Genomic DNA, 57,671 nt, shown 5'->3' with positions numbered 1-57,671 from the left:
GCGAAGATACCGGGCGCATATCGAACTTCGCCAAAGCGGCCGGGCTGATCGACGGCAAATTCGAAGGCATTTATTTCAATGACTCCGATGTGTACAAAGTGCTCGAAGGCGCTGCTTATTCGCTGATGTTGGACAGGGATCCGATATTGGAAGCGGAAACAGATCGTATCATCGAGCTTATAGCCGCGGCCCAGGAAACGGATGGGTATTTGTGTACCTACTATACGTTGGAAGCGCCCGATAGCAAATGGACGGATATGGAGAAACACGAAATGTACAACGGCGGCCACTTAATCGAGGCGGCGGTCGCTTATTACGAAGCGACGGGCAAACGCAAGCTTCTCGAGGTTGCGTGCCGGATGGCTGACCACTATGACAGCTTATTCGGACCCGGAAAGCGTCATTGGGTGGAAGGTCATGAGGAAATCGAACTTGCGCTCGTGAAGCTGTATCGTGCTACTCATGAGGAGCGTTATTGGAAGCTGGCTCTTTGGTTGCTGAAGGAACGCGGGCACGGTCATGGAATAGGGGCGATATGGGACAAGGAAGAGTGGGGACCGGCATACTGCCAGGACGATGTGCCGGTTCGGGACATCGAGAAGGTAACCGGTCACGCCGTCCGTGCCATGTATTTGTATACGGCAATGGCGGATGTCGTTCACGCTTCCGGCGAAACAGCCTACGTCGATGCCTTGCATCGAGTTTGGGCGCACACGGTGGAGCGCAACATGTACGTAACGGGCGGGATCGGTCCTTCCTTGCATAATGAAGGCTTCACTCATGATTACGATCTGCCGAACGAAACCGCCTATTGCGAGACATGCGCGGCAATCGCTATGGCGTTCTGGAATCATCGGATGAACCTGTTGTTCGGGGATGGCAAATATGCGGACTTAGTGGAGCGTGAAATGTACAATGGCGCTTTGGCTGGGATTTCGTTGTCTGGCGACAAATTTTTCTATGTCAATCCGCTGGCATCGAAGGGCGATCACCATCGCGTGGAATGGTTCGGCACGTCCTGTTGCCCGACGAATTTGGCGCGGTTTCTGCCATCCATCGGCCAGTACGCTTATGCGAGGACGGACGATGGGTTTGCCGTAAATCAATTCATGAATAGCGAAGTGGAATTCGAAGTTGGCAGAGGGCTTAACGTCAAGCTGAAACAAACGACGAATTATCCGTGGGACGGCAAGATCAAGCTCGCGGTTACACCTGAACGAACGGGAAAATTCATCATTCGATTGCGCGTGCCCGGCTGGTGCAGAGGTTACAAGCTAAATATCGGCGGAGAGAAATTCCTTGGCGTCGAAGCGCTCACGGAGCAGGGGTACGTTGTTCTAGATCGAAATTGGTCGGAAGGCGACGTCATTATGCTTGAACTGGATATGCCTGTAGAGGTTGTGAGAGCTAAGGCGGAGGTCAAAGCCAATCGCGGCCGTCTTGCCATTCAGCGAGGTCCAATAATCTATTGCTTGGAGAAGACGGATAATCCGGAATTAACCTATGATGCTTGTACCTTCTCAGCACGGGAGGGGATGCAGGTCGAACACCATCCGGATTTGCTGGGAGGAGTGACCGTTCTGACCGGAAAGAGAGGAGAAGGGAAAGACCCTGGAAAGCCTTGTGTATTCATTCCCTACTACGCTTGGGATAACAGGGAGCCCGGCTTTATGCAGGTTTGGATTCGCGAGGCGGATGACCGAGGATTATATTTAATGTAATTAATCAAAACCGCAATCGGGCGAACATGATTTTAATTAACCACATTAATTGATACACAATAAATATTATGTAAACTAAATCGAAGAGGAAGCGGCGTGTCGTGAGTTTCAAACGACACGCCGGTTTTCAAAAGTGAATTTCCTCTTTGCCAATAGGCAGGGTGAAATGGAAGTTAACTCCTCCAGGCCGATTGGCGACGCCGAATCGGCTGTCATGTAGCAGCAAGATGCTGCTCACGATGGCAAGACCGATGCCTGTCCCGTTAGCATCCCGGCTGCGAGATTTCTCGACTTTATAGAAAGCGTCCCAAATTTGCGCCAATTCATCTTCCGGAATAGAGTCGCCTTCGTTGAACACGTCGATTCGAGCTTCGGATTGACCCGGAGAACGGGAGAGACCTATCCGTATGATTCCGCCCGGAGGGGAGTGCTTGATCGCATTGCTGAGCAGATTGGCCAACACCTGCCCGATGCGCAGACGGTCGCCAAAGACATGGATTTCTTCCCCGAGCAACATTAGTTCGCAGCGAATTCCTTTCTTCTCGATGTCGATTGACATTTTGTTTAGAATCGAGTGAATCGCCTTGCCCATTGGGAATACGGCTACGTTCAATTTATATTTCATCGATTCCAATTGGGACAAATCGAGCAAGTCAGTGATGATATCGGACATTCGCCCGGCTTCCTCCATAATGACGTCCAAATATTCCCCTCTTCGTTCTTCCCCCACGATATTCTCCTTTAATCCTTCGGCGTAACCGCTGATCAGGCTTATCGGTGTTTTCAGTTCATGGGATACGCCGGCGACGAATTCCTTGCGCATCTGCTCGAGCTGACGCTCTTTTTCAATATCCGCCGTCAACTTCCGGTTGGCCGAATGAAGTTGCCGCAGCGTCTCATCCAAATTTTGCGACAAGAAGTTGAGCGTGTTGCCTAGGCTGCCGATTTCGTCCTGCGATTTGACATCGGATCGGACGCTGAAATCCAAGTTGGCCATTTGCGAAGCCACGGCATTCAATCGTACGAGCGGCCTGGAAATCATCCGGGAATACAGGAAGGTCAGCAGTAAAATAACCACGACGGCCAGAGCCAGAAAATAGGGATATAAATTTCGGATAACGCCGGCGGCTTCTCCAACAGGCTGTAAGGAAGTGACGGAGACGAGAACGTCTTGAACCCCCATATCACCTGAGCAATTCATAGTCTTAGAGCAAGGTTTGCCGGAAAGCAAGCTGAATAGCACGATGCTGTTGTTGCTGTCGTTGATCTGCGCAGCCTTCGTCTCGTAGACAATCGTCTCATTCATTATCACTTTGGTGAATCGGACCTTGTCGGATGCCCACTCCTGCACAGCCGGATCTATTAACATCATCATTTTTTTTTGGAATTCCGGCGCCTGTGCTTCAAACATGAAATACTTGACTTTGCCTTTGATGCCGTTGTTGCCGTCTATGCGAATAATCGTTGAATAAATAGATTCGTTGGTCATATCAGACAGCGCCTTGATGAGCCGATTTTGCGTATTGATGTCTTCCATCAAATCAAAGGAATTAAATGGATCTTTATTTGGGACATATAAGCTTTTAAGTTTCTCAATTTTGTTTTTGAGCGTCGATATTTTTTGCGCTTTGTAATACGATTCGAAAGTTTGCAGCTGCAAAAACATCATAAGCGTGATCAAGCCGATCAAAAAGACGGAAGTAATGACGAACAGTTTAGTGGAAATGCTTCTTTTTCTCATAGCTTCACCTGGAATTTGTACCCGTATCCGATAACGGTGGCGATATGTCCGGCTTGATCCCGCAGTTTCTGTCGGAGCCGCTTAATATGCGTGTCCACGGTTCGCACATCCCCCTCGTAATCGAATCCCCAAATTTGATCTAATATTTTCTCCCTCGTAAGCGCGATGTTGCGGTGTTTGTATAAATACAGGAGAAGCTCGAACTCCTTGGGGGCCAGTTCGGTTCGGCTGCCGTCGATTCGCACCTCGTGGGACAGCTCGTTCATTTCCAATCCTCCAGCGCTTATCCAGCCTTCCGAAGAGGGGTCCGTCTCCGTATATATTTCCTGTCGCTTGAACAGAGCTCTGATTTTGGCAGACAGCACTTTGAGGCTGAATGGCTTCGTAATATAATCGTCCGCCCCAAGCTCATAACCGATTAATTTGTCGTTTTCTTCCGATTTCGCCGTCAGCAGCACGATCATAGCGTTCGACCGGGAGCGCACCGACTGGCAAACGGTCAAGCCGTCAACATACGGCATCATAATATCAAGAATGATCAAATCGACGTCGTTTTGGGCAAAAAGATCGAGCGCTTCCTGTCCGTTCGACGCTTTCAGAAGACGATATCCGCCTTCATGCGTGAAAAAATCGATGAGCAGCTTGCGCATTTTCGTTTCGTCATCGACAATCAGAATCGTTTTCGTTTGATCCACGGTTGTCTCACCTTTCTAGCAACGGATAACCGGAGATGACACAGGAATGTCACACAGCCGGATTATGATTACAAGCGAACAAGATTTGCATTGAATTTATCCTAAAAAGGAAGTGCCTGTCCAGTGAAAAAATATATGTTTTCCCTAACCGTTGTTGTTTTGATTGTGATGCTGCTTTCCGCTTGCTCCGGAGGCGGTAACAATACAGGGCTTGGGCAGTCGACAGGAGGAGGAGACGTGGTAAGCTCGGTTTCCGGCAATACGCTGACTATCGCCGTCACGAAAACCGAGCCATTCTTCGAAACGCTCAAACAGAAATTCGAAGCGTCTCACCCGGGCGTCACCGTGAATATCAAGGAGTACATTACTTCCACCATTGATAAGAGCGCTTCGGGAGCGATGCAGCAAATGCAGCGTGAAATGGAGAAGTACGTCACAACCGTGACGACGGAGATGGCGAGCGGACGCGGACCGGACCTGCTGGTGACCAACTATTTGCCGTACAAGAAATATGCCGACAAGCATATGCTGGCGGATATATCCAAGTTGATGGCGGATGATTCCTCATTCGATTCCAGCAAATATTTCATCAATGTGTTCGATACGATGAAATACAAGGGAGGATTGTTTGCAAACGAGTAAAAGGGAATGACACAGGATTGTCACAACACCGGATTATGATTACAAGTGTACAAGATTTGCATTGCATTCATTCTAATAAGGAAGTGTCATTACTATGAAAAAAAATATGTTATCTCTAACTGTTGTGTTGATTGTGATGCTGCTTTCCGCTTGCTCCGGAGGCGGTACGAATACGGAGCCGAATACGGGGCCGAATACGGGGCCGAATACGGGGCCGATTACTCTGACCTTAGCAGTCACGAGGACCGAGGGGTTCTTCGAAGAGCTCAAGCAGAAATTCGAAGCATCGCACCCGGGCGTAACCGTTAATATCAAGGAATACGTTACTTCCACCGTTGATAAGAGCGCTTCGGGATTTCTGCAGCAATATCAGCGCGACATGGAGAAGTTCGTCTCCACCGTCACGACGGAGATGGCAAGCGGACACGGACCGGACTTGCTGGTGACCAATAATTTGCCGTACAAGAAATATGCCGACAAACATATGCTGGCCGACATCAATAAACTGATGTCGGACGATACCTCGTTTGATTCAAGTAAATACTTCACCAATGTGTTCGATACGATGAAATACAAAGGAGGGTTGTATGCGATTCCGACGTCCGTACAATTCACCAACTTGTGGTTGGGGGACAGCACCTTGCTCGGTGGCGCCAAAATTGACGACAACACGTGGTCCTGGCAGGATTTCGCCGATTTGGCGAAACCGCTAGTTCCTCAGGGCGGCACTGCCCTTGGCGGCTTGCCCACGGATCAACTGCTGCTGACGATGCTTAATCCCGGCATTGAACAATTCGTCGATATGGAAAACAAGAAGGCGAGCTTTGATTCCCCGGAGTTCAAAAATTTGCTGACGCTGGCTAAAACGATGATCGACGAAGGGATCGTTTCCGGGTCGTTCGAAGACATGATCGCGGCAGGCAAAGGCCGTGGAACGGGGTTGTTCGAAGCAGGCGGATTCCGTTACGTTGATGAGTTCGTGATAGGGCCAATAGAAAGGTTCAACGGCAATGCAACTGTTTACCGGGCTCCAAGCACGACACCGAATCAGGGATACTCGTTTCGCTCGAATTTGACTTTGTCGATTAACGACAAGTCGAAAAATAAGGAGATGGCCTGGGAGTTCCTGAAGTTCGCGCTTTCCGAAGAAATCCAAGTCGAACGTGAAGGCAAAAGCGGCATGAGAGGCATGCCGGTCAATAAGGACGCGTTTCATCAGCTTCTGGATAAATTGAAAGCTCCCGATGCATTTGGGGAGAGCCGTACAATTCAAATTGATGAAGGTAAAGAACTGACTGTGCCGCCTGTAACCCAGGTGCAGCTGGACAACATCGAATCCTACATGACAGGTATCCGTTCCGTAGATGAAACGGACGATAAAATTTTCAATCTCATCCAGACCGAATCAGAACCGTTCTTCAGCGGTCAAAAATCGGTGGAGGATGTCGCCAAATCGATTCAGAACAAAGTAGAAACATATTTGAACGAGTGAGCGGGGAAAGGCGGGAATGAATCCGGATGCTGAAACGCCGAAAGTTCAACGAGGGGATCACCGCCGGATTGTTTTTGGCACCTAGCGCGGTCGGGTTCGCTTTGTTCTTTTTCATCCCGTTCCTGATCGGCTGCTATTATTCCTTGATGGATTCACCTGTGGACGGTTCGTTCGTGGGGCTGCGCAACTACAACGACTTGTTGCATAACGAGGTGTTCCGAAGAGCCGCGTGGAACACTTTCCGGTTTACCGCGATCAGCGTTCCTCTGAACATGCTGCTATCGCTCGGACTTGCGATGATGCTGAATCGAAGCGTGTACTTGCGGAGTTTGTTCCGTATCTCCTTCCTGTTCCCGCTCGTCATTCCGGTCGCTTCGGTAGTGCTGATCTGGCAAATCGTATTCGAATTGAACGGATCGCTTAATGGCTTGATGCAATCTTGGGGAATGAGCCCCCGAGATTGGATGGAAAGCCATAATTCGCTGGCCGTCGTCATTATCGTTTATTTATGGAAAAACATCGGGTACAACATGGTGCTCTTTCTCGCGGGTTTGCAAAACATTCCGGTGGATTATTACGAAGCTGCATCCATCGACGGCGCCGGCAAATTCAGGCAGTGGCGTTCGATCACTCTCGTGTATTTAACTCCGACGACCTTTTTCGTATTCATCATCTCGATCATCAATTCGTTCAAAGTGTTTCGGGAAACGTACATGATCGCAGGGGAGTACCCGCATGAGGATATCTACATGATGCAGCATTACATGAACAACATGTTCAAATCGCTAGACTATCAGAAGCTGACGAGCGCTGCATTCCTGATGGCGCTGGCGATCACATTGCTGGTATTTGTCCTGTTTCTGGTCGAACGGCGCATCACCAATTCTATCAGCGGATAACAAACGGAAGGGAGAGCTGCGGGGAATGGCATCCGAAGGCGCAAAATCGTTTATTCGTTTCAGAGTGCGCCCGCTCATCGCGGGAATGTCGGCGAGAATGCGAAAAACGCTGCTCGTTGCCGTTTTGGCTGGACTAGCCGTTCTGTTTGTTTTTCCGATCGCCTTGACCCTGACCCAATCTTTGATGAGCGAAAATGAAATTACTATGAACCTCGCGCCAGTCTCCGCCGAAGGATCTTCCAGATCCTTAGATCCGCGGGCGGACAGCGATTATGTGCGCTTGAAATGGATTCCGGACCGGGTGACGTTATCCCAATTTTACTACGTGCTCGTGAAGCAACCGCAGTTTCTGTTCATGTTCTGGAACTCCGTCATTCTTACGGTGCCGATCATCGCCGGACAGATTGTCGTCTCGGCACTGGCTGGATATGCATTCTCGCAGCTGCGTTTCCGAATGCGGGAGCCGCTGTTCTTCATCTACATCGTTACGATGCTGATGCCGTTCCAGGTAACGCTTGTGCCCAATTTTATTATCGCGGATCGATTGGGACTGCTCAATTCCTACCTTGCGATTATATTTCCGGGTATATTCGGAGCATTCGGCGTCTTCTTGCTCCGCCAATTCATGACTTACATTCCATATGCCTATGTCGAAGCGGCCCGGATCGACGGATGCAACCAACTGCAAATTTTCCTGCGTATCGTTATGCCGTTGTGCAAACCCGGCATCGCCGCTCTGGCCATGCTGCTGTTCATCGATAATTGGAACATGGTGGAGCAGCCGCTTATCTTTTTGCAGGATGCGACCAAACAGCCATTGTCTGTGTATTTGTCGGTTATCGGAGAAGGGGAGCGCGGCATCGCCTTTGCGGCATGCTCCATCTACATGATGCCGATGATCCTTATGATGCTATACGCGGAAAACCATCTGGTCGAAGGAATACAACTTTCCGGAATCAAGGGGTAAATGCCATGACTAAACGAACGGTCCGCAATGTGATGATCAGCTTCATTGTCATGATGATCGCACTGACGTTGTTTTCTACCACTTTGCTGCAATTCACACTTCCTCAAGTCACCTTGGAAGCGCCCGGTCCCGGTGCGCTGTCCCATTATGTCAGCGGCTCGGGCACGATTACAGCTGCAGAAGTGTCCGACTTATACGCGGATTCCGAAACGCAATGGCCCGTTGATCAGGTGAAGGTGGAGGTTGGTGACCGGGTCAAAGCCGGGGATACGCTTGTTACTTTTAGCACGGGCGACGGTAAAAACGCGCTCGCTGACGAAGAGGCGCGCTATCGTCAACAGCAGCTCGGACTAGACAAGCTTCACGACGATTATATTACTGCGCAGCACAGCGGGGACGAGACGCAAACCCGTACTTTGAGCCGAGATATCGAAAGCGCGAGGTTGGACATGCAAATCCAGCAACGGAAAATCAATAAGCTGCGGCAGCAGTTGGAGAACGGCACTTCACTTAAAGCCGCCGTCTCCGGGATCGTTACCTCAGTTAACGTAAAGGAAGGTTTGCCGTTGCAAGGCGCGGTTCCGGCTGTAAGCGTCACCGACTCGTCCAAGCCTTTGCAGCTTATCGCAACATTGCCAGAAGAGCAGGCGAAATATTTGATTGTAGGAGACGAAACCGCCGTTACGGTCAGTTCCATCGATCAAGCACCGACCACAGGAAAGATTTCTGAAATTCGCAGTCCGTTAGCCGACGGACAAGACGGCCAATCCGGGCAGCAGACCCAGACAGATTCCAAAGAGATATTGATCGATCTAGAGGACAACCGGTTGAAAGGCGGGGAATATGCCGAATTCTTTATCAACAAACAGACGAAACCCGTTCAGACGCTCATTTCTAACGGCGCAGTCCGAGAGAACTCGGACGGGAATTATGTGCTGTTGCTCAAGAAAAGGCAGGGCGTGCTCGGAGACGAATATTACGCGCAGCAGGTTAAAGTCATTACAGGTGATGCTGACGAAACGAACACGGAAATTAAGAGCGGGATAGAGAACAGGATGGATAAGGTCATCGTTTCCAGCAGTTCGCCGGTCGCAGATGGAGACCGGGTCAGGCTTGCCGACTGAAGCTTCGGGAAGGGAAAGGATGCAAATATCATGAGTAGAACGCGTTTTTCATCTTATATGGTGTTTACGGGAATGCTGCTCTTGTTCGCAAGCACTGTTCTTTCCCAGTCGTTCGTCTCGGAGTGGAAGAAGCTGAACGGACCGTTTTCCCTCGGAAAACTGTCTGCCACCGTTAACTTGGCGGCTGACCCAACCGGTTCGTCGGGGCTGTCTTTGGACGAAGCCGAGCGCTTGTCCGATGTATGGGGAGTTCCGATCGCCTATTCGGCAAGAGTGCCGGGCAACATCACGACGGAAAGTCGGTCCGTTTCAGGGGATTTTATCGGTATCGGCGGCAGTTACGACCAGTTTACGCACTTGTGGCTGCGAAAAGGCGTCACCGTTTCTGCGGGCGCGATCCGGGATCATGCCAGGGTGGCGGTGCTCAGCTCCGACATGGCGGATCAACTGTTTCATTCGCAGGATGTCGTCGGGCTTCACTTCCGGATGATGAACACCGATTTTCACATCGTCGGCGTGTTCACAGAGCGGGATTCTTTGGTCGGTTGGATGACGGACGATGGAGTTCCGGATCTCCTCATTCCCGTCACCACCATGATTGAATTGCAGCCGACAGTAAAAATCCAGACCGTGAATTTCCAGGCGAAAAGCTCTGCGGCGGTTTCCGGCGAAATGGAGGCGGGCAGTGCATTAACGGCGGTCGGCAAGCAGGCATCGGCGTTCGTTATCACGAACTATGTCCAATCTTATAAATGGGTGGCGCAAAAACCGGCTTTATTGCTGTTTATGTGCGGCCTCATCGTTATTTGGTTGTTTATTCGGATCATGGCGTCGAAATTAAAAGCCGCTTACCGGTTGCTTCGGCAAGACCGGGAGTTGATGGAGGTGGCCGACATCTGGACAACAATAAGCCGGACGTTGATGATGCATCTTGCGGGAGCTGTATTGGCGGCAGCGGGGATCTTGTTAATGTGGCTGTTGATCCGCTATCCCTTTTATATTCCGGCCGACTCGATTCCGGGCGAACTGATCGATTGGACGTTTTATCGGGATAAAATGTTGGAATTCTGGCAAAATCGGCTAGGGCAAATGGGATATGTCGCTTCGTCGGATGAGATATTGCAAAACCGCGTGAATACGTTTGTCACCTGGCTATTGGGCGCAGGGTTTGCTATTGGACTCCCGTTGTTCATAATTGGTGCAAGAGAATGGGCGATTATGAACGTGACCGTAAGCGGTCGTCTGATACGGATTTGTCTCTACATGCTGCCAGCCACCGCTTTGACTTTAGCATCCGCTTGGTGGGCGGGAATTCCGACTTTTGCAGGGTGGAAAGAAACAACGGTACTGTTCGGGATGTTTGCGGTGTACGCGGTGGCGTACCGGAGTGGGAACGTGTCTTATTAATTCGCAAATTTTATGATCCTTTAATTCTTGCAACGCTGCATATATGTTATTGTTGAAGTAGTTGCTTATTAGAGGTGATAGTTGCAATGTTAAGCGAGTGGATTGAAGCGTTGCTTGCCCGCTCCTCCCTGACGGGATTCTATGTGCTCATCATTACCTTTCCGCTCGCAATCGTTCAAGGAATCCTCGGCATTTTTCCTTTTACTATTCTTATTGTGCTCAATATTTCCGCTATGGGAATCGTGAACGGACTGCTTACTAGCTGGATTTCCGGCATTATTGTAGCTAATATCGTCTTTTATTGCGGTCGATCTTTTTTCTCCGATTGGTTTAACCGCAAGATTAAAAGAAAAGAAAGCCGCTATGAGAAATGGCAGAAGTACTTCGAGCTTTACGGAATATGGACGCTTATCTTGTTGCGTACTTTGCCTATCCCGAATAACGTCGTTTCTCTAATGGCCTCAGTATCCAGTATTAAACCGTTTGCTTATTTTATTTCATCCGTCGTAGGCAACCTGTCCCAAATTTGGTTGTACGGGATTATAAGCTCATCAATAATAATGCCTAAGCAGGATAGTAAGCTATTAATTGAAATGTATATTGCCTTTTGCTTATCGTTAATCATTGTATTCGTCCGTGGTCAGTTTCTGCAAAGAAACAAGGGGGACAGAACGAAGGAAAGCTTATGAAAAAGTGGATGCTTCTAGCCATTTACCTTATAGTCGCCGGATTAATACTCCTAAATCGGCAGTCCTTATTAGATTGGCTTCAAGTTGAATCTTCATGGAAAGCTGATTTATTATTATTCATGTTTGCATTTATTGTCGCACTCGTTCCTGCAATCCCTTACGGTTTAATTGCTGCTTTGCTCGGTGCCAAATATGGAGCGATCACCGGCAGCCTGATTAATCTAAGTCTATCTTGCGTAGCTGCGATTGCGTTGTTCCTATTGGTTCGGTACGCTTTCAGCCCTAAACAAAGGAAAAGAGCCGCTGATATGAAAGGCCTTTCCCGAATAACGGCTATAACAGAACGCAGCCCTTTCATTGCCGTCTTATTTGCTCGGATGTTGCCCGTCATTCCTTCGCAAGCCATTAACATTTTTGCAGCCCTTACCCGCATGAACGTCATTCCTTATGTTGTGGCAACGATTATTGGGAAAATACCATTCATAGCAGCGGCTACTTTGCTTGGAGATCAAATATTTGGATCATTTCAATGGAGAGAGACATTAATAATTATAGGTATTTACGGGTCTTTTATATTCCTCGTTGGTTTATTATATAAGCGTTATTCAACAAGAAATGCAACGAGTAAATAATGAGCAGCTCCTACTCATGGGGCTGCTCGTTTTATATTGCAAGCGGCTTTAATCAACGGTTATCTTGCTGTAGATGCATCTGTAAATCCACACGCTTTATGAGTGCTGTCACAGAAAGGCTGAGTCTTGGACTGACCGCAGCGGCAAATAGCGATCGTATCTCCGGTTTGAAATACGGCGCCTTTCCCGTCAATCAGTTCAAAATCTCCTTGGATAACATAAGGGCCTTGATCATATTTCGTAATAATTACTTTAGACATTTCTCAAATCACCTCCTTCCGAGACATTCCCTATTCGGGATATTTTGTTGCTAAATCAACTGTTGATCGCACAACTAAAATATCACCATTAAGTTGCGCAGTCAACAATTATTTTGTTGATTACGCAACAAAAGTCATTTATATTGAAAGTACGGAAGGAGGATGGGACCATGGGAAGAGTAACGGAATTGGAACTATCCGCTTGGCGATTATTTATTAAAACTCATGCCACAATTATTGAAAGTATCGAGCAGGATTTAGCGGATCAGAAACGGGTCCCGCTAACCACGTATGACGTTTTAATCGCGTTATTCGAGGCGCCGGATCGCAAGCTGCGCTTTGGAGAATTGAATCAGAAGGTGGTCCTGAGCAAAAGCGGGTTAACACGATTGGTTGACCGGCTAGAACGCGAAGGATTAATTCAAAGAGAAAAAAGCCAAGAAGACCGACGGGGTGCATATGCTGTTCTTACGCATGAAGGAGAGTTGCAATTGCGTAAAGCATGGCCTGTTTATGCGAGAGGGATCAAGCAATATTTTGCTGAACCCTTGTCCGATGATGAAATGCGATCTTTAAAAAGCGCTTTTACAGTCATAAGTAAAGCTTTGCAATCGTCGCACGATAAGGAGGAGAAACCATCATGAGCGAGTGTCGCGCCACTGTTCAATGCGTCATGTTGGCCGATGACCCTGCCACCTTCGTTACTCGCATGGTGGCTGACATTCGTGTCGAGATTGGCGGTATTCCGGGCGACCGACATTTTGGTTTGCTCCGCCCTGCGGATTCCCGGCAAAAAATTTATCCTCGCGGCGCGTTGATTGCGAACAGGCGTCAAATCAGCATCGTCTCGCAGGAAGAATGTGAACTTATCGCTATTCATCTGGGTATTCCCGAGATTAAACCGGAATGGTTAGGAGCCAATATCATGATCAGTGGGTTGGAAAAGTTAACCGAACTTCCGCAAGGAACTCGATTGATTTTCCCGGATGGAACAGGATTAATTTGCGAAGGCGAGAACTTGCCTTGCATAGGACCTGGGAGGGTGATCGAAACGATCTGTAATCAATCCGGACTTAGTCATAAATTTGTGCCTGCAGCCAAAAAAATGAGAGGTATCGTTTGTTCCATAGAACGGGAAGGTTGTATTTCAAGGGGCGATATCATAAGGATCATCGGTGTATAAAGAATTTGAATATGCGGAGAATTTCTTTTATACTATTCACATCTTAGGAGAGGGAGGTGATAGGGATGGCAATCAGAGATTGTCGGACTGGCATGACTCATGCAAAGCCTGGTATAGAGGCGATACTTTGCGTGAGGCGCGATCATGATTAACCCTATCGCCCCCATTGGATATCGTTTCTAATACTTGGCTTTGCGCCTTATTTTCAAGACTACAAATAAGGGGCTGAACCACAATGGTTATACCATTTATTAGAAACCATCACTATAACTTTATTAAGAGACAGGCAGATATACTGCTGCAAGCTCTCAGAACCGTTGCCGACCGGAAAGTAGTGGAATCGGTAAGATCCGGCACGGAAGCGAAAATAATAGAAATGTTCCCGGACATTACGGACGATCAGAAACAGCTGTTGGGAGCTATTTCAGCGCTGGAGTCAACAACTGATTTTCACAAATATCTCGGTTCGCTTGAGCCGTACTTGGCCAAATTTCCGCGAGTAACCAAGGATCAGATTCAGAAACTATTCCCCAAGAATAAGAAGCTGAAGATTCCTGATTTATTATCTATCGACTATCGTTATGCTACCTATCTGAACTGGATCGATATCGCATCGAATAAATTGTTCATCGTGTATCATTTAAACGGGCAGTTTGTCGGCATCGAAGGCAGATATACTCCTACCAATAAGAAAAGCTATTGCTTTTTATGCAACAGATACGAAGAGCTCGCTCTTTTCTCGGCGGTATCCAAAAAAAGGTCGGCCAATTCTTCGCCTGATTACTATAAAGCGTTTGGCAACTATTTGTGTTTGAATGGTCACGAATGCAATAAGAACATGACGGATGTTGAAGCATTAGAGAAATTCATCCACACAGTCTTAGGATAGAGTACACAACAGGAGAGCAATCCGATGTCGGTAATTAAAAAAAAGTCTGAACGAAGTCCGCGTAAACCGCGGGCTTTTTATTTGCGCCCAGCGTGTGCGCTATCTCTAGGGTTGAGGAAGAAACGACTATGTTATGATATAAGGAACCAAGCGCGAAGAAAGGAGAAATCAAGATGGCAACCCTGAATCATGTACCGATAGCAAAGGCAGAAATGCTTATTAGAAAGCCGGTTAAAGAGGTGTTTGAGGCATTTATCGACCCTGCGATTACTTCAAGATTTTGGTTCACCAAAAGCAGCGGAAGATTAGAAGCGGGAAAACGTGTCCAGTGGGAATGGGAAATGTACGGTGCTTCCGCAGACGTTGATGTAAAAGAAATCGAGGAAAACAGGCGAATCCTTATCGAATTTGGTACCACGGTCGAGTGGATTTTTACTTCTCGGACCGAGAACGAAACTTTCGTCACGATTACGAACACCGGGTTCGAGGGAGATGGGGATCACATCGTAAAGCAAGCCATAGATTCAACGGAAGGATTTACGATTGTTCTCTGCGGGCTAAAGGCGCTTCTTGAGCACGGAATCATCTTGAATCTCGTATCGGATAAGGCTCCTTACGCCCACGTTAAACGTTAATCGCCTTAACGGGTGCGTAGCCATAGGACGGAGAATCCGTTTTACTTACGGATATCCGCCAATAGTATAGGGCCGGAGGCAAAGTCTCCGGTTTTTCTTATATATTGTCCTCCGCATCTTGCATCGTTGGTTTTCCTACGTTACAGCAGCTGCAAAATAAGGCTGTTTCGCTTGTCCAATACCCCATACCGGATTGCGTTCCTTGGAATAAATTAAAGAAAACCAAGGAAAGGTATGGTGGACAAGTATGGTATGCAGCTGCCGCAAGCGATGCAGATGTAAAAAAAGGAGAAGAGTCGGATTATTATGTTCATGCAGCGATTCGAACATTCGAAGAATCACGCAAACCTTAGCAGGGGTGAGCGCCGTATATCGGGCGGATGCCGATCTAAGGTGCAGCGGGTTATGCAGAGGATTTGACAGCGATATTATTTATGATTGGACGGCCGTACCGCTTTCCGGCAATCTTCAAGTAGTAGGGGATACCCGAAAAATCGGGAATAACACACTGGTCGTCAGCGGAACAGGAACATTGGATTTGACCGTGACCGTAACTTTCCGCTGCAGAGTATTCGGCGGCGGCTTCGAAGATTGCAGAAGAACCGCATCCATGCGGTTCACTCAAAGGCCTACGGGTGCCTTCAGAGCACGCCAAAGGATTGCTCAGAAGACCGCTCCTTTGATCACGAAAAAGACTGTGCAGAAGCTCTCTCGGAAGAAATAAGGAAAAAGAAATCTTGCTAACATTGACTCATTTTTTGATAACGCAGCCTAAAGCGGGCTGCTTTTTTATGTGCGCCACAATGTTATTTTCGGTTATACATATGCAATTGGTTCACGTGGTGTTGCTGTTACTGATGTTTGTGGTAGACTTCACCTTAAGCTGCTCCAATCATGGAGGGAGATGGATTTCGTTCGTACTGCCGAGTATATAAAAGAAAAAGCTAAAAGATTAGAATTGCAGACAAGCCGCTCTTAATCGGCATTCTCGAAATTCAGGTCCTGAGAACGATGACAAGAGCCCGCTCAATTTGAGCGGGCTTTGTCCGTCATGCCGAACCGTCCGTCCCCGCCCCGTTGACTAAGTTGGAACGCATCGGTGCGAAGGGTGAAGATAAAAGAGAAGAAGTGGTTAATAAATAGAAGAGTGGCGAATAAGCAGGATATTGTATAATGTCAACATATCGGTAAAGGAGGGGTATTGGGGATATGAAGGATGCGCAATTTAATACGCAAGCGTTGTTCGAACACATATTCAATTGTACGCCTATCGGTATCGCTCTTTATTCATTAGAGCGCAAGCTGATAAGCGTAAATCCGGCTGTTTGCCGTATTTTGGGCTATGAACAAGAAGAAATGACGAAGCTCATCGAAAAAGAGATCACGCATCCCGATGATTATAAGAGCAACGATGAAGAGTACGATCGTTTGTTGAATGGTTCATCATCCCATTTTGTCATGGAAAAACGGTATATACATAAGGAAGGCAGCATCATCTGGACTTCATCCCATCGTTCGCTCGTTAGGGATGACAAGAACGGAAATCCCTTGTATTTTATCATACAGATTATCGATATAACGGAAAACAAGATGGCGGAACAGAGGCTTCAGGAAACGGTGGAACGTTATACTTCTCTCAAAAAATACAACCATGACGCTATCATTTCTTTCGATCTCTCAGGATTTATCATGAACGCGAATGCCATGGCTGAGCGACTGTTGGGGCGAAGGGTCGCGGATATGATCGGCACGAGCATCGCCAACGTTATCGGAGAGCACAACATGGAGCGAATACTGGCGGATAACGAGCAGTACTTGGAAATCGAGAGCACGATCGACCATATTTTCCACAACGACGGCAATAGCGTGGAAGTTCTCGTAACAATTGCTCCCATTATCGTCAACAAAAGGAACATCGGTTTCTATCTCTTGGCCAAAGACATTACCGAGCAGAAAAAGCTGCTCATCGATAAAGAAGCGGCGGAGAAAGCCAACGAAGTGAAGAGCGAATTCCTGGCCATGATGAGTCACGAAATTCGCACCCCGATGAACGGCGTAATCGGCATGACGGACTTGCTTAGGGATACGAGCTTGGATGCGGAACAGCAGGAATTCGTGTCCATTATCAAGAAAAGCGGAGATACATTGCTCGCCATTATTAACGATATCCTGGACTTCTCCAAGGTGGAATCGGGGAATACCGATCTCTTGGATGAACCGTTTGAAATCGGCCACGCGATCGCCGATACATTGGACACGCTTATGCCGAAAGCCTTGAAGAAAAACTTGGATATTAACGTTTCCATGACTCCGGGAGTCCCGCAATCATTGATAGGGGATTCGGTTAAATTAAAACAAATTCTCATCAATTTAATAAGCAATGCCATCAAATTCACCCAAGCCGGAAGCATTTCCATCTCCGTTGACCGTGCGGGAGTAGAGGGGGACAAAATCCGTATCCAATTCACGATCAAGGATACGGGAATCGGCGTTCCGAAAGACAAAGTCGTACATTTGTTTGAACCTTTCTATCAGGTCGATCATTTCATGGTTCGCCAGGCGGAAGGGACGGGGTTGGGTCTCGCGATCACCAAGAAGCTTGTTACGCTCATGGATGGAGAAATTCGGTTTGTACCCACCATAGGCACGGGCTCTACTTTCGAATTCAACGTACTTCTACGGGTGCAAAATCCGAACGAACTCCTGTCGTTGGACTCGACGTATCCATTGGTGGAACCCTGTTCGGGAGCTTTGAGCATTCTCGTCGCGGAAGACAACGAAGTCAATCAGAAGGTACTGATCCGCATGATCGAGAAGTTGGGTTACCGGCCAACCGCGGTCAGGAATGGAGAAGAAGCACTTGAGGCGATCATTCGAAGTCGTTACGATATCGTCTTCATGGATATTCAGATGCCGATCATGAACGGCTTGGAAGCTACGAAGCGGATTATCCAGTTGACCGCTCCGGATGAACGTCCCTATATCGTAGCCGTAACGGCCAATGCGTTGATCGGCGACAAGGAGAGGTACATGGAAGCAGGCATGAATGAATATATCAGCAAACCTCTGAAGAGTGCGGTCGTGTACGAGATTATTATGAAATGCTTAGCGGTTGCAAATGCGGAAAGAGCCGGTATTCCGTCGACTTAATAAGGGTTACTGTATTAGGTGTGCTGTAACGCTTGCACGATGTGCGGCTTTTCCGACTATGGAAAAGTCGTTTTTTATGCACAAACCTTACATGAAGCGCTATCTTTTCAGTCTGTATGCATATTGTTACTGTAAAATATAGTTCAGATGTACTCACAGCGCATAACCGAACGGAGAACACAGGGGGAATTCAAGATGAAAAAGTTTCTAGTAATCAGTCAAGTTATTTATTTGCTTTGCGTGATTCCATGGGTATTCATTTGGGGAATCTCGTTTATGGGCTTCGATCAAGGATTCAGTTGGTATGCCGTAGCACTTGTTGTCGGAATAGGTGTGTATCCGATTGCGGTCATCCTCTGTTCCATCTTTGCTTGGAAACTTCGCAAGCATCGCAAGCGCGCTGCCATTATCGTCAATTTGATTCCTATGGTATGGGTGCTCGGAATTGGACTTCCGGTTTCATTTCTGAATTTCTCCTAGTAAAATCAAGGGTAAGGAAAAGAACCTTTCCGATACATATGGAAAGGTTCTTTTCGTGGGGGTGAGCTATTTTATCGACTAATCGGTTCTAACCTTTTAATCCACCAAATAAAGGCATTATTGTCTTAACCATTCCCATGCCCATACGGACCGCCGGCCATGCTTTTGTTACAAAGCCCATAATTCCGCCTAAACCGCCTAAACCGCCTAGTCCTCCCAGAATACCTGCGCCGCCGCCATTCGGAACTGGGGCTCCAGCGGGAGAGAAAAGGGAGGGGCCCATCCCCCCGACATTGTTGCCCGGCAAGCCGAGAGCCGGAAATAATCCGGATATTTTTGCTTTTTTCGCTCGGAGTATGGAAGAGCTCCTTAATCTTCCGTGCCCCTTTTTCCCGGAGAGAATCAATTGTCCCTTCTCGATGCCCGTTATACATCCGACATAGAAGCTCCCGTTTTTTAACACCACGCAAACAGGATAACCTATCATCTGCCTTGCCTGATCACTTATCCCTTTATGATATCTGTTCATGGAGGTCTCCTTTCCTATAATTGTTCTACAACTTATTCTGGAGATTACGTGCTGCTTGTACGTTTAACCATCAAATCCCCATCATATAGAGAAGTAAATACACCAATTAACGGGCAAAGCCATACCTTATTTCGATAAGCGGGCTATCGTCTATTTTCCATTGGGGGAGGAAATGAAATTCTTATGGCCAACGTACCGGATAATATTGTCGAAAGATACGATTTACAAATTAAGTTTTTGGACAGTTGTGGGAAGTTAGGGGTTTCACTCTTTCAGTCCTACAAAGAAAGCAAAGTATTAGCTGTCGGAGCAGGTTCTTTTTTGGTCTCGTTAGTTGCGGCATTGTTCGAATCCGGATTGTCGAAAGTCCATGTGATTATTACAGACTCAGAACCGACCGATAGGCGTTTGTTATTAAGTCTGGCCGAAAATGCAAAGAATGCTGACCCAAAAGCTGAATTACAACATTCGGTTATGTCCGAAAGGACTGTAAGTGCTTGGAAAGAGGGGATCCAGCCGTTTGATTGGATTTTGTATATGAGTAAGCAGACGAAGTTAGAAGAAATCCAAGCTATTCATACGGCCTGTATAGCAGAAAAGAAATCACTCCTCATCGCCATGTGCCATGGGCAAACAGGCTTTGCAGGACCGTTGGTGAGTCCGGATTCTGAGGGGTGTTGGGAATCTGCGTGGAGGCGTGTGCATCATTCCGCTATTCGTAATGATCCAATGATTCCTATATTTCGTTCAGCAGCAGCACCAATGCTTGCCAATATCATCGTATTTGACATGTTTAGAACGATTACGCGAGCAGCGAAGCCGGAATTGGAAAATAAATTTTTTATGCTGGATTTACACACGCTCGAGGGAAGCTATCATTCGTTCTTGCCCCATCCGCTCATAACCAAAGGAATCACAACGGAACAGGTTCAAAATTTAGATCAACTGCTCGTAAGCGGCAGGGGCAGCAATAGTGATCCAAACAAATTCCTGTCGTTTATTAATCGGTTAACATCGCCGCAATCAGGGATTTTACATCTTTGGGATGAGGGGGACCTGAAACAGCTTCCGCTTGCACAATGCCGAGTCCAGGCGGTTGACCCGCTATCGGAAGGGCCTGCTGAATTGCTTCCGGTTATTATACGTGCGGGCCTGACGCATATTGAGGCTCGTAAGGAAGCCGGGTTAGCCGGAATAGAAGCCTACTTAACAAGAATAAGTCATTTATTAGGTACCCAATTCCACGAAATTGGAGCGGGGGAAACGGTCGAGGAAGCCGTATATCGCGGGTTGCAGAAGTGTTTAACGCAACAATTAAGAAAGCAAACTGCTTACCGGAAGCCTACGGTCCAAGGTGTACAGATTAGTCATGTCGAGGATACGCGCTGCCGCTATTATTTACAAGCATTGACCACCATGCAAGGCACACCGACGATCGGATTGGGGGATGATGTACTCGGCTTTCCCGTCGTATGGATCGGTAATGGCGATTGTTGGTACGGCTGTGTGGGCTTGAATAGGACATTAGCGCTTAGAATAACGCTTGAACAGGCACTTCTGAAGGCACAAAATCGAACAGCAATCGTCACGTTGCAAGGCGTAGAGATTCCAAGCCTAGATCCGGAAGAAGCCATTTTGACAAACCTAGAAATTAAAGCAGTCGAAGATACGGCACATGCGGAGTGGATACAATATGCCTTGCCGGTTTTGAAACGTAACCAAACGCGACTAATTGTCTTAGAAATGATGGCAGAGCCCTTATTGAATGAACATCTCGGAGGGTTGTTTTGCGTCATGCTTGGAAAGGAGGAAGCATCCAGGTGAATGATGTCGTTGCGATTGTCGGCAAAGGACTGTTAGCGCACCATGTCAGTAATCTGTTATCCGAACAGTACAAAGTCCATCGACAGATTGATTTCATGCATAGTGTCCCAGACTCGGCGAAATTGATCTTGGTGCTAAACGATGAATGGCGGCCATCCGATTATGAAATGGCTGAAAAAGTGCTGCAGCAAGCTGGTATTCCTTGGTTGAGAGGCTTTATATTACATGACGAGGGCGTGGTCGGACCGTTCGTTCAACCGGGGAAGCCGGGCTGTTCCCAATGTGCGGATGTAAGGATTTTTACGGCGGGAAATGACCGCGAGAATAGTCTTGAATTGCAAATGAATCTAGTGTTGCACGGTGCAATTCCGCGTGATGATTCAACCTCGTGGTTCGGGGTTGTACAGACTAGCTGCTTAATCGCTGCGGAAGCGCAGAAAATGATTCAAGGCAAACCCGCTCAGACGGAAGGGAGGGTGTATTTCGTCGATTTAAAAACGTTGAAGAGTTCGCTTCACGCGTTTTTGCCAGACCCTTTGTGCCCAATTTGCGGAGACGCGCCCATCGATATCCCGGAAAATGCGACAATTTCGTTGCAGCCAAGCCCTAAAATCAATAAAGAAACTTATCGTTGCAAGCCGTTGGATGACATTGGGAAATTATTGGTCAAAGACTATTTGGACGAACGAACGGGTTTATTTAACAAAAAACGATCGGATTTGTTATCGCCATTTTCCAATGTAAGTGTGAATTTGCCATCGGTGTTGGGGAGTGAATCTTCGGCAGGCCGCTCTCATTCGTATGCACAAAGTGAACAAACTGCCATTCTGGAAGGCTTGGAGCGTTATTGCGGAATCTCTCCGCGCGGCAAAAGAACCGTCGTTCATGATTCTTTCCGTAACTTGTCTGACCGAGCACTCAACCCTGTGGAGGCGGGAGTGTATTCGGCAGATCAGTATGCGCTAGCTGACTTCCCGTTCAAACCCTTTGATCCTAACCTTTCGATGAACTGGGTATGGGGATATTCATTTATGCAAGAGAGTCCTATTCTGGTGCCTGAGCAGCTCGCTTATTATAGCACAGGATTCGGTGACGGCTTTGTCATGGAAGGCTCGAACGGATGCGCATTGGGGGGGAGTTTGGAGGAAGCGATTTTCTACGGCATCATGGAAGTGGTCGAGCGCGATTCGTTCCTATTGACCTGGTATGCTCAGCTTTCCGTCCCCCAACTTGATCCTTATTCCTCCAACGACAAACAATTGCAGCTCATGATAGACCGTTTGCAGGCTATAGCAGGGTATGATTTATATCTGTTTAACACGACGATGGAGAATGGTATTCCAAGCATTTTGGCGATAGCCAAAAACAAGGGGACAACAGGAGCGAATCTCATTTGTGCTGGAGGAGCTCACCTGGATCCGGTAGCGGCCGCGAAGAGCGCGATTCTAGAAGTGGCGGGCAATATGATATTCCTTGGCGAAATGTTGAAGGAGAACAGGGATGAATACCGCCGAATGTTGGATGATCCTTATCTGATAAGACGGATGGAGGATCACTCCTTGTTGTACAGCTTGCCTGAAGCGGAGAACCGACTACATTTTCTATTGGATCAGAATCGTCCGCTCAGAACATTCGAGGAGGAGTTTAGACCAAGGGTTCTTCACGATGATCTGACGGATGAGTTGCAAGATATCCTTCAACAATTTCGCCGATTGAGTCTTGACGTTATTGTGATAAACCAGACAGCGCCTGAAACTTTACGAAACGGTCTATATTGCGTAAAAGTTCTGATCCCGGGGATGTTGCCCATGTCTTTCGGACATCACCTTCTCCGTTTGACGGGATTAGAGAGAGTGTTAAAGGTACCGGTAAAACTCGGTTACACGAAGAACTTGTTGACGCCGCAGCAATTAAATCCTTATCCGCACCCCTTTGTTTAAATTTCTGATCCGTGCGGAAATTTATTGCTTCTGTGCGAATGCACTGACAGGATAAGTATCTCAGCATATTTTAACAGGGTGATAAACAATCACAGATTAAGGAATCAGGTGGTGATTGCGATGGGTTACGGTGGATCGTGTGCAGGTTATGGCGGTATGCAAGCAGCTGCTTTTGTACTTGTACTTTTCATTCTGTTGGTTATCATCTTACGCGCCGGAACAGGGATTTACTAATAATCGTAGGGCCACCATGCTCTCGGGCATGGTGGTTTTTACGTGCAAAAACAACTACCGAGGCATTCATCAAATTGAAGAGAAGAGATCTTTATTACCTAAAAAAAACCGTGATGCTTATTGCATCGCGGGTCAAACTCTATTTAATTAATAGCCAGCTCTTAGGATTATTACCAAGAGTATGAAGAGAACTAGTACAAATGCAGCAGCTTGCATGCCGCCGTATCCGGCGCAACTTCCGCAGCCATATCCGCCAACAACTCCGCTCAAAGAATTCACCACCGAATTGTTTATTTGTGATCAATTCATCACACGGTTAGCTTATGTATGGATGACTATATGGGACAGTGTAAATACCTAGCGTAAACAAATCTTGGCAAGTACCCATCAGAAAGCACAATATGTGCATATGCGTATTTATGATGGATCTGTGCGAACGTACTGACAATATGATTAACCATACATAATCTAGAAGGGTGATAAACAGTCACAATAAAAATTTGGTGGTGATTCCATGGGTTATCCAGTTGGTGGTGTAGGTGCTGGCTCTTGTGCAGGTTATGGCGGTATGCAAGCAGCTGCTTTTGCACTTGTACTTTTCATTTTGTTGGTCATCATCTTGCGTGCCGGAACCGGGATTTACTAAGAAGTATCACTCGCCAAGGTTATTGTGTGCCCGTCTAGTTCTTTTCCCCGTAATACTCCGCCGCCCCAACTTCGTTAATAAGATGGAGAATCTTGTACATGCATACAACCCCGCCCAGCCACACGGCTAGCCGGGGTTGTGCTAAGGCGGTGAACTTTATGCGTATCTCTATTGTTGCTCTTCTCGTACTCGTTATTTTTATCCTGTTGGTTTTTATACTTATCAGTAGAGCTTTTCTAGACAACTCACCATGGTATAATCGAGGGACCCTAGGAAATGTTTTTTGACTTTGAAATTGAAAACCCTTGACAATCCGTTGATAATAAGAAGACAAAGACGGTTTTGCCCAGTTTAAACTGGAAGCAAACCGTCTTTTGGGTTTGGCGCTATAAACGTGAAGGAAATCGACCTTTTTGTGGAATGAGAGACTCACAAGAAGGTTACTTTGGAAAAGTGACCATTTGTGGGTCATTTGTGTTTTAATCAGGATATTGAAAAAGGTATAATAAACGTATACTAATGATTAATAAAATAGAGACTGCGGAGTGATTATTTTGGACATTAAAATAGATGATTTAACAGGATCTGTAGTGGCTGAATTATTGGGGGAACATCTTCGGAGTATGGCACTACATTCTCCGCCAGAAAGTATACATGCCCTGAATCTTGAGGGGTTGAAAAAACCAGAAATTACATTCTGGAGTGTATGGGAACGAGATGAATTAGTTGGTTGCGGGGCACTTAAAGAGCTTGATGGTCAACATGGAGAGATAAAATCAATGCGGACTTCTTCATCATATCTAAGAAAGGGTGTTGCTAAGCGACTTCTTGAACACATAATAGAAGAAGCCAAGCGACGCGGCTATCGGAGGTTAAGTTTGGAAACGGGCTCAATGGATGCTTTCGAACCAGCTAAAAGACTATATGCAAGTATGGGGTTTCAATTTTGTAGGCCATTTTCGGACTACATTGAGGACCCACATAGTGTATTTATGACAAAGGAATTAATAAGCGAACAGGATTGATTTGATTGGGGCTGGCGTGGCTGTTGGCGCAGGGCGACCATATCGTCCCAATTCCGGGAACGAAGAGGCTGGAAAGAGTGCAGGAAAATATCGGCGCCCTGCAGATTTCCTTAACTGAAGACGATCTTGCGGAAATTGAACGCATCTCGCCGAAGGGCTCCGCCGCAGGCGGACGTTTCTAGGACCACCGTTACAGAGAAGCTTGTTAAATCAGGCTTTTTCTTGAGTAAGGTATCTAATTCGGTAAACAATACATTAAAAGCTACCCAGTTGACTGATGGATGCACATAGCGGATTAGGAGGTGCGAGTTTGGGGTTCTTTACCAATTTATTGGAACAATACGGTTATTGGGTTCTTTTCCTCGCCCTGATGCTTGAACTGATCGCTCTGCCTCTTCCTGGAGAATTCATCATGACATATGCCGGTTTGATCGTTTTCGAAGGAAATCTGAATTGGTTTCTATGTATCGTTGTGGCCGGATCAGGGGCATGCCTGGGTATGACGATTTCCTACTGTATTGGGTACCGTCTAGGGTATCCGTTTTTTGAAAAATACGGTTCACGAGTGCATTTCGGACCGGAAAGACTAAACAGTGTTTCCCGCTGGTTTCAACGATACGGCAACAAAATGCTTCTCATTGCTTATTTTATCCCCGGTGTACGTCATCTTACTGGTATTTTCTCCGGCACGACACGGCTGTCTTATCGAAAATATGCTGTCTATGCCTATTCAGGAGCTTTCATTTGGGTAACCCTCTTCATTTCGTTTGGCAAGTTGCTTGGTCCCGAATGGGAGAGGTATCATCATACGATAAATCGGTATATGATCATTTTGGGAATATTATCAGCCATTATTTATTTATGCATATATTTATTCCGAAAATATAAGGCCCGTATCCAGATTCAAATGCTTAGTACGTTGGAAAAAGCATTTCTTCGTTATCGGTCCATGGGAAGAGTGAAATTTATCGTAATTACCGCATTTGCGGGTTTCATTCTGTTCTTTTCTTTAATGCTAGGGTTAATTCAAGATTTTTTAGCCCATGAATTTGCGCAATTCGATGAGGTTACTTTCTATATCGTTCATGAAATCTTTGATCCGAATTGGTCGGGGCCGATGAATCGATTTGCCTTTCTAGGAACTGATTACGTTTTTGTGCCGTTGATTATATTCACTTGTGTATGGATATGGTTCAAAGGAAAAGACCGTTTGCTTGAACTGACTTTTATGGCAATTGTTAATGTCGGTGGCGAAGCGTTAAACGAAGGGCTGCATTTACTGTTTCATCGGGCTGGTCCGACAGGTATTCTTGCCGAATTCACTTTTCCAAGCGAACAAACCTTACTATCGTTAACGGTTTGCGGGTTTGCGGCTTATTTACTCGTAAGGCACTATGGAAATTTGAAGACGCGTGTTTTGGCGACTAGTTTAGTCATCATTTTGTGTCTTCTTGTAGGGATAAGCCGAATATTCTTTAACGTTCAATATGCCAGCGATGTGGCTGCCGGTTATGTTTTTGGCGGAGTATGGCTCACTTTGAATGTGATCTTGTTAGAGATCTTTCGCGTAGCAAGACTTTTTCTGCGAGGACATTTGTCCTTCCCTAAGTGCTAGTACCTATCTTTTAATAGGGATTAAGCCAAACTAAAGGATGGAGAAAACATGAAAGGGATTTTATTTGCTTTCTTAGGCGGAGCCTTCATTACATTGCAAGGGGTAGCCAATTCGCGGATAAGTCAGGGAATCGGCACTTGGCAAGCAGCGACGATTACGCAATTAACCGGATTCATTATGGCCTTGCTAATATTGCTTGTTGTCCGGGATGGAAATTGGCAAGGGTATAAACAAGTGAAGCCTTTATATTTGAGTGGGGGCGCTTTAGCGGCAGTCATTATTTTCGGTAATGTTACGGCTATTCAGCAAATCGGTGTTACATTTACGATATCCGCGGTGCTGATCGCTCAGCTTTGTCTGACTTTGTTAATCGAAAGTAACGGATGGTTCGGTTTGGCGAAGCGCAAGATGAGACTTCCGCAGTTCATCGGCATCGGAATGATGATTACGGGTGTGCTGATATTAAAATTTTGATTAATCGAATATTACGGAAAATGAAGGGATTAAGGGTGGAGGTGAAGCCGGGTAATGAAAGAATTTCAAGATCGTGAGCAACTGAACCATTATTTGCATACTCACCGCTTGGAATCCATATTTAATGAACCGCTTTTACCGTATTTGTCGCTATACGTCTTTGACCAAGGGGAACTCATAAGTTCCCAAGGGGGACTTTCGGAATATCTGTACGTGCTCGTAAAGGGGAATATCAAAGTCTATAACACTTCTGCAGAAGGCAGAACACTCGTTATCTCTTTTAAAACGCCGCTCGAAGTGATTGGGGAAATCGAATATATACGAGGTATCGACTTCATTAATACGGTTGAAGCGGTATCGTCTGTCTGTATGATCGGCGTTCATTATCGTTGGTTGAAGAAATACGGCAGCGATCATTCCCCTCTGTTGCAATTTTTACTCGAAATCATTACGCGAAAATTTTTTATTAAATCCAATTCCTTGAGCTTTAATTTGATGTATCCGGTGGAAGTGAGATTGGCGAGTTATCTGCTGTCTGTCTCTCAACTAAGCACGTCAAGTCTGACGGATGCAGCGAATTTAATCGGAACCAGCTATAGACATCTGAATCGGGTCATCCATAAGTTCTGTATAGATGGTCTGATTGAACGCAATAAAGAGTTCATCGTTGTTACGGACAGGGAAAGATTAATTGCTTTGGCAGGTCATGATAATCAAATCGGCAAATAAGGGAGAAGGTTTATGATTGCGGGACTATTATTGGCGCTTATCTCTGGCTCACTGGTCGGCTTGCAAAATATATTCAATCGCAAGGTGAATGAACGCATGGGATCATGGGCAACAACCGCCTTGGTATTGGGTATGGGATTCGCAGCATCATTGACTTTCGGACTCATCTTTGAAGGCAAACGAATGTTACCCTTGCATAATATGCAGCCTTGGTATTCATTCAGCGGTTTGATTGGAGTAGGGGTAGTCATTTGCTTGGTACAAGGGGTCAGGCTGCTTGGACCAACATATGCAGTCTCAATCGTTCTGACATCGCAGCTCGGCTTTGCTTTATTATGGGACTCGCTTGGCTGGTTTGGTCTGGACAAGATCCCCTTTACCTACAACCAATTAATAGGCGTATTGGTCATAGTGGGTGGTATTCTTGTATTCAAATTCGGCAGTGAACGTGAGAACCGGAATTTTGCTGCAACGTCGTAATGTGCAATTTTGTTTGATAGAATTGAATTGTTTCCGAGAAAAGGAAGGAGCTTGATAATGAGAAAAGTCATTTTGTACATGCAAATATCACTTGATGGCGTTGTTTCGGATGTGGATCAATGGATGACATTAAGCGATGAAATTGTAGAAGATGCGCTTGAATCTTACAATAGTGTCGATACGATTGTGGTAGGAGGCAATACCTACCTTTCCATGGCTGAGTATTGGCAAAGCGCGGAAAAGTCATCGAATTCCGCGCTCGAACGCTCTGTTGCCCAAAGAATAAACGCAATGAAAAAAGTTGTTATTTCTCGTTCGAAAATTAATAATCTGGTTTGGAATAATTCGCAGCAGCTGTTAATGGATGATAGCGATTCTTTTGTCCGAGAAATTGAAAATCTCAAGAATAGTGAAGGAAAAAACATCTCCGTTGAGAGCGGAGTGAAAACTTGGCAGTTATTTTTACAAAACTCTCTTTTTGATGAACTTTGGTTATTCGTTCATCCCGTAGTCGCTGGTCAAGGCGAAAAGCTGTTTACCGATGTTGGAACAAAGTTCTCGCTGCAATTGAATAACAGCAAAATATATAAAAATGGCGTTGTTGGATTGCATTATCAAAAGATATAAAGCAGCGCTGTTAATCGGTTATATTTCTAGTGTAATATTCAATAATATCTTTACGGCGAATAATTCCGATGAAAACAAGATCATCGTTTACGACAGGTACGAAATTTTGATCGGCGGCCAGTGCCAGCATGTCATCCATCTGCGCATTAATCGAAACGCATTCGTTACGGATGCGTTTTTTGAATTCGGTTACGGGGACTTGATTCATATTGTCAAAATTAAGGCCGGGTGTATTTTTCAGCTTCCACAACAGATCGCCTTCCGATAGGGTCCCTACATATTTCCCTTCACTGTCAATAATGGGGATTGCCGAGTATTGGTGATGTTCCAGATGTTCCATAGCTTCCTGCATAGACATGGAGGTGGTGATATAAGCAACTTTGGCTTTGGGAAACAAGAAAGAAGAGATTTCCATTGGTCAGATCTCCTTTACTCTGGATTTATATTGGCTACATTTATTAAAACATAACCTCGGGAGTAAGTGTAATGTTAAATGGCGGCAGTTCGCGCAATGCGTTATTAAGCGGATGCCGATTCCGGGCTTATTCGCTCCGATTTCCTCCCAAGGACGCCGCCGAATAGGAAAGTCCCGAGCGAGAGCGCCAAGCAGACCGCCGAGAAAATGCCGATCGACGAATATCCGCCGAACTGGACATAAAGCAGGCCGGCAAACCATGCGCCAAGTGTGTTAGCGCCGTTCATCGTCGAGTTGGCCAGGCTGGAGATCGTTCCCCGGATGGAGGCGTTCAGCGAGGTGAGCGCCCCCATGACAATCGGGAATATAATCCCGAGCGTCGCGAAAATGATCAGATAAGCGATCGTCACGGCTGTGAGGCTCGGCAGATGAGGCATAATCGCGTATAGAGCCGTGAGCAGCACCATTCCAGCCGCGACCGCGCTCGCATGGCCTAGCTTCCGAGCCGCATAAGCGCTTATCGTGCTTCCCAGCAATATACCGAATCCGAGGAACATCATCACAGTGCCGATTTGTCCGATCGGAAGACCGAAGCGATCGAACATCCACTTGCCGGCGAACGCAAATGAGGTACCGCTCCCTAAGTGAAGGAGAAGGTAGGCAAAGAAGCCGCTCCTTGCCTTGCCGCTCGTGATCAGCGGGACATACCGGCCGAGAATCGACTTCCGATCTTCCTTGCGCGCATTAGGTTTTATATCGGGCAGCAAGTAAAAGGCGACGGCAGCTAACAGCAACGAAGCGATTCCGATTGTCCAGAACGGAACCGACCAATGGGCGGTCGCGAGCCAGCTTCCGATTGGCACTCCCAGCGCCTGGGCAGCGGCAAGTCCAGCAAAGGCGATGCCCATCGTCTTCGATATGCTGGACGCTGGTATGACTGCTGGGATGGAAGCCCATACTTGGGGGGCCGTGAACGCTGCGCTGATACCGGCAAGGAGGCGGAATAGACACATCGTCCAGAAGCTGTCCGCAAAGCCGCAAAGAATTGTCGAGACGGAGAATCCGAGTAAACCGCACAGCAGAACGGTTCTTCTGTTCCAGCCGTCGGACAGAGGCCCGGCGATCAAGGCGAATACGGCAGAGCCTAGTGTGTAGGCGCCAAGCATCCATCCTGCGATTCCCGTCGATACGCCGAATTGCGTCTGAAGAGTGGGGAGCATTGGCGAGATAAGAAACGTATCGGTTCCGATCATAAACATGATGAAGAAAAACAGGGCGGTATATTTACGCATGGTCGATCACTCCTAATGGTTTAGTATTGCTTGCGTTTTCTATCGTAAGGTATAATGGTGACACATTCTGTCATAAACTCGTTTATTCATAAAAAAAGGGGCTGCTCAGGATGCCCAAGTCCAAAAGATTGATGGAACTGATGATGACCGTCAACCGAAAGCGGCGGTTCAAGGTTCAAGAACTTGCCGACGAATTCGGCGTCTCAACGCGCACGATTTTAAGGGATTTGCAGGAACTGAGCGAGTTGGGTGTGCCGCTCTACTCGGAAGTAGGTCCGCATGGGGGCTATCAGGTAGTAAGGGAGAGGGTGCTGCCACCAATCGCGTTCACGGAGGAAGAGGCCGTGGCGATGTTCTTTGCCGTGCACGCCCTGCGCCATTATTCCTCGCTGCCATTCGAAGCGGAGTCCGCCTCGGCGTTGAGCAAGTTCTACCTTCATATGCCTGGTGATGTCCGGGACCGGATCGACGGCATGAAGGACCGAGTCGATTTCATTACGCCGACAAGGCGCGGCGATGCTCCCTGTTTAGCCATTCTTCTTGATGCGGCCGTACATCGGAAGGTGCTGGCCGTCGAATACGAGTCAAAGGAGAAGGAGGCAGGCAGCCGCCGGATTCAGCCGGTCTGCATTTACGCGAACAACGGTTTTTGGTATTGTACGGCCTACTGCTTTCTGCGCCAAGGCTTCCGCGTGTTTCGGTGCGACCGGATTCGTGAGGCGGCGTACGACATGTCCGGAACAGAACCGCTCGACCTGGGAGACGTTAGCCTCAGCAGGCGGGGGGCTGCAGAGCCGAGGGAGCCTATTCGCCTTCGCGTGGAGCTGAGCCGATCCGGCGTCCAGCGTTGCGAAGCCGAGCTGTGGCTTGCTCCAATGCTGCATGTGCGTGAAGACGGAAGCGGCGCGATCGACAAAGACGTGTCCCGCGGCGACATACCTTTTTATACGGAGTTTTTCATCGGACTAGGGGACGAGGCCATTTTGGAGGGGCCGGCAGAATTGAAGGATGCGATACGAAGGAGGCTCAACGAGTTGTTGGCCCGATACCTATGAAACGGTACGATCATCACCCGCATCCTTCCCGCGATGGAAGGTTCCGGGGACGATTCCGCGGGCGGTCAAGAACGGTTCCGTTGGGGACTAAGCCCCTAATTTCCGTGCCATATCGGGGAAATCGTACCATTATCCCCATGCTTCAGCAGTGAGTTGGCAATAAGCGGAATTTCGAATGTCATGACTTGAGTGGGGAGTTGCAATCAGCGGATATGAATACTGGTAAATTTCGCGGAAAGGAGGTAGGGGAGGCTGCGGGGGGCCTAATCTCCTTCTGATGCGGAGGGATAATGGTACCTTTTCGCGTAAAGCCGCAGGCATGAAAAGGAATGTCGGACCGGTCAACCCCCAGAGTTACTTACGGAAAGATTCAACGAACCAATTCAATAAATCTGCTTGCCGCGCTGGTGAGCGGCATATTTCTCATCGTCATAATCCCCACGTGAGAAGGAGGCAGCGGCACGTCTAATTGAATCTCGAAGAGAGAACCCTCTTCCAGCTCTTTGGAAACGAACTCCCTGGTCACGTAAGAGATACCGAGCCCCCTTCGCGCAAACTCAATGAGAAGATCCACGCTACCAACCTCGATTTCCGGTTTGATCGTATAGCCATAGCTTTGAAAGATTTCCGTTATCGCCATTCGGGCCCGGCTATTCCGGGAGAATAGGATGATGGGGTACTTGAGGAGCATTTCCAGCGAGAGCACCATATCCTTAAGCTCGGCGTATCGGGCCCCCGCTACAAAACAATCCTGCAACTGGAAACTCTCCCTCACTTCAAGTTGGGAATCGACGATCGGCATGCGGACGACGCCTAGGTCGATTCTGCCTTCTTTTAAGAAAGAAATGACTTCCGGAGTCGTTCCGTGATTCAGATGCAGTTTGATGCCGGGGTGCTTCTCATGAAAATCTTCCAAATACGGAAGCACATAATGCTTGAACAACGAGTCGCTTCCGCCAATCCGCAGCTCGCCGTTGTCCAAGTTTTTAAGCGCGGCCATTTTCTCTTCGGCCAACGAAATTAAGATCTGAGACTTCTCGATATAGGAATACAGAACGGCGCCTTCTTGTGTTAGCTCGACGCCTTTGGAATTCCGATAAAACAAAATGAGACCAAAGCTGTCTTCAAGCTGTTTGATGGCGTGGCTGACGCTCGGTTGCGTGAGGTACAAGGTCTTAGCGGCCTGAGTCAAGCTGCCGGTTTTCGCTGCCCAATAAAATACTTTGTACAATTCGTAGTTATTGATCATAGACGTGATCTATAGCTCCTGTAAAATATATTAATTACTTGTATGGCTTATATTCGTATTATAGTGAAACTATGAAAAAGAAACCAGAGCTATAACGTGCTCTTCCGGAAGGAGAAGGAAGATGGAGCCAACTACTTTTATTTTGTTCGGGGCGACAGGGGATTTAGCCAAAAGAAAAATCTACCCTGCCCTATATAATTTGTTCGTCGATGGAAAGCTGCCGCAAGCATTCTCATTGATCGGCCTCGGAAGAAGAGAATGGTCCGATGAATCTTTTCAGGCTAATGTCGAGCAATCTCTACGTCAGTTTTCCAGGCGCGAAGCGAAGGATGCCGGATCGTTAAAAGATTTCTTGCGCGTTTTCCGGTACAGCGTTCTCGATATAGGCCGTAAAGACGATTATCTTAAACTGTTGAAGTTGACCGAAAGTCGGGAAGATGAACTTCGTATTCCGCAGAACCGCCTTTTTTATTTATCCGTCGGACCTGAATATTTCGAAACAATCGCAGCCAACATCCAGGATAGCGGACTGGGATCAACGAACGGCTGGAAACGTCTCGTGATCGAGAAACCTTTCGGACATGACTTGCAATCGGCCCGGGACCTCAATCGGAAATTGAGCAAAGCTTTCGCGGAGGAAGAAATTTTCCGAATCGATCATTATCTCGGCAAGCCGATGGTGCAGAGGTTGGAGTCTTTACAGCAGGCAAATCCGGTCATTCAAGCCTTATGGACCAATCGTTACATTGCCAACGTGCAGATTACGGCGAATGAATCGGTCGGAGTCGAAGAGAGAGCGGGTTATTACGATCATGTCGGCGCCGTGAGAGACATGTTCCAGAACCATATGCTGCAATTGATGATGATGGCGGCAATTCATCTTCCACACGATAGTACCTCAGAGGAAGTGCGTTTTAAGAAGAAAAAGGTGATGGAATCCCTCGAGGTGTTGCAAAAAGAGGATGTTATCGCCAGCGTTATTCGCGGGCAGTACCAAGAAGGAACCATCCAAGGAAAGCCGGTTGTCGGCTATGCTTCCGAACCGGGTATCGCTCCCGACTCGATGAACGATACGTTTATTGCCGCCAAATTACAGATCGATAATAGCTATTGGCGGGGAGTTCCTTTTTATATCCGAACAGGCAAAAGAATGAAAGACAAATCCACGAGAATCGTGGTCGAGTTCAAAGATCCGTTGAAGCAGGTGTCGACGAACAACGATGATCACATAGCGCCTAATCTCCTAGTCATCGATATCGGGCCTAATGAAGGCATTACGCTGCAACTCAATGCTAAAGATCCTGGGCATAAAGGGGGTTTCAAGCCCAGCCACATTGATCTTCATGCGAGCGAACAAAATTCTCCCGAAGCTTACGAGAATTTGATTTACGATGCATTAACCGGAAACTCTACGTTTTTCGCGCATTGGGACGAGGTTGAATTGTCTTGGCAATGGGTTCAACCTATCCTGGACGCATTCGAAGAGAACTTGGTTCCTCTTCATTCGTACGCAGCGGGTACTTACGGACCTGCCGAATCCGATGCGCTCCTCGCGAACGACGGCTTCCATTGGTGGTTCGATTCCAAGCCTGAACAAAATACCGATATCAGCGAAGGAGTACAATATGCTTACAACGCAAACCATTGATCAATTAGCGATCGATACGATCCGAACGTTGTCCATCGATGCCATCAACAGCGCCAATTCCGGTCACCCGGGATTGCCGATGGGCGCCGCTCCAATGGCTTACGCCCTTTGGTCCGCTCATTTGAATCATAATCCCGGCAACGCGAAGTGGTTCAATCGCGATCGCTTCGTTCTGTCGGCTGGCCATGGCTCGGCTTTGCTTTACAGCCTTCTGCATTTGTCCGGTTATCGAGTGTCGGTCGATGATTTGAAACATTTTCGCAAGCTGAACAGCCTGACTCCTGGACATCCCGAATACGGGCACACGGATGGCGTGGATGCAACAACGGGACCTTTGGGACAAGGGATGGCGATGGCGGTCGGGATGGCGATGGCCGAAGCTCATCTCGCTTCGAAATACAATCAAGACGGTTTCCCGGTTGTCGATCATCATACGTATGCGCTTGTCGGGGACGGCTGTTTGATGGAAGGGATCTCTTACGAAGCGATGTCCATGGCGGGTCATATGAAGCTTGGCAAATTAATCGTGCTGTATGATTCCAACGACATCTCGCTCGACGGAGAGCTTAACCTTTCCTTCGGGGAAAATATGCAAAAGAGAGCGGAATCGGCGAATTGGCAATATTTACGGGTTGAAGACGGCAATGACATTGTGTGTATCTCCGAAGCGATCGCAGCAGCCAAGCGAAACGATTCGCAGCCGACACTCATCGAGGTTCGCACGATTATCGGTTACGGCAGCAAGGCAGCGGGAACGAACAAAGTACACGGAAATCCGCTCGGCAAAGAAGAGGCTAAGGCAACCAAGCAAGTATACGGCTGGCACTATGAGGAAGAGTTCACCGTTCCGGAGCAAGTCAAAGCGCATTTTGAGCATCTTAAACGGAAAGGCGCGGCCAAAGAAGAAGAATGGAACAATCTTCTCGTTTCGTACACGACGCAATATCCTTCGCAAGGCAAGGAGCTAGCGCAAGTCATCGACGGGTCTGTATCGATTGCAGCCGATGATATCCTTACGTTTGACGCTTCCAAAACCATTTCAACTCGCGTAGCGAGCGGCGAAGCGATAAATCATTACGTGAAAATCGTTCCTTCTATTTTCGGAGGCAGCGCGGATTTATCGCATTCGACGATGACGGATATCAAAGGCGAGCAAACGTTCGCCGTACAATCCTACTCCGGACGCAATATTTACTTCGGCGTCCGCGAGCATGCGATGGGCGCAGCCGGCAACGGCATGGCGCTGCATGGAGGCGTCAAACCTTTCGTAAGCACGTTCTTCGTATTCAGCGATTACTTGCGCCCGTCCATCCGTTTGGCCGCGCTGCAAAAGCTGCCCGTCATTTATGTATTTACCCACGATTCCATTGCCGTCGGGGAAGACGGACCAACGCATGAGCCAGTTGAGCACTTGGCTGCGCTGCGTACCATCCCGGGTCTTACGGTGATTAGGCCGACCGATGCCAACGAAACGGCAAGTGCATGGGCGTATGCGTTGCAGCAAAAGGAAGGTCCTATAGCCCTGGTGCTGAGCAGACAGAATCTGCCGATATATGAGACGACCAAAGCCAATAGTGAAGATATCTCCAAGGGAGCATACGTCCTGACGGAAACGAATAATCAACCGGACGTCATTCTGATCGGTACCGGTTCGGAAGTTTCCCTGGCCGTGAACGCCAAAGCGGAACTTGAGCGGGATAACATTTCCGTTCGAGTCGTTGCCATGCCGAGTAGAGAGCTGTTTGATCGTCAACCCGAAGCCTATAAGAATAGCGTTCTGCCTGATTCCGTGTCGAAGCGGATCGCCATTGAAGCCGGTATTTCGTTAGGTTGGGAACGCTATACGGGACTAGGCGGGAAAGTGTTGTCGATCGATACGTTCGGCGCTTCGGGACCGGGCAGTGAGGTCATGGCTTACTTCGGTTTTACAGTCGATAACGTCGTTCGCTTAACGAAAGAATTACTGAAATAACTTGTTATTTAACTATATTAAATATCGGAGGTAATAAACTATGAAATTTTTTATCGACACAGCGAATTTGACAGACATCAAAAAAGCCTATGAAATCGGCATCTTGTCCGGCGTGACGACGAATCCTTCCTTGGTAGCCAAGGAAGGGGTTAAATTCGAAGACCGAATCGCGGAAATCTTGCGGGAAGTGCCCGAGGTTGAATCGGTATCCGCCGAAGTAACGCCTGATGCGGTTACGGCGGAAGAAATGATCGCGCAAGCGAATGAATTGATCAAGATCAATAATAACGACAAAAACATCACGATCAAGCTTCCCATGACGCTGGCTGGTTTAGCGGCTTGCCGTTACTTGACTAAAAAAGGCGTAAAAACAAACGTCACGTTGATCTTCACGGTAAACCAAGCGCTCTTGGCCGCTCGCGCAGGCGCTACTTATGTGTCTCCGTTTCTTGGCCGCTTAGATGACATTTCGGAAGATGGCGTTCTATTGGTCACTAAAATTGCCGAATTGTTCCGAATTCACAATCTGGAAGCGCAAATAATCGCGGCTTCCGTCCGTCACCCGGATCATGTGACACGCGTTGCAATGGCAGGCGCGCACATCGCTACGATTCCATTCACGGTTATCGAACAAATCTCCAAGCATCCGCTGACGGATCAAGGGATGGAGAAATTCGCCGCCGATTGGAAAAAAGCAGTTCAATAAAGAGATAAGATGGAGAGGAAAAGGAGGAACCTACTATGAGCAAACAGCAAATCGGCGTGGTCGGCTTGGCCGTCATGGGCAAGAACCTCGCCTTGAATATCGAAAGCAAAGGGTTCTCCGTAGCTTTATTTAATCGTTCGCCGGAGAAAACGGATGAACTGTTGGAGGAAGCGAAAGGAAAGAACCTTGTCGGCACTTACAGCGTCGAACAATTCGTCCAATCGCTCGAAACGCCGCGTAAAATATTGATTATGGTCAAAGCGGGACAACCGACGGACGATACGATTAACCAACTCGTACCACACCTTAGCCAAGGGGATATTCTTATCGATGGCGGAAACGCCTATTTCCCCGACACGCAAAGAAGAAATAAAGATTTGCAGGCACAAGGATTTCGCTTTATCGGAGCGGGCGTATCGGGTGGGGAAGAAGGAGCGCTGAACGGTCCTGCAATTATGCCGGGCGGGCAGAAGGACGCCTATGAGCTTGTGGAACCGATCTTGACCGCCATATCAGCCAAAGTGAACGGCGATCCTTGCTCAACCTATATCGGAGAAGACGGCGCCGGACATTATGTCAAAATGGTGCATAACGGCATCGAATACGGCGATATGCAACTCATCGGCGAGGCGTATCATTTGCTGAAAGACGTGCTGGGATTAGGTAGCGACGAGCTTCACGACATCTTCGCCGAGTGGAACAACGGCGAGCTGGACAGCTATCTTATCGAAATAACGGCCGATATTTTCTCGAAGAAGGACCCGGAAACGGGCAAACCGATCGTCGACGTCATCCTCGATTCGGCAGGTCAAAAAGGAACCGGTAAATGGACGAGTCAAAGCGCGCTCGACCTGGGCGTTCCGCTGTCTATCGTCACCGAATCCGTCTTCTCCCGATTTATCTCCGCACTGAAGGATGAGCGCGTCGCCGCAAGCAAGAAGCTGACCGGACCTGCGGCTTCGGGCTATGAGGGAGATGCGCGGGAATTCGTCGAAGCCGTCCGCAAAGCGCTGTACGCCAGCAAAATCGCGTCGTACGCACAAGGCTTCGCGCAGATGAGAGCCGCGTCCGACGCGTACGGTTGGAATTTGAACTACGGCGGCATCGCGATGATCTTCCGCGGAGGCTGCATTATCCGCGCGGGATTCCTGCAAAACATCAAGGACGCGTACGACCGCGATCCCGCGCTGAAAAACTTGCTGCTCGATGATTACTTCGGCGGTATCGTTAAGAGCTACCAGGAAGCTTGGCGGAAGGTGATCGCGATCGCCGTAACCCGCGGCATTCCGGTGCCCGCGTTCGCGTCCGCGCTCGCCTACTACGACAGCTATCGCACAGAACGGCTACCGGCTAACTTGCTGCAAGCGCAGAGAGATTATTTCGGCGCGCACACGTTCGAGCGGCTGGACCGCAAGGGAAGTTTCCATTTTCAATGGATGGAGAATAACGAATAAAAACTTTTTCAAAAGAAAGCTTTACCGCGCCGCCGCGATTTGATAATATAATCGCAATAATCAAATGCGATGAAGAGAAGAGTAAATAAATGAATTCTTTCGCAGAGAGCTCCGCCAGCTGAAAAGGAGCAAAGAATTCTTTATTGAAGAAAGCCTCAGAGCAGCGCGTCGGAACCTCAAGAGGGGGTGGCGCGTCAGGAGCTCCTGTTACAGAGCTAAAGTATAAGCATTACTTGTTGTTAATGCCGTACTTGAAGAGGCGAATATGGCGACCTATTCGCGAATCTGGGGTGGTACCGCGAGTAATTAATCTCGTCCCTGAGACTTATGTCTTGGGGGTGGGATTTTTTTGTGCTCAGAAACGACAAAACGAAAGGATTGGAATATCAGATGACGGAAAAACTTAAAGTCGGTATTGTCGGAGGAACGGGTATGGTTGGGCAGCGGTTCGTTCAGTTGCTGGATCAGCATCCCTGGTTTAAGGTAACAGCTATCGCGGCTAGTGCCGGCTCTGCTGGGAAAACTTACGAAGAATCCGTGCAAGGCAGATGGAAATTGTCTAGCCCGATTCCCGAAAATGTGAAAAAGATCGTCGTCCAGGATGCGTCGAAAGTAGAAGAAGTCGCCGCTTCCGTCGATTTTATTTTTTGCGCGGTAGATATGAAGAAAAATGAAATTCAAGCGTTAGAGGAAGCCTACGCCAAGACGGGAACGCCCGTGATCTCGAATAACTCGGCTCATCGCTGGACGCCCGATATCCCGATGGTCATTCCGGAAGTGAATCCGGGGCATATCGAAGTCATTGCAGCGCAAAGAAAGAGGTTGGGAACCTCGACCGGCTTTATTGCCGTTAAGCCCAACTGTTCCATTCAGAGCTACGTGCCCGCACTCCATGCATTGCTGGATTACAAACCAACGAAAGTGGTCGCTTCGACCTACCAGGCGATTTCCGGCGCCGGCAAAACCTTCGCTGATTGGCCTGAAATGTTAGATAATGTCATTCCCTATATCGGCGGCGAGGAAGAGAAGAGCGAGCAGGAGCCGTTGCGTATATGGGGCAATATCGTAAATAATCAAATCGTTAAAGCAAGCGCGCCTTTAATTACGACGCAGTGCATTCGCGTTCCGGTATTGGACGGACATCTAGCTACTGTCTTCGCCTCGTTCGAGAACAAACCTTCGAAAGATGAAATTCTCGATCGTTGGCGTCAATTCAAAGGTCGCCCGCAGGAGCTTGGTCTGCCAAGCGCGCCCAAGCAGTTCATCACGTATTTCGAAGAAGAGAACAGACCGCAGACCAAGCTGGATCGCGATATCGAGCGAGGCATGGGAGTATCGGCGGGGAGATTGCGCGAGGATTCGATATACGATTATAAATTCGTAGGACTCTCGCATAATACGCTGCGCGGAGCTGCAGGCGGGGCCGTCCTGATCGCCGAATTGCTGAAAGCGGAAGGGTACATTCAAGCAAAGTAATGAAGTACAAGTCTTCTCCATAATCACGGTTGTAGGTCAGCCAGAAACTTCTGGTTGACCTATTTTTAATGCCCATTGACATGAACTAACGGGTTAGTGTACTATCACACTAGTACAATAATTCGCTGTTTGAATTCAACATAAGGGGAGATTGAAATGGCCGCATGGGCAGCTATATACAAAAGGATTTTCGGTTAACAAGAACTGTTTTTTTCGTAGGGATTGTCATTAACATCTTGATTTTATTGCTGACGTTATTTGTGGATGCAAATACGGGCGATAATTTGTACCTATTTATACCTTTGGCAGTCGCTGTTGTATTTCATGTTTTATATCTTCCGACCATGCTGTTTATCAGCTTGAGAACAGAGACTGACCAACTGCACCTTTGGCTGCACAATCCCCGATCGGCCTCAGCTTTACTTCTCAGCAAAGTATTGAATGGGCTTGTCATGAGCGTTGTATCCTTAGTTGTCCTATATTCGATGGCGGGATCGTTGATTATTTCAAGGTTCCATTTAATCGAAGCGTATTGGACGGATACTTGGATGGCTGGTGTGTTGATTTTCCTGCATATTTTGATGATCTCCATTATGATCGGTGTTTGGGTGATACTCCTATGGTCCATATACCATGCGCTTAAAAATAGAATCGGGCGTTGGACCTGGTTAGCGCTTCTTGGAGCGGTCCTCATACCAAGCTGGATTGGCGCGCTATTCGATTCCTCTAACCTATACAAGCAATTAACGCAATGGGGAAGCTTGGAAATGAATTTTCCGACATTCTCGATAGACCCTATACTCGTATATACGGGGGAATATCTACATCATTTAATCGTTATCGTCGGACTGTTTTATTTGAGTGCTTGGATCATCGATAGGAAAGTCGAGGTGTAACGATGGATGGATGAATTCAATACTTCAAAACCAATCTATTTGCAATTGGCAGATCGGATCCATCGAATGATCGTTAGCAAAGAGTTAAAAGCAGGCGAGAAGCTTCAATCCGTCCGGGAAATGGCGATAACCTACAACGTCAATCCGAATACGATTCAGCGAACTTACAGCGAACTGGAGCGTGAGGGTATTTTGGAAACGAGAAGGGGTCAAGGGACGTTCGTCACGGAACAAGAGGATCGTCTGATTCAACTACGCGGGAATTTAAAAGATGAGCAGATTCAAACGTTTGTCAAAGTCATGCAGGAAATGGGGTACAGCTCCTATGAAATGATCTCGGGACTACAAGACCACTTAAACAAAATGGGCAAAGGAGATGTTTAATGTGATTAAATTGATGAATTTATCTAAGACGTATAAGAAACGTTCCGCAATCAAGAACATTTCATTAACGGTGCCACTGGGTAAGATCATAGGCATCGTAGACGAGAACGGCAGCGGAAAGTCAACGCTACTGAAGCTTATGGCGGGACTTTCGTATCCGACGAGCGGGTCGGTAACCGTTAATGGAGAAATCGCGAATCGAAAAGTCAGTAAGCTCGTATCTTACTTATCAGAGCATGATTCATTTTATCCCCTATTCACGGTAAGAGAAGCGCTGGTCTTTCAGGCTTCGCAATTTACTGACTTTAATATCGCCAAGGCCGAAGAAATCATGAAGTATTTGCAGCTGGAACCAGATAAGAAAATCAGAGATCTCTCCATAGGAAATCGCGGCCGATTAAAGATCGTGTTAACTCTAGCCAGAGAAGTGCCTTACATTCTAATGGATGAACCATTATCCGGACTTGATCCGTTGGTGAGACAATCTATCGTGAAGGGAATGATTTCATATATCGACTTGGAATCTCAGACACTGGTCATGACGAGTCATGTAATAACGGAAATCGAATCGATATTAGACAGCTTCATAGCCATCAAAGACGGGTCATTGATTAGAATGGCCGATGTTGAGGAATTACACGAATCGGAGGGACTTGGCATAACGGAGTGGATGAAGAAGACGTATGTCTGATTATTATCAGAAAGGAGTTGCCAGAATGAATTCAAACAAAAAAGCCGCAAAAATTGTGGGAGTGCTGTTTATACTTGCAGCCGTTACGGCGGTAATAGGTCTTCTTTTATACGATCCTATCCTAAACGGTCCCGATTACCTGATTCAAGGTTCCGAACACGCCAACCAGGTTATACTGGGAGCGCTTATGGAGTTAATTCTTGTCGTTTCAGCGGTTGGTACTGCAACTACGATGTTTCCATATCTAAGAAAATATAATGAAACGATTGCTCTTTGGCATCTTTGCTTCAGGTTTCTTGAAGCGGTTATCATTACTGTCGGTGTAATCAGCGTACTGTCCCTATTGACCTTAAGCCGGGAATTTGTAGCAGCAGGAGCCCCGGATACCGCCTCTTTTCAAGTTTCAGGCACAGTATTGAAAGCCATTCATGACTGGACCTTCCTGCTTGGGCCTCTTTTCATGCTAGGCATCAACACGATGATGTACAGTTATATTTTTTATAAATCCAAGCTCGTACACAGGTTTATACCCATCTTGGGTATGACAGGGGCAACCCTTGTTTTTATTTGTGCCTTGTTGGTAATGTTCGGTGTAATTGAACAAGTTTCTACTTGGGGTGCTATTCTGGCGCTGCCAGTAGCAGCAAATGAAATGATTCTAGCCGTATGGCTCATCGTTAAAGGATTCAATAATAAGGAGGAATACTTATAAAAGCTATTGTAGCAACCAAATACGGATCACCGGAGGTTCTTCAGCTCAAAGAAGTCGACAAACCTATGCCCAAAGACAATGAAATATTGGTAAAAGTGCATGCGACAACCGTAAACGTCGGAGACTGTAGAATGCGAAGCTTTACAGTTCCTCCCATGTTCTGGCTTCCCGGTCGAATCGCTTTAGGTTTCAGAAAACCAAGAAATCCGATATTCGGAATGGAGCTGGCCGGTGAAGTTGAAGCAGTCGGCAAAGATGTAAAACGGTTCAAGGCAGGCGACCCGATTTTTGCATCGACCTTCAAGGTGAAATTTGGAGCCCACGCCGAGTATAAATGTTTGCCCGAAGACGGGGCGGTGGTAACAAAACCGAACAATATGACCTATGAGGAAGCCGCGACTCTTGTCGTTGGAGCAAATACAGCCTTGTTTTTCCTCAAAGAAGGCAACATTCGGCCCGGACAAAAAGTCCTCATCATTGGCGCTTCGGGTAGTGTCGGCACTTTTGCGGTACAGCTTGCCAAGTACTATGGGGCCGAAGTCACTGGGGTATGCGGTACCGCGAATATAGAATTGGTAAAATCTTTAGGAGCTGATAAGGTCATTGACTACACGAAAGAGGATTTTACGAAAAACGGCGAGACCTACGATATTATTTTTGACGCGGCAGGCAAGACTAAGTTTTCACAATGTAAAAACTCGCTGAAGAACAAAGGATATTATCTTCATACGGTTATGGTAGGGCCAGAGATTAAAGGACTGTGGTATGCGCTGACAACAGGCAAGAAAGTCATCGGCGGGACAGCAGTCCCACGCAAAGAAGATCTAGCTTTTCTCAAAGAGCTTACGGAGACGGGGCGGTTAAAACCGGTTATTGATCGCTGCTATCCGCTGGAGCAGATTGTCGAGGCACACCGCTATGTCGACCAAGGCCACAAAAAAGGAAATGTAGTCATAACTTTGAAGTGATACCAAGTAAATTTGTTGAAATTAAAAAATGCGTATGATAAGATGCTTATAATTTAGTGATTGGAGTGAAAAGAATAATGTGATTTTTCTTGCTAACAATAAAGATTAATAAAACAATCAAAGCGGTATTTTCGCATGTTTTATTCTTTATAGGCAAGAAAGTTACTCAATCTTTTCACTCAAATAATATATCCTTCCTTATCTAACTCCATAGTGGGTTGGATTTGATGTATTTATTTGAGCTACAAGAAAGTAACTTTCTTGTAGCTTTTATATTTATTATACAGGAGGATATTTTATGTCATTAATTAATGTTACAAACTTGACGTTTGCCTATGAGGGCAGTTACGATGACCTATTTGAAAACGTAAATTTTCAAATAGATACCGATTGGAAATTAGGATTCACGGGAAGAAACGGTAGAGGTAAGACGACATTTCTCAACTTGCTGCTTGGTAAATATGAATACAGTGGAAATATTTCAGCTAGTGTCAGCTTTGAATATTTCCCTTTCCATGTCGAAAACAAAGAAAATAATACTCTTGATGTGATCTACGACATTTTTCCAGACTATCTTCACTGGGAATTAATGCGTGAACTTTCTTTGCTAAAGGTTTCTGAAGATGTTTTATATCGGCCCTTTGATTCATTGTCCAACGGAGAGCAAACGAAAGTGTTGTTGGCTGCCTTATTTCTTAAGGAAAATAGCTTTCTGTTAATTGATGAACCAACTAACCATCTGGATAGGAATGCAAGAAAACTGGTCAGCGATTATCTGAATGCCAAAAGCGGATTTATTCTGGTGTCTCACGACAGATCGTTTCTTGATAACTGCGTAGATCACATCCTTTCAATCAATAAGACCAACGTAGAAATACAAAAAGGTAATTTCTCCGATTGGTGGGAAAATAAAAAGAGACAAGATAACTTTGAGCTTGCGGAGAACGAAAAGCTGAGAAAAGACATTAAACGTTTGTCGGATTCCGCTAATCGAACGAGCAACTGGTCACACGAAGTGGAAAAAACGAAAAACGGTACAAGAAATTCCGGTTCCAAAGTAGATAAAGGGTATATTGGTCACAAGGCTGCTAAAATGATGAAACGCTCTAAAGCAACTGAGCATAGACAGCAAGCCGCTATTGACGAAAGGTCTATGCTCCTGAAAAATATTGAAAACTCCGAAAGCTTAAAGATTACACAACTTGCTTTTCATAAAAACCAACTTGCCGAACTCGACCATGTTTCGATTTACTACGGTGAGAAGAGGGTTTGCACGGATATAAGTTTTACGATTGAGCAAGGGGATCGAATTGCGCTTACAGGTATTAACGGCTCCGGAAAATCAAGCATTATCAAATTGATTTGCGGCGAGAATATCAACTATACAGGAACTTTCAGAAAGGGAAGTCAGCTGAAAATATCCTATGTATCACAGGATACCTCACATTTGCAAGGCAATTTAACGGACTACGCTAGAAACAATGGGATTGATGAAAGCCTTTTTAAATCGATTTTAAGAAAGCTTGATTTTTCCAGAGTTCAATTTGAGAAGGATATTTCAGCTTTCAGCGGCGGCCAAAAGAAGAAAGTGCTAATCGCCAAAAGTCTTTGCGAGAAAGTTCATTTGCAAATTTGGGATGAACCGCTTAATTTTATTGATGTTATTTCTCGCATGCAAATTGAAGAGTTACTGCTTGAATACTCACCGACGATTCTTTTTGTGGAGCATGACAACGAATTTTGCAAAAATATTGCTACGAAGATCATTGAGCTCTAACTGAACGAATGGTTCTGATTATTTTGGGACACGATTAGAGTAGGAGGTGTTTATTATGAATTGTAACGTCGGGAAAACAGAACAAATAATAAGAATTTCCATTGGAACAGGTATCATTTTTTTGGGTCTTGCCTACAGAAGATGGTGGGGGCTCATTGGATTGGCTCCAATCTTAACTGGGGCTACCCGATATTGTCCTGCTAACGCCTTGTTAAAAATTGACAATTGTCAAGAGGTAAGATAAAAATCAGCCTAATATTTATGTGAAAGGCCGCGAATTAAGCGGCCTTTCCTCCATTATATCTGAGTATATTTGAAACAATATTAAAAACCGCTTTGAAGGGGTAGATCACAAATGATGAAAATTTTATTCTATCTAGGAGCTATTGTTTGTGTGTTTTCGGCGATCATCTCTTCATTGTTATCCGAAAACAGCAGAACAAGGAATTAGATAAAGGAATGAGTCAATCAACAGTAAATCACCCGGTTATCGCTAATCCCATGCTAATTGTTTATTTGATTTTTCCCATACTGTTTATTTTAGGCGCAATGATCTGGTTATACTTCACTTAATGACAAAGGGGGAGAATTGCTAATGGAAAAAAGAAGATACTACATTTCAGTCCAATCCAAAACAATCATGGAGCAGCAAGGCGATGCTTCTTACGAGCTGGAAATTGAAGCATCCGCTGATGAGCTTCAAAAACTTAATGAGTTATTTGAATTAATGGATGATTTCGATGTAAAAACTTATTATCGAGCACAAATTCCAGCAATCCCCTATCATCATGACAGTGAGAATGATGGTTATGATTACTACTTAAAGGAAATATATAATTTTATTTATAAAACCGGTACTGAAGAAACGAGAAGTCATATTCTATCAATGAAATATTCTGACCTAAAATCACGAATGATTCCAACCCGCATATATTATGCGGGTTTTTTCAGGTACCCAACCCAATATTCTCACATAAAATGCAAAAGTTAACTTATGAAATTGGAGGTTTATTGCATGTATTGGGGATATCGGTATCATTTGAGACTACAACCCGTTTGGGCGACAGAAACGAATAAAGCGCTTGAATTAATCAAAGAGTCCGTTCAGGGCGAGAGAAACGATGAACTTTTTTACGATGAATTGATTCGTCTTTCACCGACATCTGAACAAACAGCAATTATTGAAACGATTCGTGATGATGAACGAGAACATAACCGCATGTTCCAGGATATTTATCAGGAACTTACCGGTTACCCGGTAACAGGAATTAGTAATGAGCAGTTCATTAAACCTAAATCTTATGTTCAGGGTTTACAGACCGCTTTGATGGGAGAACTGGCAGCTGTGGAGAAATACCGAAGAATATGGTTTGGACTTCCCGCTGGCATATATAAAGATACTGTATTTGGCATCATCCTGGACGAACTCAAACATGCGAGCAAGTACAACTATTTATTAGGGATCGAACGAAAGTAAACTCTTACTTTAGTCACTAGGCCGCTGAGAGGCGGCTTTTTTACATTGCGAAGCCGAAGTTCTACGTTATTTTGTTATATTGAGGAATACGGAAAATATAGGAATAGGAGGCTCTACGCGATAAGATATGTAAGCTTGACGACGATCTGTAATGGAGTTATTATGGGTTTACTAATTGAGTAATTTAGTAATTTACTGAATTACTAAGTTAGTAAATTGAAAATAGGAATCGAGGGAATACAATGAAAATACCGACAACATTAAAACATAAACCCGTCGTCGTATCGGAAAACTATGAGCACATCGACGGCAGGTTGGCCGGCAATACGGACGCTAAAGGACTTTCTCTAGGGTTAGCCCAATGGAACGATAGAGGGAAGCTCGATATTTCAGCTAAAGTATGGAGGTATACAGGGGAGAAGTGGTCCCGTCAATCCGAGGAGCTGCCGCTTCATCGCGTGCTGGATTTGTCCATCTTGATCTGCCGGACCCTGGAACATTTTCAAGAAGCCTACCGGTATGAGCACTTGTATAATCCGGAACAGCCTATCATTGACCGGGTCGGACTACAAGGGGACGCGATGACCGTCGCGGTCTGCACGGACAACGAACGAATCAACGAAGATATTCGATTGTTCAGCCAAGCACTAAGCGACGACGGCGAGATGATAGGGGAAAGACTGCGTACGTTGTCGAAAATTTTAAAGGATTTGGGGTACTAAAGGATAGGGAACAGGAGAATTAAGATGAAAGATCAACAAGAAGACTATGTATTATCGCCCGGCAGACAGTTGACCGAGGAAGAAAAGAAGCTGCTATGGCGGAAGCCAGCCTCACATAAAGCCAGCGATGAAGAACGGCGGATATGCAAGGAAGTGAAGCGCAATTGGCATCGCGGGGAAATGAAAATCGCCAATATTTTGCTGGAAGGCGACGCCGGTTCCGGCAAAACGCAACTCGCGAAAGCTTTGTCCGCCGATTTCGGATTGCCCTATACGAAAGTGACTTGTTTTGCCGATATGGACAAAACCGACATTATCGGCGCGATCTTGCCAGTCATTCCTGCCGAACGATTGAAGAAGATCGAATCCGCAGAGCAAACGGCTTTGAAAGCCCTGTACGAGAGCGACGGCTTTCGAAGCACGACGGACATCTTAATGGAGGCTTTAGGATTAACGGAAGAACAGGCCGCATTAAAGATGAAGCACATTCTGAAGCTTGCATCGGAGAATGCCGGAGGAGACGGAGTCGAGTACCGATTCTACCCTTCGGAGATCGTCAGGGCATACAGGAAAGGTTATCTGTTGGAAATTCAGGAGCCAACAGTCATTCGGGACGCGGCAGTATTAATGGCATTAAATTCCGCTTTGGAGCTGGATGGCAGTCTTAATCTGCCTACAGAGGTTGTGCGAAGGCATGAGGATTTTATCGCCGTCATTACGACCAACCGCAGTTACGCGGGAACGAGACCGCTTAACGAAGCGCTGCGCGATCGCGTTCAGCACACGGAGAAAATGGATTTACCATCCAAAGAAATTATGATCGAACGCGCGAAGGCCAAGACAGGATACACGGACGAGAAGGCTTTGGATATTTTGGCGGAAACGATCATCACGTTGGATAAAGCGGCACGGGCGAACGCGATCAAGGGCGTGGCGGGGATGCGCTCCTACTTTTATTGGGCGGATGCCGTTGCCGAAGGCTCCTCCGTCAGAGAATCGCTATATCATAAGGTTATCTATAAGATCACGACCGACGAAGAGGAGATTAAAATTTTAGAGGATGCTCTAAACGATCAAGATCTGCCCGCACGACTGGATGAGCTCGATTACGTAAAAAAAAACTAAACTCCGACGCTTACGAGATTAAATCGTGGGGAGAAATAGATAAATCCGAACATGTTAACGACGTAAATCCGAGCGAATACGCGCTCGCATTCAAGAAATCCGCTGACAGCGACGAGAGCTCGTCCGACGGATCGGAGGACACCGATGCTACGAGAAGCAGCGAGGACTCGGGGGACAATGGAGCCCCAATCTATCATCAGCTTCGTCTAGAAGAGATGTCGGAAGAGGAGAAGCGGCTAGAACGCGATTTTCGCAAACAATTAAATTTGGCAGCCCGGGAAGTCGCTTCCGATTCCGTTCATCGTAACGTGAAACTCATCGTTCATCGCCCGGAATACAAGCAGGAAGATCAAGAGGAATACGTTAAATTAAGCAGAGGACTCATGCCCGTAGTGAGGGAAATCGCCAGGAAAACACTTCCATTGCTCGAACACGAGTCGAGTTCCGAATTCGCCAGGAATCAGTATTATGGCCATAAATTCCAAGCGGATAGCGTAGCCTATCGCGACTTCAGGTATTTTGCCAAAAAACGTCCGCCGAACGAGTTGCCGTCTTTAGCTGTCGGACTCCGAATAGACGAATCGGCATCGATGTCGGCTTTCGGAAGATTGGAAGCGGCCAAACGCGCCGTGATCGCCGTTTATGAATTTTGTAGGATTTGCAAAATTCCGATATCCATCTACGGAGATACCGCGGACATATCCAAACTGGAGCAAATGTCGATCTATGCGTATGCCGACCACGATAAGCCCGATGACAGAGACCGTTATCGGCTCATGGGCATTCGCGCGAGAAGCAACAATCGCGATGGCTTGGCGTTAAGAATTCTCGCGGACCGGTTAACGAACGCTCCTCAGACAACGAAGCTGTTAATTAGCTTAAGCGATGGTCAGCCTAAAGCAATGCCGGATTATACTAGCAGATACGCGCAGGATGACATGCAACGGACGATCGCCGAATACCAGCGCAAAGGCATTTCGTTTCTTGCCGCCGCCATCGGTCATGACAAAGACGTCATCGACCGTATCTACGGCAGCGAAAGATTTCTGGATATTACGGATTTGAACGAACTGCCCGCAAAGCTGGTGAGGATCGTCGCGCGGTATTTGTAATGAAAGAAACCAATAGTGAGTGAATGTCGTGAGTCAAAAGCATAGCACGAATGAAGTTCGCGTAAACCGCGGGCTTTTTTTATTGGAAGCGCATCGACTCGAGTCGCGTAACCCATAGGCGTGTGCACTAGGATCGAGCACGTGTACGGCGAGATGCGATATAAAACGATGATCGAGCGTTCGGGTCTCGTTCCGAAAATCCTCAGAAATGTTGTCAGGAAGTGGTCGTCCGCCGCTTAAATCCCATGCCCGATCACCGTTGAACAAGCTTATTATTTCCAACGGCAAAATCGGTGGGGGCACAAGATACCAGCTATCCACACAAGACACATAGCTGAAATCTTAGATGACTGCTACCCGTCTATTTCTAAATTATGTCGAAAATGATATGATTTTGGGGACAGCTTACTTTAGATGCAATTTGTTTTGCAATCTGCCTAATTTATACAAACATAAATTGTGTCTTTCTCAAAGGGGATATTATATTGAAGATGAAAATTATCGGAATAGTTTTAGCAAGTATTATTGTTATGAATGGTTGTTCGAAAACAACTTCTCAAGTAACTACGCAACCAACAGTTACAGTAGCTCCGCAGGAAACTGAAAAAATTGATAATGGACAAGCAATAGAACTGGAATTACAGCAAATTTCTAATATCATTCTTGCTCAAAACTATACCGAGGCAAATACCCGAATAATGAATTCCAAATTTTTCAATGAAGACTCATCATATATAACTTTGCAAAATTATGCTTACGCATTGCTTCAGCAGAAAAAGGATAAGAAAATCTTTATTGATTATTTGTTCAAGATTCCGAAAGAGTATAGCGGTGTACTTTCTGACCAAATAAAGGACTCCCAAAAAAAAGCACTAGATAATCTAGTTCAATTAGCAAAGCAAGGAAAATATGAGCAGGTCGTAAATGAAACAGCTGCTTCGGCCCAAAGAGATGGCTCAGATGTTAGTATAGCGGTGATTCATTATTACGCTATAGCAAAGTTTTACGAGTCAGAAAACAAGCCTTCAGATGTGGCATCATATTTATTAAAAATAGACAATAATTACAATGGAATATTAGTAGACGATATAACAAAGATGAAAGATAAATACTATTCTGAAATGCGAAAAATAATAGCAAATGAAGGGATAGCGGCTGAGAATGCGACTAAAGAAGAACCGGCAATTGGAATGACTGCTCAGGAGGTAAGAGACTCTAAGTGGGGAAGCCCTGATGATATCAACAAAACCACTACTAAATATGGTACAAGTGAGCAATGGGTATATAATTATTATGGGTATATATATATCGATGATGGTATTGTAACGGCTATACAAGAATAACAAGTCCGAATGCCTCGGAATGACACTCCGAATTCACTCAAGAGCAACGAATTAGTAGAACTGGTGAGATACATACAATGATGAACGTGTTCTTATGACAACAACCCTAGCAAATACGCTCCTGGTTACTTGGTTTATCGTAGCCGGTCAAGCGACTCAATATGCCGGCCAGGCCGCATCGAATGCCGGCGCGATTTCGGTATATATCGCTTCTTTCGCTGCAGCGTTAGCGCTCTTCCTTGCAAAGAGGGTAAAATTAGCTAACACTTCATCGGACATCGCAGCGTAATGGGGAAGGAAGATAGATGAAATGAAATATTATGTAGTTGATGCGTTTGCAAGCAAAGTTTTTGAAGGAAATCCAGCAGGTGTTTGTATTATGGATGCATGGCTTACTGACGATATTATGCAGAAAATTGCCATCGAGAATAATCTCTCCGAAACAGCTTTCGCAGTCAAGGAAGACGATTATTACCGATTAAGATGGTTTACTCCAGCACGCGAAATTGACTTATGTGGTCATGCAACTTTAGCAACAGCTTACGTAATAGCTAATTTTTATGAAACGGATATCAAGCATATTCAATTTCAAACTCTAAGCGGAGAGTTGCTTGTTGTGAAAAACGGTGATCTGTACGAAATGGATTTCCCCAGTAGAATGCCGGAAGCACACTCATTAACGGATCAGATGGTTGAAGCCCTTGGGGTTAAACCTTCTGAGACTTATCTTGGTCGAGACTTAATGTTCGTACTGGAATCAGAGTCTGATGTAGTTAACCTTGACCCGAATTTCACCAAGTTGGCTGCTCTACAAGATGGGCTAGGCGTATTAATTACTGCTAAAAGTGATCAGTACGATTTCGTATCTCGAAGCTTCTTTCCTAAACTAAATGTCAATGAGGACCCTGTATGCGGTTCTGCTCATTGCAATTTTATCCCTTTTTGGGCAAAGCGTTTGAATAAACAGGAAATGGTAGCAAGACAGGTTTCCAAACGTGGCGGTATTTTATTCTGCAAATTTCTTGGTGAACGAGTAGCAATAAGCGGCCAAGCCGTACTATATTCGATTTCTGAGATCTGTATCGGATAACTACCTCGATTTCTTCCTGCGCTTGCTAATCCATTTATTCAATGCAGTTCCGCCGCCGACAGCGTGCTGCTGTTTGGTTCCTGTGCTTTCATTTGCGGAGTTAGTCCTCTTGGCTGTTCCTCCTGCTCCGACGCTTTGTTGCTGCTGCGTATTCGGGGATTTAATAGCGGCATTGTTGCCTGCGGCCTGCACCGCTTGCGATTTTCGTCGTGTTGGGGGCGTTGTTAAATTGATGGTTCACGACGAAGACCAGCTTATCAATTCCAGTGATCGGCGTTTTTGCGATTATACGTTTATTACCTTTTTCTATAATAATCGTGAGTCGTAGTCTAAAAAGATGTGACTTTGAAAAACCACCAAAGAAACCTTCGCATATACGAAAAATGGATCGGTCGGAAATCAGCGGCTTCGTCACTGACGGAAGTAGGCAATTTAAGAGGGGGTATAGGTAATTAATGGTTTATATGAGGCTCATTTGCCCGTTAGCGATCTTGATCGTCCCATATGATAGGGTTATAATTGAATAGATGTGTGACAAGGTTCGGCAAATTGTAGGGTATAAGGGACGGTAAAAATGAGCTACAGACAAACTAAAACAGACGTTATCTTAATTGGTGCCGGAATCATGAGTGCTACTATGGGGTCATTGCTAAAAGAATTAGCACCGGACTGGAATATTAAAGTGTTTGAGAGACGTGCAAACGCAGGAGAGGAAAGCTCTAACGAATGGAATAATGCGGGAACGGGGCATTCTTCATTATGCGAGCTTAACTACACCTCAGAGAAACCGGACGGATCTATCGATATTAGTAAAGCTATAAAAGTTAATGAAGAATTTCAGATTTCAAGGCAGTTTTGGTCTTATCTTGTAGAAAGCAATTTGATACGTAATCCGCGGGACTTTATCATGCCAGTGCCTCATATGAGTTTTGTACAAGGGGAACAAGATGTATCCTTTTTAAGAAAACGTTTTGAAGCGCTGTCTGACAATCCACTGTTTTCGGGGATGGAATTTTCCGATGATCCGGAAAAACTGCAAGAATGGATTCCCCTTATGATGAAAAACCGGGCATTGAATCAACCCATAGCTGCGACAAGAATCGAATCCGGAACCGATGTCAACTTTGGCGCTTTAACGCGCACATTGTTTGATCATTTAAAGAGTAATAACGTTGATATTAAATTCAAACAAAATGTTGATACTATCAAACGTACTAGCGACGGCTCGTGGGAATTGAAAGTGCGGAATGTCGATAACGGCACCGTCGAACGCCATACTGCAAATTTCGTCTTTATCGGCGGCGGGGGAGGAAGCCTCCATTTGCTGCAAAAAGCCGGTATTCCTGAAGGAAAAGGGATTGGAGGCTTTCCGGTAAGCGGATTATTTATGGTATGTAAGAATCCGGAAATTGTAGCGCAGCATCGTGCAAAAGTATATGGACAAGCTGCAATCGGTGCTCCTCCAATGTCGGTACCGCATCTTGATACTAGAGTTATTGACAACAAAGAATCTTTATTCTTTGGACCGTTTGCCGGCTTCTCACCCAAGTTTTTAAAATTCGGTTCAATGTTTGATTTGTTAACATCTATAAAAATGCATAATCTCGTAACGATAATGGCGGCAGGCGTAAAAAACGTTTCATTGACAACATACCTGATCAAGCAAGTTATGTTATCGAAAGAAAAGCGCATGGAAGCTTTACGGGAATTTGTTCCGAACGCCAAAAGCGAGGATTGGGATTTACTGGTAGCGGGCCAGCGTGTGCAAATTATTAAAGATACTGCTGCCGGCAAAGGAACGCTTCAATTTGGTACGGAAGTTATTAGTGCCGCTGATGGCTCGATAGCAGCATTGCTCGGCGCTTCTCCGGGTGCTTCTACCGCCGTTTCCGTCATGCTTGAGGTATTAAAAAAATGCTTCCCGCAACATATGAAAGCGTGGGAGCCGAAAATTAAAGAAATGATTCCTTCTTATGGCGTGTCACTGTTGAAAAACCCAGAGCTTATCCACGAAAATCATACTTCAACAGCGCGAACGCTTGGTCTAAGCGAAAACTTGCCATTACAGATTGCACGCGAAACCGTATCCGTATCCTAAATAACGAAGGATCGTTCAAAAATGAAGGGCTGCCAATTAGCACCAATTGGCAGCCCTTTTCTAGATCGGTCAACGATTGATACGCTGAAATTTACCCTTGTAGATCAGACGCTCAGTGATTGTCCTTGTCTGGTTTTTCGTCACTAACGGATACAAAGATCGGGTTGGAATAGAACCACAGGTCTTTGTAGTTGCGCTTGTTGATTTCCGTAAATCGGGTTTCGTTGTCTGCGATATCTGTCTTCGTGTCCATGAGCGGCTCCCCGTTCAGCGTTTCTCCTTCGACGGTAACCCCGAGATTAGTGCCTCTTAGTCTGAAGTACTGATCCCTGCTGGCCTTCACCGAATAGTTAATCACATAGAACCCTTGGGAATCCATCTTCCAGTCTTTGGCTGTAAAACGCTTGACCACCTTGGTGGTATCGTTGGTACTTTTGCTGTAAGCGTCCGTTCCTGGTGTAATCTTGCCGGTTACGTCTCCGGAAATCAGGTCCACGTGATCGACCTTGACGGGATCTCCGTTATTGTTTTTATTAGAGCTCTTGAACCGAATTGTCAGCTTCAACATATCCTTATTCTTCACCTGAAGGTTTTCTCCCATTTCTGCTTTCCGATTACCCTTTTCGGCACTAAAGTCTAACGCGTTAATCAAATCGCCGAAAACGGAGAACGATTTGCCCGATCTCATGCCGTCCAGGACGGCTTGCATGTCAGCGCCTTGAACCCAAGTGTAGTTTTTGGAGTATTCGCCAGGCCAGTAACCGCTGGAATAAAGGCGATTCTCGCTGATCTCGAAATGGGAATCCGAATTGGAGAAGTTCCAGAACCTGCGTCCTTCCCCGAGCAGAGCGTCCCAAGCTCCGCCCAACTTAGCGAGCATATAGTCCGAACCGCCATAGGTTCTGTTCTCCGGCGTCGATAGATTCAAGCCGCCTCTGTCCGGTTCCATTTGGTTCCCCGGCATCCCTTCAAACCCGAACGCCACGTCAGGAGCAATATTGTTAAAGTCGCGGAAATCCGCAATAGTATACACCCTTTTTCTCGAAGGATGGTTTAAGATCGCATAACTGGTTTTGGCATAATTTTTTTCCAGCCAGGATAAAGCCGTGCGTGCATCCTCGCGGGTGGAGAAAGCTCTGCTGTCTTTCGCATTCCATACCGCGACATCCGCCGGATCGAACATTTTCTCGTCTCGATTCGTGAACAAGTATTCAAATTGGTTCGATACTTTCAATCCTTCTGCGGTACCTAGCTTGTCCGTTAAGATGCCCACGCCGACATGCTCGTAGGTTGGCATATCCCACTCGAAACCGGTGAAGATAATTTTGTTCTTATAGTTGCCTGCGTCTTGCAATTGTTTGATTTTGGGCGCCTGGTAGTCGATAATGCCCTGGGATAACGGAATCGAACCGCCAGGGATCGTGTTTCCTTCATCGTCCCGTGATGACGTTCTCAGGTGATCGGATACGGCCATCCAGTCCATGCCGTATTTATTAAACGCGTTATCCAGTACGCTCTTCAGGGATTGCTGCGCATCATCTGATTGAAAGGTGTGTGCGTGATATTCGCCCTTTAACCATTTCCCTGCCGTTTCCGGTTTGTTCTTGCTGTCTGCTTCTTTCGCAGAAGTAGGCAGGCCTTGAGATAGGATCGAAAGACTAAGAGATAAGATCGTGAGCAACTTCAATTTGTGTGTCACCTAGTTATCGCCTCCATGTATTGTGGTCGTACAATTTATCAGTTTAAACTCGAAATATTAAGTAACTGTACGATCTCTGTATTGTTTTTGTTAATGTATATTTGAACTTCGTGAACCTACGACTCTTGCAATTGCCCTGACTCCCGGCGCCGCCGATTCATGAATACCAACAACAATGCAATTACAGTGAGGATAATCCCCAGCACTCGAAATCCCCCAGCGTTGAACTTATCTCCAATTACGATGCCTATCAACAAGGAAGAGAGAATGGTTCCCAGATATCTTGATGTATTAAATATTCCGGATGCTACTCCGATTATTTCTTTTGGAGAACTTTTGAACAAGGCCGCTTGCATACCGACATTGTTCAACCCGTTGCTAATACCGAATGCAGCTAAAGCCAAACACACACTGATAACCGGTGAAGTTTGATTCAATGTCACGATCCACGCTGACCCCAATGTCATCAGCATTCCGGACACGAGCAATGCTGGTCGAGGTCCTGATTTATCGATCCATCGTCCTGCCAATGGAGAAGCTGCGAGCGAGCAAAAACCTAAGCTTAGCATGAGAATTCCCGTATGGAACTCGCTGACATGACGTACCATTTGCAAGTAGGACGGAAGCCCGAAAAAAAGCGAGTAAAAAAGTATGTTAACGAACATGAATTGGACATTGACCCAAGTCATTGCAGGATACTTGGCGAATGTGCGCAAAGGAATGAAGGGTGACGTCGCTTTTAACTCATGTCGTACGAAAGCCGCAAGTGCAACGAGACCTATCAGCCCGACTATGACATTTCTTAATGAAACATGTCCATCTGATTTTGCTGACAGCAATCCAACGAGCAGGGCAACCAGAGCCACTGTGAAGAGCAGGATCCCTGACGCATCAATGAAATCAAACCATTTACGAAAGGACATGTTGCGTGCAAAGGATTCTGGCGATTCGTCCTTAGGAATAGTCCTCCAAGCTAATAGAAAGCTCGCCGCCACGAACGGAATATTGACGAAAAAGATAGCCGGCCAATCCCACCAGTGAATCAAGACCCCGCCAATGAAGGGTCCAATCGCTGCCGCTCCGGATAGGAAAATGGACAAAACAGACAGCGCAGTCGCTTGTTTCTCCGTAATATAAATTCGCACAATGGCCATTCCAACCGCAACCATCATGCTTGTTCCGATGGATTGCACGATGCGGAATACGATGAGCCACCCGAAGCTTGGCGATAGCGGAGCTAATAATGATGCAACGAAGGCTACAACAAGCCCGGTAAGAAATATCTTTCTGCGACCGAATAAATCGCTGGCCTTTCCCATGACAGGTTGAGCGATAGCGCTCGCAATGTAGAAGGAAAAAATAATCCAGGAAACGCCTGTATAGTCAAGTTGGTACACATTTTGCAGCCTTGCAATAGCAACGGAAATCATCGAAGAATTTAACGGCAATCCGAAAGAAGTCCCCTTCCCTCTATAGGGAGGGGATGAATTTCGGCTAGGCGAAGCCTAGAATCTTCGTGCTCGAAGTCATGACCTTAAAAACTTATAATGAGCTCGGAAATCTAGATATAAGAACAAGTGT

Annotated in this window: 57 protein-coding genes, 1 pseudogene and 1 other annotated feature (1 of these 59 running past the window's edge); of the genes and pseudogenes, 48 read left to right on the top strand and 10 right to left on the bottom strand. The window is 46.4% G+C overall.

Annotation, left to right across the window (positions count from 1 at the left end):
* Window positions 1-1,721 carry the 3' portion of a glycoside hydrolase family 127 protein gene (locus K7P76_RS26110; RefSeq protein ID WP_232189009.1) on the top strand. Its footprint begins 133 nt before the window's first position, so only the last 1,721 of its 1,854 coding nucleotides appear in the window; its start codon lies off the left edge, out of view; the stop codon is at window positions 1,719-1,721.
* A gap of 127 nt (window positions 1,722-1,848) precedes the next feature.
* Here the strand turns inward: K7P76_RS26110 and K7P76_RS26105 are convergent, their stop codons facing one another.
* Together K7P76_RS26105 and K7P76_RS26100 are read right to left on the bottom strand one after the other, a co-directional pair.
* Window positions 1,849-3,462 carry a sensor histidine kinase gene (locus K7P76_RS26105; RefSeq protein WP_232189008.1) on the bottom strand — a complete coding sequence of 538 codons (1,614 nt, stop codon included), beginning with the start codon at window positions 3,460-3,462 and terminating at the stop codon, window positions 1,849-1,851.
* Complete coding sequence (locus K7P76_RS26100) at window positions 3,459-4,157, bottom strand: response regulator transcription factor (protein WP_309244794.1); 699 nt, start codon at window positions 4,155-4,157, stop codon at window positions 3,459-3,461. Before K7P76_RS26100 ends, K7P76_RS26105 begins: the two co-directional genes overlap by 4 nt.
* 123 nt (window positions 4,158-4,280) lie before the next feature.
* Between K7P76_RS26100 and K7P76_RS26095 the strand changes: the two genes are divergently transcribed.
* The 8 genes from K7P76_RS26095 (at window position 4,281) to K7P76_RS26060 (ending at window position 12,009) form a co-directional block, all read left to right on the top strand.
* Window positions 4,281-4,799 carry an extracellular solute-binding protein gene (locus K7P76_RS26095; RefSeq protein ID WP_232189007.1) on the top strand — a complete coding sequence of 173 codons (519 nt, stop codon included), beginning with the start codon at window positions 4,281-4,283 and terminating at the stop codon, window positions 4,797-4,799.
* 94 nt (window positions 4,800-4,893) lie between these two features.
* Window positions 4,894-6,291: an ABC transporter substrate-binding protein gene (locus tag K7P76_RS26090; protein ID WP_232189006.1), complete on the top strand. Its 1,398-nt coding sequence runs from the start codon at window positions 4,894-4,896 to the stop codon at window positions 6,289-6,291.
* Window positions 6,292-6,317: 26 nt separating this feature from the next.
* The gene (locus K7P76_RS26085) at window positions 6,318-7,190 is read left to right on the top strand and encodes a carbohydrate ABC transporter permease (RefSeq protein WP_232189005.1); all 873 of its coding nucleotides are present in this window, start codon (window positions 6,318-6,320) and stop codon (window positions 7,188-7,190) included.
* Window positions 7,191-7,215: 25 nt separating this feature from the next.
* Complete coding sequence (locus K7P76_RS26080; protein ID WP_309244793.1) at window positions 7,216-8,157, top strand: carbohydrate ABC transporter permease; 942 nt, start codon at window positions 7,216-7,218, stop codon at window positions 8,155-8,157.
* Between the two features lie 5 nt (window positions 8,158-8,162).
* The gene (locus K7P76_RS26075; RefSeq protein ID WP_232189004.1) at window positions 8,163-9,281 is read left to right on the top strand and encodes an efflux RND transporter periplasmic adaptor subunit; all 1,119 of its coding nucleotides are present in this window, start codon (window positions 8,163-8,165) and stop codon (window positions 9,279-9,281) included.
* A 30-nt stretch (window positions 9,282-9,311) separates the two neighbouring features.
* Complete coding sequence (locus tag K7P76_RS26070; protein ID WP_232189003.1) at window positions 9,312-10,688, top strand: ABC transporter permease; 1,377 nt, start codon at window positions 9,312-9,314, stop codon at window positions 10,686-10,688.
* 86 nt (window positions 10,689-10,774) lie between these two features.
* A complete protein-coding gene (locus K7P76_RS26065; protein ID WP_232189002.1) occupies window positions 10,775-11,377 on the top strand; it encodes a TVP38/TMEM64 family protein in 603 nt (200 codons plus the stop codon).
* Window positions 11,374-12,009 carry a TVP38/TMEM64 family protein gene (locus tag K7P76_RS26060; RefSeq protein WP_232189001.1) on the top strand — a complete coding sequence of 212 codons (636 nt, stop codon included), beginning with the start codon at window positions 11,374-11,376 and terminating at the stop codon, window positions 12,007-12,009. The genes K7P76_RS26065 and K7P76_RS26060 overlap by 4 nt, the downstream gene beginning before the upstream one ends.
* Before the next feature lie 59 nt (window positions 12,010-12,068).
* Here the strand turns inward: K7P76_RS26060 and K7P76_RS26055 are convergent, their stop codons facing one another.
* A complete protein-coding gene (locus K7P76_RS26055; RefSeq protein ID WP_232189000.1) occupies window positions 12,069-12,269 on the bottom strand; it encodes a CDGSH iron-sulfur domain-containing protein in 201 nt (66 codons plus the stop codon).
* A 170-nt stretch (window positions 12,270-12,439) separates the two neighbouring features.
* Between K7P76_RS26055 and K7P76_RS26050 the strand changes: the two genes are divergently transcribed.
* The 7 genes from K7P76_RS26050 (at window position 12,440) to K7P76_RS26020 (ending at window position 18,606) form a co-directional block, all read left to right on the top strand.
* Window positions 12,440-12,913, top strand: a complete 474-nt coding sequence (locus K7P76_RS26050) for a MarR family winged helix-turn-helix transcriptional regulator (protein WP_232188999.1) — start codon at window positions 12,440-12,442, stop codon at window positions 12,911-12,913.
* Entirely contained in the window at window positions 12,910-13,452 is a 543-nt protein-coding gene (locus K7P76_RS26045; RefSeq protein WP_232188998.1) for an MOSC domain-containing protein, read from the top strand. Before K7P76_RS26050 ends, K7P76_RS26045 begins: the two co-directional genes overlap by 4 nt.
* Before the next feature lie 235 nt (window positions 13,453-13,687).
* Window positions 13,688-14,341: a FusB/FusC family EF-G-binding protein gene (locus K7P76_RS26040; protein WP_232188997.1), complete on the top strand. Its 654-nt coding sequence runs from the start codon at window positions 13,688-13,690 to the stop codon at window positions 14,339-14,341.
* Between the two features lie 173 nt (window positions 14,342-14,514).
* Window positions 14,515-14,976 carry an SRPBCC family protein gene (locus K7P76_RS26035; protein WP_232188996.1) on the top strand — a complete coding sequence of 154 codons (462 nt, stop codon included), beginning with the start codon at window positions 14,515-14,517 and terminating at the stop codon, window positions 14,974-14,976.
* A 358-nt stretch (window positions 14,977-15,334) separates the two neighbouring features.
* A complete protein-coding gene (locus tag K7P76_RS26030; protein ID WP_232188995.1) occupies window positions 15,335-15,700 on the top strand; it encodes a hypothetical protein in 366 nt (121 codons plus the stop codon).
* 485 nt (window positions 15,701-16,185) lie between these two features.
* A complete protein-coding gene (locus K7P76_RS26025; protein ID WP_232188994.1) occupies window positions 16,186-18,126 on the top strand; it encodes a PAS domain S-box protein in 1,941 nt (646 codons plus the stop codon).
* 195 nt (window positions 18,127-18,321) lie between these two features.
* Window positions 18,322-18,606, top strand: coding sequence for a hypothetical protein (locus K7P76_RS26020; protein ID WP_232188993.1), 285 nt, complete (start codon window positions 18,322-18,324; stop codon window positions 18,604-18,606).
* A gap of 88 nt (window positions 18,607-18,694) precedes the next feature.
* Here the strand turns inward: K7P76_RS26020 and K7P76_RS26015 are convergent, their stop codons facing one another.
* On the bottom strand, window positions 18,695-19,135 hold the full coding sequence (locus tag K7P76_RS26015) for a hypothetical protein (RefSeq protein WP_232188992.1): 441 nt from the start codon (window positions 19,133-19,135) through the stop codon (window positions 18,695-18,697).
* Between the two features lie 183 nt (window positions 19,136-19,318).
* Between K7P76_RS26015 and K7P76_RS26010 the strand changes: the two genes are divergently transcribed.
* From K7P76_RS26010 to K7P76_RS25955, 10 genes are all read left to right on the top strand, one after another.
* Window positions 19,319-20,959, top strand: a complete 1,641-nt coding sequence (locus K7P76_RS26010; RefSeq protein ID WP_232188991.1) for a bacteriocin maturation protein — start codon at window positions 19,319-19,321, stop codon at window positions 20,957-20,959.
* Window positions 20,956-22,899, top strand: coding sequence for a TOMM precursor leader peptide-binding protein (locus K7P76_RS26005; RefSeq protein WP_232188990.1), 1,944 nt, complete (start codon window positions 20,956-20,958; stop codon window positions 22,897-22,899). Before K7P76_RS26010 ends, K7P76_RS26005 begins: the two co-directional genes overlap by 4 nt.
* A gap of 748 nt (window positions 22,900-23,647) precedes the next feature.
* Window positions 23,648-23,779 carry a sporulation protein YjcZ gene (locus K7P76_RS25990; RefSeq protein ID WP_232188987.1) on the top strand — a complete coding sequence of 44 codons (132 nt, stop codon included), beginning with the start codon at window positions 23,648-23,650 and terminating at the stop codon, window positions 23,777-23,779.
* Between the two features lie 554 nt (window positions 23,780-24,333).
* Complete coding sequence (locus K7P76_RS25985) at window positions 24,334-24,804, top strand: GNAT family N-acetyltransferase (RefSeq protein WP_232188986.1); 471 nt, start codon at window positions 24,334-24,336, stop codon at window positions 24,802-24,804.
* 5 nt (window positions 24,805-24,809) lie between these two features.
* On the top strand, window positions 24,810-24,986 hold the full coding sequence (locus K7P76_RS25980) for an aldo/keto reductase (protein WP_232188985.1): 177 nt from the start codon (window positions 24,810-24,812) through the stop codon (window positions 24,984-24,986).
* A gap of 128 nt (window positions 24,987-25,114) precedes the next feature.
* On the top strand, window positions 25,115-26,419 hold the full coding sequence (locus K7P76_RS25975) for a bifunctional DedA family/phosphatase PAP2 family protein (protein WP_232188984.1): 1,305 nt from the start codon (window positions 25,115-25,117) through the stop codon (window positions 26,417-26,419).
* A gap of 48 nt (window positions 26,420-26,467) precedes the next feature.
* Complete coding sequence (locus tag K7P76_RS25970) at window positions 26,468-26,893, top strand: DMT family transporter (protein WP_232188983.1); 426 nt, start codon at window positions 26,468-26,470, stop codon at window positions 26,891-26,893.
* A 54-nt stretch (window positions 26,894-26,947) separates the two neighbouring features.
* A complete protein-coding gene (locus K7P76_RS25965) occupies window positions 26,948-27,622 on the top strand; it encodes a Crp/Fnr family transcriptional regulator (RefSeq protein WP_232188982.1) in 675 nt (224 codons plus the stop codon).
* Between the two features lie 12 nt (window positions 27,623-27,634).
* On the top strand, window positions 27,635-28,102 hold the full coding sequence (locus tag K7P76_RS25960; RefSeq protein ID WP_232188981.1) for a DMT family transporter: 468 nt from the start codon (window positions 27,635-27,637) through the stop codon (window positions 28,100-28,102).
* 57 nt (window positions 28,103-28,159) lie between these two features.
* Window positions 28,160-28,729: a dihydrofolate reductase family protein gene (locus tag K7P76_RS25955; protein WP_232188980.1), complete on the top strand. Its 570-nt coding sequence runs from the start codon at window positions 28,160-28,162 to the stop codon at window positions 28,727-28,729.
* Between the two features lie 10 nt (window positions 28,730-28,739).
* Here K7P76_RS25955 and K7P76_RS25950 read toward each other — a convergent pair whose 3' ends face one another.
* Window positions 28,740-29,144: a CBS domain-containing protein gene (locus K7P76_RS25950; protein WP_232188979.1), complete on the bottom strand. Its 405-nt coding sequence runs from the start codon at window positions 29,142-29,144 to the stop codon at window positions 28,740-28,742.
* 104 nt (window positions 29,145-29,248) lie between these two features.
* Window positions 29,249-30,436 (bottom strand): MFS transporter, encoded by a 1,188-nt coding sequence (locus K7P76_RS25945; RefSeq protein ID WP_232188978.1) that lies wholly within the window; start codon window positions 30,434-30,436, stop codon window positions 29,249-29,251.
* Between the two features lie 110 nt (window positions 30,437-30,546).
* On the opposite strand from K7P76_RS25945, the gene K7P76_RS25940 reads away from it, so the two are divergent.
* The gene (locus K7P76_RS25940; protein WP_232188977.1) at window positions 30,547-31,491 is read left to right on the top strand and encodes a helix-turn-helix transcriptional regulator; all 945 of its coding nucleotides are present in this window, start codon (window positions 30,547-30,549) and stop codon (window positions 31,489-31,491) included.
* A 370-nt stretch (window positions 31,492-31,861) separates the two neighbouring features.
* Here the strand turns inward: K7P76_RS25940 and K7P76_RS25935 are convergent, their stop codons facing one another.
* Complete coding sequence (locus K7P76_RS25935; protein ID WP_232188976.1) at window positions 31,862-32,740, bottom strand: LysR family transcriptional regulator; 879 nt, start codon at window positions 32,738-32,740, stop codon at window positions 31,862-31,864.
* A gap of 121 nt (window positions 32,741-32,861) precedes the next feature.
* Between K7P76_RS25935 and zwf the strand changes: the two genes are divergently transcribed.
* The 20 genes from zwf to K7P76_RS25835 all read left to right on the top strand — a co-directional run bounded on the left by zwf (window position 32,862) and on the right by K7P76_RS25835 (window position 52,293).
* Window positions 32,862-34,388, top strand: a complete 1,527-nt coding sequence (zwf, locus tag K7P76_RS25930) for a glucose-6-phosphate dehydrogenase (protein ID WP_232188968.1) — start codon at window positions 32,862-32,864, stop codon at window positions 34,386-34,388.
* Complete coding sequence (gene tkt / locus K7P76_RS25925; protein WP_232188966.1) at window positions 34,366-36,360, top strand: transketolase; 1,995 nt, start codon at window positions 34,366-34,368, stop codon at window positions 36,358-36,360. The genes zwf and tkt overlap by 23 nt, the downstream gene beginning before the upstream one ends.
* A 40-nt stretch (window positions 36,361-36,400) precedes the next feature.
* Window positions 36,401-37,066 (top strand): fructose-6-phosphate aldolase, encoded by a 666-nt coding sequence (gene fsa, locus K7P76_RS25920; RefSeq protein ID WP_232188964.1) that lies wholly within the window; start codon window positions 36,401-36,403, stop codon window positions 37,064-37,066.
* Window positions 37,067-37,101: 35 nt separating this feature from the next.
* On the top strand, window positions 37,102-38,520 hold the full coding sequence (gene gnd, locus K7P76_RS25915; RefSeq protein ID WP_232188961.1) for an NADP-dependent phosphogluconate dehydrogenase: 1,419 nt from the start codon (window positions 37,102-37,104) through the stop codon (window positions 38,518-38,520).
* A 60-nt stretch (window positions 38,521-38,580) separates the two neighbouring features.
* Window positions 38,581-38,843: a binding site (T-box leader), on the top strand.
* A 67-nt stretch (window positions 38,844-38,910) separates the two neighbouring features.
* Window positions 38,911-39,996, top strand: a complete 1,086-nt coding sequence (asd, locus tag K7P76_RS25910) for an aspartate-semialdehyde dehydrogenase (RefSeq protein ID WP_232189129.1) — start codon at window positions 38,911-38,913, stop codon at window positions 39,994-39,996.
* 164 nt (window positions 39,997-40,160) lie between these two features.
* Entirely contained in the window at window positions 40,161-40,892 is a 732-nt protein-coding gene (locus tag K7P76_RS25905) for a hypothetical protein (protein WP_232188953.1), read from the top strand.
* Between the two features lie 6 nt (window positions 40,893-40,898).
* On the top strand, window positions 40,899-41,276 hold the full coding sequence (locus K7P76_RS25900; RefSeq protein WP_232188951.1) for a GntR family transcriptional regulator: 378 nt from the start codon (window positions 40,899-40,901) through the stop codon (window positions 41,274-41,276).
* A 1-nt stretch (window position 41,277) separates the two neighbouring features.
* Window positions 41,278-41,967, top strand: a complete 690-nt coding sequence (locus tag K7P76_RS25895; RefSeq protein ID WP_232188949.1) for an ABC transporter ATP-binding protein — start codon at window positions 41,278-41,280, stop codon at window positions 41,965-41,967.
* A gap of 25 nt (window positions 41,968-41,992) precedes the next feature.
* A complete protein-coding gene (locus K7P76_RS25890) occupies window positions 41,993-42,679 on the top strand; it encodes a DUF4386 domain-containing protein (RefSeq protein ID WP_232188947.1) in 687 nt (228 codons plus the stop codon).
* On the top strand, window positions 42,676-43,647 hold the full coding sequence (locus K7P76_RS25885; protein ID WP_232189128.1) for an NAD(P)-dependent alcohol dehydrogenase: 972 nt from the start codon (window positions 42,676-42,678) through the stop codon (window positions 43,645-43,647). Before K7P76_RS25890 ends, K7P76_RS25885 begins: the two co-directional genes overlap by 4 nt.
* Window positions 43,648-43,945: 298 nt before the next feature.
* Window positions 43,946-45,424, top strand: coding sequence for an Lsa family ABC-F type ribosomal protection protein (locus tag K7P76_RS25880; RefSeq protein ID WP_232188945.1), 1,479 nt, complete (start codon window positions 43,946-43,948; stop codon window positions 45,422-45,424).
* A gap of 55 nt (window positions 45,425-45,479) precedes the next feature.
* Window positions 45,480-45,668 carry a YgaP family membrane protein gene (locus K7P76_RS25875; protein WP_232188944.1) on the top strand — a complete coding sequence of 63 codons (189 nt, stop codon included), beginning with the start codon at window positions 45,480-45,482 and terminating at the stop codon, window positions 45,666-45,668.
* 351 nt (window positions 45,669-46,019) lie between these two features.
* Window positions 46,020-46,415: a hypothetical protein gene (locus K7P76_RS25870; RefSeq protein WP_232188941.1), complete on the top strand. Its 396-nt coding sequence runs from the start codon at window positions 46,020-46,022 to the stop codon at window positions 46,413-46,415.
* 24 nt (window positions 46,416-46,439) lie between these two features.
* Window positions 46,440-46,901, top strand: a complete 462-nt coding sequence (locus tag K7P76_RS25865; protein ID WP_232188939.1) for a ferritin-like domain-containing protein — start codon at window positions 46,440-46,442, stop codon at window positions 46,899-46,901.
* A 242-nt stretch (window positions 46,902-47,143) separates the two neighbouring features.
* A complete protein-coding gene (locus K7P76_RS25860; RefSeq protein ID WP_232188937.1) occupies window positions 47,144-47,623 on the top strand; it encodes a DUF6530 family protein in 480 nt (159 codons plus the stop codon).
* 24 nt (window positions 47,624-47,647) lie between these two features.
* Window positions 47,648-48,748, top strand: a complete 1,101-nt coding sequence (locus K7P76_RS25855) for an AAA family ATPase (protein ID WP_232188935.1) — start codon at window positions 47,648-47,650, stop codon at window positions 48,746-48,748.
* A 215-nt stretch (window positions 48,749-48,963) separates the two neighbouring features.
* Window positions 48,964-49,860 carry a vWA domain-containing protein gene (locus tag K7P76_RS25850; protein WP_232188934.1) on the top strand — a complete coding sequence of 299 codons (897 nt, stop codon included), beginning with the start codon at window positions 48,964-48,966 and terminating at the stop codon, window positions 49,858-49,860.
* 485 nt (window positions 49,861-50,345) lie between these two features.
* Window positions 50,346-51,203: a hypothetical protein gene (locus K7P76_RS25845; protein WP_232188932.1), complete on the top strand. Its 858-nt coding sequence runs from the start codon at window positions 50,346-50,348 to the stop codon at window positions 51,201-51,203.
* Between the two features lie 94 nt (window positions 51,204-51,297).
* Window positions 51,298-51,492, top strand: a complete 195-nt coding sequence (locus K7P76_RS25840; protein WP_232188930.1) for a hypothetical protein — start codon at window positions 51,298-51,300, stop codon at window positions 51,490-51,492.
* A 21-nt stretch (window positions 51,493-51,513) separates the two neighbouring features.
* A complete protein-coding gene (locus tag K7P76_RS25835) occupies window positions 51,514-52,293 on the top strand; it encodes a PhzF family phenazine biosynthesis protein (RefSeq protein WP_232188929.1) in 780 nt (259 codons plus the stop codon).
* Here the strand turns inward: K7P76_RS25835 and K7P76_RS25830 are convergent.
* A pseudogene (locus K7P76_RS25830) lies at window positions 52,294-52,609 on the bottom strand (hypothetical protein).
* A gap of 258 nt (window positions 52,610-52,867) precedes the next feature.
* Between K7P76_RS25830 and K7P76_RS25825 the strand changes: the two are divergent.
* On the top strand, window positions 52,868-54,391 hold the full coding sequence (locus tag K7P76_RS25825) for a malate:quinone oxidoreductase (protein ID WP_232188921.1): 1,524 nt from the start codon (window positions 52,868-52,870) through the stop codon (window positions 54,389-54,391).
* Window positions 54,392-54,503: 112 nt separating this feature from the next.
* Here K7P76_RS25825 and K7P76_RS25820 read toward each other — a convergent pair whose 3' ends face one another.
* Entirely contained in the window at window positions 54,504-56,090 is a 1,587-nt protein-coding gene (locus K7P76_RS25820) for a CehA/McbA family metallohydrolase domain-containing protein (protein WP_232188919.1), read from the bottom strand.
* A 116-nt stretch (window positions 56,091-56,206) separates the two neighbouring features.
* The gene (locus K7P76_RS25815) at window positions 56,207-57,538 is read right to left on the bottom strand and encodes an MFS transporter (RefSeq protein WP_255678795.1); all 1,332 of its coding nucleotides are present in this window, start codon (window positions 57,536-57,538) and stop codon (window positions 56,207-56,209) included.
* Window positions 57,539-57,671 lie beyond the last annotated feature (133 nt).

Source organism: Cohnella silvisoli (genome assembly GCF_021190915.1).
Lineage (GTDB): Bacteria > Bacillota > Bacilli > Paenibacillales > Paenibacillaceae > Cohnella > Cohnella silvisoli.
The sequence above is the reverse complement of the archived record's forward strand: the minus strand, read 5'-3'. Positions and strand labels throughout refer to the sequence as shown.

Bases quoted from the DNA above. Each gene is read 5' to 3' on its own strand.
- K7P76_RS26105 (WP_232189008.1), bottom strand. From the start codon at position 3,462: ATGAGAAAAAGAAGCATTTCCACTAAACTGTTCGTCATTACTTCCGTC.
- K7P76_RS26090 (WP_232189006.1), top strand. From the start codon at position 4,894: ATGAAAAAAAATATGTTATCTCTAACTGTTGTGTTGATTGTGATGCTG.
- K7P76_RS26085 (WP_232189005.1), top strand. From the start codon at position 6,318: ATGCTGAAACGCCGAAAGTTCAACGAGGGGATCACCGCCGGATTGTTT.
- K7P76_RS26080 (WP_309244793.1), top strand. From the start codon at position 7,216: ATGGCATCCGAAGGCGCAAAATCGTTTATTCGTTTCAGAGTGCGCCCG.
- K7P76_RS26075 (WP_232189004.1), top strand. From the start codon at position 8,163: ATGACTAAACGAACGGTCCGCAATGTGATGATCAGCTTCATTGTCATG.
- K7P76_RS26070 (WP_232189003.1), top strand. From the start codon at position 9,312: ATGAGTAGAACGCGTTTTTCATCTTATATGGTGTTTACGGGAATGCTG.
- K7P76_RS26065 (WP_232189002.1), top strand. From the start codon at position 10,775: ATGTTAAGCGAGTGGATTGAAGCGTTGCTTGCCCGCTCCTCCCTGACG.
- K7P76_RS26060 (WP_232189001.1), top strand. From the start codon at position 11,374: ATGAAAAAGTGGATGCTTCTAGCCATTTACCTTATAGTCGCCGGATTA.
- K7P76_RS26055 (WP_232189000.1), bottom strand. From the start codon at position 12,269: ATGTCTAAAGTAATTATTACGAAATATGATCAAGGCCCTTATGTTATC.
- K7P76_RS26050 (WP_232188999.1), top strand. From the start codon at position 12,440: ATGGGAAGAGTAACGGAATTGGAACTATCCGCTTGGCGATTATTTATT.
- K7P76_RS26045 (WP_232188998.1), top strand. From the start codon at position 12,910: ATGAGCGAGTGTCGCGCCACTGTTCAATGCGTCATGTTGGCCGATGAC.
- K7P76_RS26040 (WP_232188997.1), top strand. From the start codon at position 13,688: ATGGTTATACCATTTATTAGAAACCATCACTATAACTTTATTAAGAGA.
- K7P76_RS26035 (WP_232188996.1), top strand. From the start codon at position 14,515: ATGGCAACCCTGAATCATGTACCGATAGCAAAGGCAGAAATGCTTATT.
- K7P76_RS26025 (WP_232188994.1), top strand. From the start codon at position 16,186: ATGAAGGATGCGCAATTTAATACGCAAGCGTTGTTCGAACACATATTC.
- K7P76_RS26020 (WP_232188993.1), top strand. From the start codon at position 18,322: ATGAAAAAGTTTCTAGTAATCAGTCAAGTTATTTATTTGCTTTGCGTG.
- K7P76_RS26015 (WP_232188992.1), bottom strand. From the start codon at position 19,135: ATGAACAGATATCATAAAGGGATAAGTGATCAGGCAAGGCAGATGATA.
- K7P76_RS26010 (WP_232188991.1), top strand. From the start codon at position 19,319: ATGGCCAACGTACCGGATAATATTGTCGAAAGATACGATTTACAAATT.
- K7P76_RS25990 (WP_232188987.1), top strand. From the start codon at position 23,648: ATGGGTTATCCAGTTGGTGGTGTAGGTGCTGGCTCTTGTGCAGGTTAT.
- K7P76_RS25970 (WP_232188983.1), top strand. From the start codon at position 26,468: ATGAAAGGGATTTTATTTGCTTTCTTAGGCGGAGCCTTCATTACATTG.
- K7P76_RS25965 (WP_232188982.1), top strand. From the start codon at position 26,948: ATGAAAGAATTTCAAGATCGTGAGCAACTGAACCATTATTTGCATACT.
- K7P76_RS25960 (WP_232188981.1), top strand. From the start codon at position 27,635: ATGATTGCGGGACTATTATTGGCGCTTATCTCTGGCTCACTGGTCGGC.
- K7P76_RS25955 (WP_232188980.1), top strand. From the start codon at position 28,160: ATGAGAAAAGTCATTTTGTACATGCAAATATCACTTGATGGCGTTGTT.
- K7P76_RS25950 (WP_232188979.1), bottom strand. From the start codon at position 29,144: ATGGAAATCTCTTCTTTCTTGTTTCCCAAAGCCAAAGTTGCTTATATC.
- K7P76_RS25945 (WP_232188978.1), bottom strand. From the start codon at position 30,436: ATGCGTAAATATACCGCCCTGTTTTTCTTCATCATGTTTATGATCGGA.
- K7P76_RS25940 (WP_232188977.1), top strand. From the start codon at position 30,547: ATGCCCAAGTCCAAAAGATTGATGGAACTGATGATGACCGTCAACCGA.
- K7P76_RS25935 (WP_232188976.1), bottom strand. From the start codon at position 32,740: ATGATCAATAACTACGAATTGTACAAAGTATTTTATTGGGCAGCGAAA.
- zwf (WP_232188968.1), top strand. From the start codon at position 32,862: ATGGAGCCAACTACTTTTATTTTGTTCGGGGCGACAGGGGATTTAGCC.
- tkt (WP_232188966.1), top strand. From the start codon at position 34,366: ATGCTTACAACGCAAACCATTGATCAATTAGCGATCGATACGATCCGA.
- fsa (WP_232188964.1), top strand. From the start codon at position 36,401: ATGAAATTTTTTATCGACACAGCGAATTTGACAGACATCAAAAAAGCC.
- gnd (WP_232188961.1), top strand. From the start codon at position 37,102: ATGAGCAAACAGCAAATCGGCGTGGTCGGCTTGGCCGTCATGGGCAAG.
- asd (WP_232189129.1), top strand. From the start codon at position 38,911: ATGACGGAAAAACTTAAAGTCGGTATTGTCGGAGGAACGGGTATGGTT.
- K7P76_RS25905 (WP_232188953.1), top strand. From the start codon at position 40,161: ATGGGCAGCTATATACAAAAGGATTTTCGGTTAACAAGAACTGTTTTT.
- K7P76_RS25900 (WP_232188951.1), top strand. From the start codon at position 40,899: ATGGATGAATTCAATACTTCAAAACCAATCTATTTGCAATTGGCAGAT.
- K7P76_RS25890 (WP_232188947.1), top strand. From the start codon at position 41,993: ATGAATTCAAACAAAAAAGCCGCAAAAATTGTGGGAGTGCTGTTTATA.
- K7P76_RS25880 (WP_232188945.1), top strand. From the start codon at position 43,946: ATGTCATTAATTAATGTTACAAACTTGACGTTTGCCTATGAGGGCAGT.
- K7P76_RS25875 (WP_232188944.1), top strand. From the start codon at position 45,480: ATGAATTGTAACGTCGGGAAAACAGAACAAATAATAAGAATTTCCATT.
- K7P76_RS25870 (WP_232188941.1), top strand. From the start codon at position 46,020: ATGGAAAAAAGAAGATACTACATTTCAGTCCAATCCAAAACAATCATG.
- K7P76_RS25865 (WP_232188939.1), top strand. From the start codon at position 46,440: ATGTATTGGGGATATCGGTATCATTTGAGACTACAACCCGTTTGGGCG.
- K7P76_RS25860 (WP_232188937.1), top strand. From the start codon at position 47,144: ATGAAAATACCGACAACATTAAAACATAAACCCGTCGTCGTATCGGAA.
- K7P76_RS25855 (WP_232188935.1), top strand. From the start codon at position 47,648: ATGAAAGATCAACAAGAAGACTATGTATTATCGCCCGGCAGACAGTTG.
- K7P76_RS25850 (WP_232188934.1), top strand. From the start codon at position 48,964: ATGTCGGAAGAGGAGAAGCGGCTAGAACGCGATTTTCGCAAACAATTA.
- K7P76_RS25840 (WP_232188930.1), top strand. From the start codon at position 51,298: ATGACAACAACCCTAGCAAATACGCTCCTGGTTACTTGGTTTATCGTA.
- K7P76_RS25835 (WP_232188929.1), top strand. From the start codon at position 51,514: ATGAAATATTATGTAGTTGATGCGTTTGCAAGCAAAGTTTTTGAAGGA.
- K7P76_RS25825 (WP_232188921.1), top strand. From the start codon at position 52,868: ATGAGCTACAGACAAACTAAAACAGACGTTATCTTAATTGGTGCCGGA.